Annotated in this window: 20 protein-coding genes (1 of these 20 running past the window's edge); 4 read left to right on the forward strand and 16 right to left on the reverse strand. The window is 73.9% G+C overall.

Annotated features, from left to right (window positions below):
• The first annotated feature begins 127 nt into the window (after positions 1–127).
• Entirely contained in the window at positions 128–1288 is a 1161-nt protein-coding gene (locus VA596_RS47525) for an NAD(P)/FAD-dependent oxidoreductase (RefSeq protein ID WP_323337101.1), read from the forward strand.
• A gap of 103 nt (positions 1289–1391) precedes the next feature.
• On the opposite strand, the gene VA596_RS47530 is transcribed toward VA596_RS47525, so the two are convergent.
• Genes VA596_RS47530 through VA596_RS47540 form a run of 3 tightly spaced genes read right to left on the reverse strand, consistent with a single transcriptional unit; the run spans position 1392 to position 3588 of the window.
• Positions 1392–2027, reverse strand: coding sequence for a DUF5947 family protein (locus tag VA596_RS47530; protein WP_323337103.1), 636 nt, complete (start codon positions 2025–2027; stop codon positions 1392–1394).
• On the reverse strand, positions 2024–2524 hold the full coding sequence (locus VA596_RS47535) for a NifU family protein (protein WP_323337104.1): 501 nt from the start codon (positions 2522–2524) through the stop codon (positions 2024–2026). Before VA596_RS47535 ends, VA596_RS47530 begins: the two co-directional genes overlap by 4 nt.
• 5 nt (positions 2525–2529) lie before the next feature.
• Positions 2530–3588, reverse strand: a complete 1059-nt coding sequence (locus VA596_RS47540; RefSeq protein WP_323337106.1) for an NADH-quinone oxidoreductase subunit B family protein — start codon at positions 3586–3588, stop codon at positions 2530–2532.
• Positions 3589–3842: 254 nt separating this feature from the next.
• On the opposite strand from VA596_RS47540, the gene VA596_RS47545 reads away from it, so the two are divergent.
• Positions 3843–4319, forward strand: coding sequence for a helix-turn-helix transcriptional regulator (locus VA596_RS47545; protein WP_323337108.1), 477 nt, complete (start codon positions 3843–3845; stop codon positions 4317–4319).
• A gap of 32 nt (positions 4320–4351) precedes the next feature.
• Here VA596_RS47545 and VA596_RS47550 read toward each other — a convergent pair whose 3' ends face one another.
• The gene (locus tag VA596_RS47550; RefSeq protein WP_323337110.1) at positions 4352–5302 is read right to left on the reverse strand and encodes an MEDS domain-containing protein; all 951 of its coding nucleotides are present in this window, start codon (positions 5300–5302) and stop codon (positions 4352–4354) included.
• A 411-nt stretch (positions 5303–5713) separates the two neighbouring features.
• Positions 5714–6154 (reverse strand): MerR family transcriptional regulator, encoded by a 441-nt coding sequence (locus VA596_RS47555; RefSeq protein WP_323337111.1) that lies wholly within the window; start codon positions 6152–6154, stop codon positions 5714–5716.
• Positions 6155–6190: 36 nt separating this feature from the next.
• Between VA596_RS47555 and VA596_RS47560 the strand changes: the two genes are divergently transcribed.
• Both VA596_RS47560 and VA596_RS47565 read left to right on the forward strand, forming a co-directional pair.
• A complete protein-coding gene (locus tag VA596_RS47560; protein WP_323337113.1) occupies positions 6191–6853 on the forward strand; it encodes a class I SAM-dependent methyltransferase in 663 nt (220 codons plus the stop codon).
• 157 nt (positions 6854–7010) lie between these two features.
• Entirely contained in the window at positions 7011–9359 is a 2349-nt protein-coding gene (locus VA596_RS47565) for a BTAD domain-containing putative transcriptional regulator (protein ID WP_323337115.1), read from the forward strand.
• Positions 9360–9586: 227 nt separating this feature from the next.
• Here VA596_RS47565 and gntA read toward each other — a convergent pair whose 3' ends face one another.
• The 11 genes in view from gntA to VA596_RS47620 are tightly spaced (at most 47 nt apart) and all read right to left on the reverse strand, a layout consistent with a single transcriptional unit that may run on beyond the window.
• A complete protein-coding gene (gene gntA / locus VA596_RS47570) occupies positions 9587–10291 on the reverse strand; it encodes a guanitoxin biosynthesis heme-dependent pre-guanitoxin N-hydroxylase GntA (RefSeq protein WP_323337118.1) in 705 nt (234 codons plus the stop codon).
• A complete protein-coding gene (locus VA596_RS47575; protein ID WP_323337120.1) occupies positions 10288–11025 on the reverse strand; it encodes a 4'-phosphopantetheinyl transferase family protein in 738 nt (245 codons plus the stop codon). The genes gntA and VA596_RS47575 overlap by 4 nt, the downstream gene beginning before the upstream one ends.
• Positions 11022–11768: a thioesterase II family protein gene (locus VA596_RS47580; protein WP_323337122.1), complete on the reverse strand. Its 747-nt coding sequence runs from the start codon at positions 11766–11768 to the stop codon at positions 11022–11024. The genes VA596_RS47575 and VA596_RS47580 overlap by 4 nt, the downstream gene beginning before the upstream one ends.
• The gene (locus VA596_RS47585; RefSeq protein WP_323337124.1) at positions 11765–12826 is read right to left on the reverse strand and encodes an HAD-IIIC family phosphatase; all 1062 of its coding nucleotides are present in this window, start codon (positions 12824–12826) and stop codon (positions 11765–11767) included. Before VA596_RS47585 ends, VA596_RS47580 begins: the two co-directional genes overlap by 4 nt.
• Positions 12823–13962, reverse strand: a complete 1140-nt coding sequence (locus VA596_RS47590) for an acyl-CoA dehydrogenase family protein (protein WP_323337126.1) — start codon at positions 13960–13962, stop codon at positions 12823–12825. The genes VA596_RS47585 and VA596_RS47590 overlap by 4 nt, the downstream gene beginning before the upstream one ends.
• Before the next feature lie 14 nt (positions 13963–13976).
• Positions 13977–14228, reverse strand: a complete 252-nt coding sequence (locus tag VA596_RS47595; RefSeq protein ID WP_323337128.1) for an acyl carrier protein — start codon at positions 14226–14228, stop codon at positions 13977–13979.
• 43 nt (positions 14229–14271) lie between these two features.
• The gene (locus VA596_RS47600) at positions 14272–15117 is read right to left on the reverse strand and encodes a 3-hydroxyacyl-CoA dehydrogenase family protein (protein WP_323337130.1); all 846 of its coding nucleotides are present in this window, start codon (positions 15115–15117) and stop codon (positions 14272–14274) included.
• Positions 15114–18041 carry a type I polyketide synthase gene (locus tag VA596_RS47605; protein WP_323337132.1) on the reverse strand — a complete coding sequence of 976 codons (2928 nt, stop codon included), beginning with the start codon at positions 18039–18041 and terminating at the stop codon, positions 15114–15116. Before VA596_RS47605 ends, VA596_RS47600 begins: the two co-directional genes overlap by 4 nt.
• A 3-nt stretch (positions 18042–18044) precedes the next feature.
• Positions 18045–26798, reverse strand: coding sequence for a type I polyketide synthase (locus tag VA596_RS47610; RefSeq protein WP_323337134.1), 8754 nt, complete (start codon positions 26796–26798; stop codon positions 18045–18047).
• Positions 26799–26829: 31 nt separating this feature from the next.
• A complete protein-coding gene (locus tag VA596_RS47615) occupies positions 26830–37797 on the reverse strand; it encodes an SDR family NAD(P)-dependent oxidoreductase (protein ID WP_323337136.1) in 10968 nt (3655 codons plus the stop codon).
• Positions 37798–37844: 47 nt separating this feature from the next.
• A protein-coding gene (locus VA596_RS47620) for an SDR family NAD(P)-dependent oxidoreductase (protein WP_323337138.1) crosses the window boundary here: on the reverse strand, positions 37845–57671 show its 3' portion. It continues 1908 nt past the right edge of the window; the window shows 19827 of its 21735 coding nt (coding positions 1909–21735); its start codon lies beyond the right edge, outside the window; it ends in the stop codon at positions 37845–37847.

The following is a 57671-nucleotide window of genomic DNA, read 5'->3' on the forward strand; positions in this document are numbered from 1 at the left end:
ACCGTACGGACGAGCGCGCGGCTGGACGGGCGCGCTCCGGAGGGGCTGGCGGCGCTGCTGCGCGAGACGTTGCGCGAGGAACCCGTCGCCTGACGGTTACCCCGGCCCAGCGCGGGTACGCGTAGGCATGACCTCCGAAAGCCTGGTAGTGATCGGAAGCGGCGCGGCCGGGGTGTCGGCCGCCCGTGCGTACCGCGAGGCCGGTGGGCGCGGCGACGTCCGGCTGCTCACCGCCGACACGGATCCGCCCTACGAGCGGCCGCCGTTGTCCAAGGACTTCCTGCGCGGCGAGACCGACGACATCGGCATGGAGCGCGAGGAGTTCTTCACCGGGCAGGACATCGCCGTGTCCCTGAATGATCCGGTCGTCGAACTCGGCGACCACCGCGTGCGCACCGCCGCCGGCCTGGAGCACGCCTTCACCCGCTGCGTGATCGCGACCGGTGCCGAACCCGCCCGGCCCACCATCCCCGGCGCGGACCACGTCGACGTGCTGGTGCTGCGGTCGGCGAAGTCGTCGCGCGAGCTGAGGAAGGTCGCGGCGGACGCTCGCAGCGCCATCGTCGTCGGGGCCGGGTTCATCGGCTGCGAAGCGGCGGTCTCGCTCGCGCGGCTCGGGGTGCAGGTGACCGTCGTCTGCCCGGAGGACGTCCCGCAGCAGTCCCGCCTCGGCCGTGACGCCGGGATCCGGATCCTGCGGTGGCTCAAGGCCGAAGGCGTCAGCGTGCTGCGCGGCACGACGATCGAGTCGATCGAGGCCGGCCACCGGATCCGCTCCGATCTGGTGCCGGTGCTGGACGCCGGGCTCGTGCTGCTCGCCACCGGCATCCGGCCCCGGGTGCAGCTCGCCGAGAAGGCCGGGCTCAAGATCGAGCAGGGGCGGATCCGTACCGACGACCAGCTGCGTACCAGCGCGAATGACGTCTTCGCGGCCGGTGACGTCGCCCTCGCGGACAACGCCGCCGCGGGCCGCGCGCTGGCCGTCGAGCACTGGGGCGAGGGTCTTGCGATGGGCGCGATCGCCGGGCGCAACGCCGCGGGCGAATCCGAGACCTGGGCCGACGTCCCGGGCTTCTGGTCCGAGATCGGCGACCGGGTGCTGAAGTACGCCGCCTGGGGTGACGGCTTCGACCAGGCCCGCCTGGTCGAGCACGACGGCGGCGGCTTCACGGTCTGGTACGAACGCGACGGCGCGGCGGTCGGCGTCCTCACCCACGAGGCCGACGACGACTACGAACGCGGCGAGGACCTGATCCGGAAGGGCGAGCCGGTTCCCGCGAAGGGTTAACACGGTGGTCCGCGGGCACGGGGAACGGCCAGGCAGGCCCGGGCGCCGCGCGGGCACGAAGATCACCACGTCGTGGGCGAGGAACCCCCGGTGCGCGAGCCGGTCACGGCCCGGTGACCAGCGGCTCCGCCCGCTGCCGGATCTCCTCGAACAGTGCACCGACGTGCTCGCGGACCCGCGGGCCGCCGTCGCGGCCGGTCCAGTAGCGGCGGACCGCGCCCACCAGGCGGTAGCAGACGTCGATGGGGACCAGGAAGCAGTCCGTGCCGCACTCGGCTTCGTGGAACAGGATCGCCTCGACCTCCGGCTCGGCCGCCGCGAGCAGCGGGTGGCCGTCGGACAGTTCGGTCCAGAGGTCGAGCGTCAGCAGGCTTTCGGTGGGTCCCGCCGGCCCCGGGTGGAACGCCGCGACGCCCGCACCGCGGCGCAGGAAGAACGCGAAGCTCGCCGGGATGCCCAGCCCGGCCCAGTCGATGCCGGTGACCGGGCGGTCCGGGTCCCACAGGTAGCGCTCGGGCACCGCGCGGTAGCGGGGGTCGCCGCAGCGGCTTTCGGTGAAGAGCAGGAAACACGCGCGGCACGCGCACAGCAGGCCGCGGCGGCCGGTGTCGACGACGTGGCCGTGCCGCGACGCGACCGGCGTCCCGCACAGCTCGCACTTCTCCAGCCACGCCGAACGCCGCTCCGGCACCGGCCGGGGCCGGTCCCCGCGGTGCGGGAAACCGGTGCGGGAGCTCATGAAGCCCGCCCCTCGGTGGCGGCCCCCCAGCCGGGCGGCGGGCCCATGCCGATCTGGAAGAGCTTCGCGGGCTCGGTGATCTCGACGCCGGTCAGCTCCGGGGCAGCGTCGAGGAGCGCCGTTTCGAGCAGCGCGTCGGACGTCGAAGAGCCGCAGCCACGGCTGCCCGCGCGCCGCAGCCGGGCCACGCCGCCGTCGACGCCCAGGAACTCGGCGTCGCTGCCCAGCCGCTCCAGCGCCCGGCGGATCCGGACGTCCGCGCCGTGCGGGTGCAGGTCGTGCAGGACCAGGAGCCCCGACAGCAGGCCGTCTTCGGCGAGCGCGTCGACCAGGGCCGGGTCCCGCGCGCGCAGCACGCCGACGACCCGGGCGAGGCCTTCGCCGTAGAGGTCCATCAGCTGCCGCACGAGCTCCTCGGCCGGCTCGCGGCCGGGCCCGGCGAGTAGCACACCCAGCAGTTCCTCGACGCGGTCGCCGACGGCGCGAACGGTGGTCATCGCCGTCACCAGCGGGTGGCCCGCGACAGCGTGGCCTGCGGTTCGTCGGCACCCGCCTTGGTGCGGATCTCCCGCAGGATGCGGATCGCCGAGCCCGACACCGTGCTCGCCGCGGCCGGGGCGCCGGCGCCCGCCGGGTCCTCCATGAAGGGCATGAACTTGTCGGGGAAGCCGGGCATGGTGCAGCCGATGCAGATGCCGCCGACGTTCGGGCAGCCGCCGATGCCGTTGATCCAGCCGCGCTTGGGCACGTTGCACTTGACGACCTGACCCCAGCAACCCAGCTTGACCAGGCACTTCGGCGAGCCGTGCTGCTCGGCGAACTCGTCCTGCTCGTAGTACCCGGCCCGGTCGCAACCCTCGTGGACGGTGTTCTGGAACAGCCACTTGGGGCGCAGGGCCTCGTCGACGTCGATCACCGGCGCCCGGCCGGACGCCTGGAAGAGCAGGTGCAGAATGGTCTCCGAGAGGTTGTCGGGCTGGGCGGGGCAGCCGGGGACGCACACGATCGGCAGGCCGGCCTTGGACCGCCAGTCCCAGCCGAGGTAGTCGGGCACGCCCATCGCGCCGGTCGGGTTGCCCGCCATCGCGTGGATGCCGCCGTAGGCCGCGCAGGTGCCGACGGCCATGATCGCCATCGCCTTGGGGGCCAGCCGGTCGAGCCACTCGCTGGCCGTCACGGGCTGGCCGGTGACCGGGTCGTTGCCGAACCCGGACCAGAAACCCTCGGTCTTGTTCGACTCGTCGGCTATCGAACCTTCGATCACCAGGATGAACGGGTCGAGTTCCCCCCGATCGGCTTTGTGCCACCACTCGATGAAACTGTCACGGCCCTGTTCTGGACCGCACTGGAAATCGAGGAACGGCCAGTGCATTTCGATCTTCGGCAACCCGGGAAGACCGCCGAGAACGATCTCTTCGATGCTCGGCTGGCTCGCCGCGGTCAACGCGACGGATTCGCCGTCGCAGCTCAGGCCGCCATTCATCCACAGGATATGAACGGTCGGTGGCTCATTGACCGGTTCGGCCGAAGGGCCGTTGCCGTTCTGCGTGGCCCTGTCCATCGATGCGCACCTCTGCAGGCTCGGGGATCTTCAGGCTCGGGTTCTTCAGGAATCCCGCCCCGGGACGGCCCGACGGACGCCCACCGTAGACCTGTCCGGCATTCGCGGCAAGAGTGTCCCCCGCACGGACGAAACCGTCCCTGCTCCGTTCCGGGGTCGGGGAAAATCCGTGCGGCGGCTACACTCGGAAGCCACCGGAAGGGGCACTTCGAGTGGTTGAGTCGGCTGGTCGGTCGCGCGGGAGATCGATCGAGGTGGTATCGGTCGAGGTCAGCACGAAAGTCTTTCCGGCCCGGCCGTCCGCGGTTCCGGAAATCCGCGAATTCCTCCGCGGCTGCCTCGCGGACTCACCCCTGCCCGAATCCGAAGATCGGGAACTCGGGAACACGATCCTCAGCACGCTGCTGGCGGCGGCCGGACCGGCGGGAATGATCGAAATCTCGTGCCGGAAATACCCCGGACGGGTCGAGTTCGACGTACTGCCCTCGGCGACCGCGCACCTCGACCCGGCGACGCCGGAACCCGATCCGGAGGAACCCGACCCCGCCGAAAGCTTCGCCGAATGGATGACGGAGGCCCTGCGCCGGACCGGCACCACCCGGGAAGCCGCGGCGCAGCGGCTGGGCGTGTCGGTGAAGACGGTGAACCGCTGGATCGGCGGCCAGACCGAGCCGCGGCTGCGTGAGCTGCGCCGGATCCAGGACCAGTTCGGCGACGTGCCCCTGCGTTGAGGCGGCTGAGGGGGTGGACACTTGTGTCCGCGTCAGTTCTCGCTGGCCCACGACCCCGGCGTCGCCAGCTCGATCGTGCACCCCGAGGAGTCGGAGCTGATGTCGAGCCACTCGCAGATCTGGTCGGTCAGCCACAGGCCGGTGTCGGAGCAGCGCAGGTCCGGCGGCCGTGACCCGAAGAACGGCGGCAGGTCGAGCGGCTCGTCGCTGTGCAGGGTGCACACCACGCGCCCGGCGGCCGGCCGGACCCACACGGCCGCGCGGCCGATGCCGTGCTCGATCAGGTAGGTGATGGCCTCGCCGACGGCGATGCCGAACATGGCCACGGCGTTTTCGGGTTGCAGCAGCGGGCCGGCCTTCTCGAGCACGTACCGCCGCACGGCGACCAGGTCGCCCTCGAAGCGGAAGATGTCCGCCGCCTCCCCGGGCGGTGGCGGTGACAGGGGAACACCGCCGGCCCGCTCGGGCACGGTGAACTCCGCCGACGGCTCGATCCGGCCGCCGACGAGCAGCTCCGGGTGCGCGCGGCAGGCGTCTTCGATCGCGCCGGCCTCGAACTTCCTGGTGTCGTACGGGCAGAGCAGCCAGATCCCGGTGCCGGCGAGGGACACGTTGAACCCGGCTTCGGTGCGCGGCCAGTCGGCCGCGCCGACGCGGGCCGGTTCGGCGAGCACGCGCACCGTGCCGCCCGGCGCCGACGACCGGTAGCGCGTCCAGTACCGGTGCAGGGCGGCGGCCAGCTGGGGCGGACGGCGTTCGAAGCAGGCCGGCTCCACCTGGATGATCCTGCCGGCGTCGGCGCCCAGCACGTCGTCGAGCAGCTCCTGGTTGGCCTCGGTCGTGCTGACCAGCACCGGTTCTCCGCGCCGCAGCCCGTCCCGCGCGAACGGCACGGCCATCGCGAGGAACTCCGCATCGCTGCCGTAGACGCAGCTCTGGTGCCGAAAGTCCGTTTCGGCGGGGATGGGCGTCGGGGTCGCCATACGCGTTTAACCTCCGGGACCGGTCTTCGAAGTCGACCGCAAGATGGTGTCGTTCCCCAGAACTCGAACGGGAACGTGGGGAGAGTACCCGGGCCCACCCCTTTCCGGTAACGCCGCTCGAATGCATTCCACCTTTCGGACCAGCAGCCGGGCGTGCTTTTGGAACGCCTGGGTACCGTGCCATTTATGTCTCCCACCATGATCACCATAGCCGCAGGTCAGCGGCATGGTGATCGCCCGGTGCCGAGCGTCGCGACCATTTATGTCCGAAGGCCGTGAAGGCGCGAACACAACTGTCCGGGCCGCCCCGGGGAAAGTGGGGGCGACGGCATAACCAAGTGCCGCCGTTGTTCGCAAAACACGAATTTCCGGTATTCGGCGGGAAGGCCCGGCGGCGCCGAGCTGGTGCGCCTACGGGGCGAGGTGCGCCCGCGCGTGGCTCTCCTCCAGGGAAAGGCCGCGCTGCCGGCCGTCGACGATCGTCCGGAACCGGGGGCACGTCAGCGGCTCGCCGGACGGGCACCGCTGCCCGTGTTCGAGGGCGGTGCGAGCCACCTCGATGCGGTGCTGCCGCTCGGCGAGCTCGGCCAGCTTCCGCTCGATCAGCTCCCGGCGGCCGTCGCCCTCGCCCTCGCCCGAAAGGAAGCTCGCGATCTCGGCCAGCGTGAAGCCGATCTCGCGGAAGAAGACGATCACCCCGACGTCCTCGACCGCCGACTCGGCGTACCGGCGGCGGCCGCCGTCCCGGGCCGACGGCCGGACCAGGCCGAGTTCGTCGTAGTACCGCAGCGTGGTCGCCGGCACGCCGGTGCGTGCGGCCAGCTCGCCGATCGGCAGAGTGCGCTCGGACATTGACTTCGAGCCTACTCGAAGTGGTTCTCTCGGCCCATGGACATCAAGGAAAGGGTGCTGGGCCACGGCTTGCGCTGGTGGGCCCGGCACGGCGGGATCGCGCAGTTCCACCGGCCGACCGGTGCGGCGGGGCACGTCGCGGGCTGGATCATGGGACGGCGCTCGTCGAACGTGGCGCGCAACCGTTGGGCGGCAACGCTTCTCGACGTCCAGCCGGCCGAGCGCGTCCTCGAGCTGGGCTGCGGTCCGGGCGTGGCCGTCGCCGCGCTCGCCGGCCGGGCGACCCGCGGGCTGGTGGTCGGGGTCGACCATTCGCCGGTCATGATCCGCCAGGCCGGCCGCCGCAACCGGGCCGCGGTGAAGGCCGGGCGGGTGCGCCTGGTCCCTGCGCCGGTCGAAAGCCTGTCCCTCACGGGCGAGCCGTTCGACGCCGTGCTCGCGGTCAACACGATCGGCATGTGGCCCGCACCGGCCGCCCGCCTGCGCGCACTCGCCCGGCTGCTGCGCCCCGGCGGCCGCATCGCGCTGGTGTCCCAGCCCCGCTGTCCCGGCGCGACGTCGGTGGCGGCCGCCGAGGAGCTGGCGGCGCTCCTGACCGGCGCCGGGTTCACCGGCCTCCGGACCGAGACCCTCGACCTGGACCCGCCGGTGGTGTGCGTCCTCGGGTCCGTGCCGCCGGACGTGACCGCCCGCGTGTAGCAGCGGAAAGCTCCATCGTCAACACATCGGGCGGTAACTGGCGTGTTTCCCTGGTGTCATTGGCGCCGAGCCAGTATCGGGCCCAGGACGTTGTCGGGAGCCCGGTGCACGGGCCACCGTGGAGATCGACTCCGGAACCCGAGCAAGGCGGTGACCCGTGCGTTTCGATCTCCTCGGCCCCCTCGACGTCGTGCACGACGGACGTCCGGTCGTGCTGCGCGGGGCGACCCAGCGAGCCGTGCTGGCCTACCTGCTGCTGCACCACAACGAGGTCGTCGCCACGAGCGCGCTGCTGTCGGCGCTCTGGCCGGACGAGATCCCGGCGACCGCGCGGAAGATGGTGCAGAACGCCGTTTCCGGGCTGCGCACCACCCTCGCCACCGGGGGCGGGCAGGCGATGCTGCTGACCCACGCGCCGGGCTACCTGCTGCGCCTCGACAGCGACCAGGTCGACGTCGCCCGGTTCCGGCGGCTCGCCGCCGACGGGCGGGCCGCCCAGGCCGACGGCGACCCGGACCGGGCCGTCACCGCCTACCGGGAGGCCCTCGCCCTGTGGCGGGGCCGGGTGCTCGCCGACCTCGCCGAGACCGGGGTGGGGTGGCCCGAGCTGGTCGCGCTCGAGGACCAGCGGCTGGCCGTCCACGAGGACCTCTTCGGCCTGGAGCTGGACCGCGGGCGGCACCACGAGGTGCTGCCCGACCTGCGCGGGCTGGCCGAGGCCCACCCGAACCGGGAACGGCTCAACGCCCAGCTGATGACCGCGCTCTACCGCTGCGGCCGGCACGTCGACGCGCTCGAGGTCTACCGCGCGACGCGGGCCAGCCTCGCCGAGGGCCTCGGCCTGGAGCCGGGCAAGGAACTGCGTGAGCTGGAACGCGCGATCCTCCAGCACGACGAAACCCTGCTGACGCGGCGGCCGGACCCGGTGCCCGAGCCCGAACCGGAGCCCGCGCCCGAGGTCGCGCCCGAGGTCGCGCCGCCGCTGCCGTTCACCCCGGCGCCGGTGACCGCTGTTCCCCGGGCGGAAACCGTGGAGAGCGAACGGAAGCCGGTCGTCGCGGTCGGCGTCGCCGTCACTTTGGACGACGATCCCGAGGACGCCGCCGAGGTCCAGGCGCGGCTGCGGGCCGTCGCCGAAGAGGAAGCGGGCACCTGCCTGCCCGGCGGCCCCGTGCAGCTGGTCGTGTTCGGACTGCCGCGCACCGGTGACGACGACGCCGTCCAGGCGGTCCGGACGGCGCTGCGGATCCGCGACCGGCTGGCCGCGGAGGGGATCACCACGCAGATCGGCGTCGACAGCGGGGACGTCCTCGTCGAGCACGCCGCCGAGCCGGCCGGGCCGGTGCTGGACCGCTGCGTGCGGTCGGCGCTGTGCGCGCCGGAGGGCCGGGTGCGGGTGTCGGACGCCGTGCGCGAAGCCGCCGAACCGGTGGTGGTGCACGAGGCGGCCGAGGACTCCCCCAGCTGGTGGCACGCCGTTTCGGTGCGCCCGCGCGCGGTGGCCGAGCCCGCCGACCCGGGCAGTTTCGCCGGCCGCGACCACGACCTGGACCTGCTGGGTCACTTCCTCGGGTTCGTCGAGCGCAGCGGCCGTCCGCACCGGGTGACGGTGCTCGGTGAGCCGGGCATCGGCAAGACGCGGCTGCTCGCCGAGTTCGCGGAGGTGCTGGCCAAGCGCACGGAGATCCGGGTGCTGGAGGCCGGTTCCGACGTCGTCGAGGCGTTCGCGTCCGCCCCCGGGCTGCTCCCCCGCACCGCCGCGCGGCTGCGCGGCGACGGGGGCCTGCGGTCCGCGGCCGCCGAGCTGACCGCGCACGGCCCGCTGGTCGTGCTGGCCGACGACCTGCACCGCGCCGGCCCGGACGAGCGGGCCACGATCGGCGGGCTCGACGACGTCTGCGCCGGGCTGCCGGTGCTGGTCGTCGCGGCCGCACGGGCCGAGCTGCCGGACGGCTGGGCCGCGGGCGGCACGACGCTGACCCTCGCCCCGCTGGCCGACGACGCCGTCGGAGCGCTGCTCGACACGCTGCTCCCCGGCACCACCCGCCTGGCCCGCGGCCGGCGCGAGCTGGTCGCCCGGATCGGCGGCAACCCGCGGTTCGCCCACGCGTACGCCGAGGGCGTCCACGGCCGCACGACGCCGTTCCCGGCCCTGGGCCAGGCGACGACCCAGCACCCCACGCCCCCGCTGGTCCGCCGGACCCTCGCCGCCCAGCTGGACAGCCTGCCGGCGGCCGAGAAGTCGGCTCTGAAGGCGGCAAGCCTGACGGGCGACACGTTCACGGCCGAGGAGGTAGCGGTGGTCTGCGACCTGTCGCTCCCGGAGGTCGAGGCGGCCCTCTCACGGCTGGCGCGGCTCGAGGTGCTGGACCGGGAGGACGACGCCTTCACGTTCCGCCGGGCTTCGCTGCGGGAGCTGGCCTACCAGCGCATCCCCCGCGCGACCCGCACGGCATTGCTGCGCCGCCCGGCCGCCCGCCCCACCCGCGTCGAAGCCCTCGCCTGACGCGTGTCCCCCGGCTAGGTCGTGAGTGTTTAGGGCGGTTCTAACCCTCCTAAACACTCACGACCAGCCGCGGCAGACCCCTCAGCTCGCCGGGCGCTGCACCTTCCGGCGCGCGTCGTTGCGCAAGCTGGCCTACCGACCGGCGTCGAAGGCCTCGCCTGACGCGTGTTCCCCGGCGCGCAGACGGAAGCCCCGGTCACCGAGGTGACCGGGGCTTCGCGGGGGGATCAGCTGGCCGGGCGTTGAATCACGTCCGAGGTGTACTTCACCGACGATGCCTCGTGCCGGGAGGTGAACGGGCACTTCCAGTTCTCCTCCGTCATGCGGCCGGCGAAGTGGCGGGAGGGCATCTGGTACTCGTACGTCGTGAAGCTCGGGTTGACCGAGCCGTTGTTGGTCGTCTCGCGCTTGCGGATCGCGTCCTGCATCGAGAAGAACTTGTCGCCCAGCAGCATGAACTGCATCAGCGAGTTGAACGCGATCGCCGGCCGGACGAAACGGCGGCTCGCGCGGGACGCGCCCGGGTGCATGCCCACCACGAAGAACGAGTGGCCGGCCACGTGGAAGCCGAAGTTGGGCTCGGCCGGGTCGGACGTCGCGCCTTCGTCGAGGCCGTACGTGCGGCTGTCGATGTCGTGGATCAGCTGGAGGTGACGCCACAGCAGGCGTTCGTGCTCCTCCTCGTCCAGGATCCCGCCCGGCTCCTCGAACGTCGAGACGAACGTGCGGAAGCTCTTGTCCGACAACGTGGGCCGGATGCCGCGGGCGTACGCCAGGATGTCGCGGTAGTGGGCGCGCGCCGACGCCGGGTCGCCCAGCGCCGGGTAGTGCCCGTGGACGATCGAGCCCTTCTTGAGCGCCGCGCGGGCGCCCAGGCAGCTGAACTCCTTGGTCTGGATGAACTCTTCGAGTTCCGTCCGGGGATCACTCATGACACTCCGCCTTTCCGGTGCGCGCGGGCCGGGCGCGGCAGCCAGTCGAAGGCGCGCACGGTCACCGGGCGCGCCGGGACGGCCAGCGCGGCCGCGTGACCGCTGCCGGCGTCCAGTTCCGTCATCGTCCACTCGGGACAGTCCTCAAAGGAGACCACGCCGCCCGTGAGGGTGAACGACGGCCCGGGCAAGCCGGCCAGCCCGCGGCCGTCGACCTTGAGGTAGGCCTCCTTGCACGTCCAGTACCGGAAGAACGTCACCGGCTCGCGCACGGCGGCGGCCTCTTCGGGACGCAGGGTCCGCGCGGCCAGGCCGTCGTGGTCGACCTCGCGGACCTCCTCGACGTCCACGCCGACCCGGACGCCGGACGTGACGGCGATCAGCGCCAGCCCGCCGGAGCGCGACAGGCTGAACTCGATCCCGGACGCCCCCGCGAGCACCGGGCGGTCGCCGTCGCGGGTGAAGCGCAAAGCCTCCGACGTGTACCCGGCCAGGACGTCGCGCAGGGCGACGTGCGAGGCCAGGAACCGCGCCCGCTCCTCGTCCACCGTGATCCGCGCCGCGCGGCGCAGCTCCTCGTCGGACAGCTCGCCGAGCAGGCCGTAGACGTCGGCGGAGCCCGGGGCGAGCACGCGGGACAGCGGGATCCGCCACACGTGCGCGTCCAGCAGCGGGCGAAGACGTTCACCCAGTGCGCCCGAGGGTTGCCGCCAGGGAAGCGACCACTGGGTCATCGCGCCAGCCTCCGGTGGATCACGCGCAGCAGCTCCGGCACGCGCTGTTCGAGGTAGAAGTGCCCACCCGGGTAGGTGAACAGGGTCGCGTCGGTGCCCAGCTCGAGCCACGCGGCCAGCTCGTCCTCGTCGGCCCGCGGGTCGCGGTCGCCGCCGAACACCGTCAGCGGCACCGGCAGCGGCTCCCCCGGCACGTGCCGGTAGGTCTCGTTGACGGCCAGGTCCGCCCGCATCAGCGGGAGGAACATCGCCAGGATCGACGGCTCCCGCCGGAGCACGTCCGGCAGGCCGCCCAGCGCGTGCAGCTCGGCCGCGAGCTGCTGGTCGGGCAGGGCCCGCAGCGGCGGCCGGGTGTCGGGCAGCTGCGGCGCGGCCCGCCCGGAGACGAACAGGTGCCGGGGCGGGGTCGCGCCGCGCTCGACCAGCCGCCGGGTGAGCAGGTACGCCGTCAGGGCGCCCACGCTGTGGCCGAAGAACGCATAGTCCCCGGTCAGCGCGTCACCCAGGCCGTCGAGCGCCGCGTCGACCAGCGTTTCGACGTCGTCGTAGGGCGTCTCGCGGCCGCGTTCGGCCCGGCCCGGCAGCTGCACCGGCAGCACGGCGAGGCCGGCCCCGGCCGCCGCGGCCCAGTCGCGGTAGACCACCGCACTGGCCCCGGCGTGCGGGAAGCAGAACAGCCGGGTCGCGGTGCCGTCCGGGACACCGCCGGGCAGCCAGGGCCGCGCCGTGGCCGGGGCGGTCACCGCAGCTCCACCGTGAGGTAGGACGGCGGCGGCTGGATCGTGCTCAGGTCCGATTCGAACACCAGCCGGGAGCCGTCGCGCGAGATCTCGGTGAACCCGGCGAAGGCGTACGTCACGTACATGACGCGGTTGCGCCCGGTCTCGACGAAGTCCGCACGCAGCTTCGCGCCGTCCTCCTTGGCCAGGCCCATGATGTGGTTGAGCAGCACGGTGCCCACCCCGCGCGACATCACGCGGCAGGACATCAGCATCATCCGCAGGTGCCAGGCTTCGGTCCCGCGCTCGGCTAGGGCCAGGCCGATCTTGCCGTAGCCGCCGTACTTGTCCGAAAGGGACGCGACGAGCAGCACGTGGTCCGGCGACTGCCGCAGCTCGTCCAGCTCGTCGTAGGAGTACGTCCGGCCGGTCGAGTTGAGCTGGTTCGTGCGGACCGTCAGCTCCTCGGCGCGCTGCAGGTCCTCGCGCTGGGCGCGGGCGATCGTGAACTTCATGTCCAAAGTGGACAGGAACTCTTCGCTGGTGCCCTCGTGGTCCTGCTCGACCTGGTCACGGACGGCCGCCGCGCGGTACAGGTCACGCCGCACCCGGGACTCGTCGGTGACGAACTTGGGCCGGAACTCCTCCGACGCCAGCTCCGAGGCCAGCTCGGCGACGTCGACGGTCTTGACGGCCGGCAGCGCGTGCGCGACCTCGGCCAGCTCGAACGGCTGGTCGTCGACGAACGCGATCGCGTCGAGCCCGATGTTGAGCGCCTTCGCGATCCGTTCCACGGAACCGGACTTGGGGTTCCAGGTGATCTGCGGGTACAGGAAGTACTCGTCGAGCCCGGCCGCCTTCAGCCGCGCCATCGCGGCGTCGTGGTCGTTGCGGCTGGCCACCGAGTGCAGCACGCCCAGCTCGTCGAGCCGCTTGATCTCCGCGACGACCTCGGGCCGCACGGTGACCTCGCCGTCCTCCAGCAGGGTGCCGTCCCACACCGTGTTGTCCAGGTCCCAGACCACGCACTTGATCCGGCCCCGCTTCGGTTTCACCATGGCAGTTGTTTCCAAGCCGGTCATTTCGCCACCTCCCGGTACGCCTCGTCCGCGATGGTCAGCTCCTGGATCTGGGTGCTGCCCTCGATGATCTCCATGACTTTCGCGTCGCGGTACAGCCGCGCGACCGGGTAGTCCGGGCCGCAGCCGTTCGCGCCGTGGATCTGGACCGCGTCCGCGCCGGCCTTGGCCGCGGCGGTGGACGCGAAGTACTTGGCCACCCAGGTCGCCATGATCGTCGCCGGGTCGCCCGCGTCCTTGAGGCGGCCCGCCTTCTCGCACAGCAGCCGCGCGGCGTCGCGCGCGGTGACCATCTCGCTGATCTTGGCGCGGATCTGCGGCAGGTCCCGCAGCAGCCCGCCGCCGGCCGAGCGGGCCGACGTGTAGGCCGCCGACGCCGCCAGCGCACCCCGGATGATCCCGACGGACCCGCACGCGACGCTGTAGCGCCCGAGGTCCAGGGCTCCGGTCATCACCGTGCCCGCGGCCCAGCCGGGCGGCCCGACCAGCGCGTCCGGTTCGAGCCGGACGTCGTCGAACTCGATCGTGGCCAGCATGCTGGCGCTGGTGCCGAGCATGTTCCGCACCGGCGTCACGCGGACGCCGGGGTGGTCGGCCGGCACCAGGAACGCGCTCATCCCGGTGGCCGTGCCGGCGAACACCAGCAGCAGCCCGGCGAGCTGGCCGCCGGTGATCCACGTCTTGCGGCCGCGCAACGTCCAGCTGCCGTTCTCCGCCACCGCGACGGTCCCGGCCGCGGTCGAGTCACTGCCGCTGAAGTCCGGCTCGGTCAGGCAGAACGCTCCCAGCGTCGCGCCTTCGGCCAGCGCGGGCAGCCAACGCTCGCGCTGCTCGTCGTCACCCCAGCGCTGCACCGTCGCGGTCACCATCGTGTGCACGGTCAGCAGGCTGCGCAGCGACGAGCAGCCACGCCCGACCTCCTCGTGCACCCGGCCGAGGGTGACCATGTCCATGCCGGCGCCGCCCGCCTCGGGCGGGAGGAACGGGGCCCACAGTCCCAGCTCCCCCACCCGCGCCAGCACGTCGCCAGGGATGCGCTCGTCCCGGTCCCACGCGTCCGCGTGCGGAACGACCTCTTCGTCGACGAAGCGCCCGACCACCACGAGCTCGGGGGCTTCGGTCCGTGTCCTCGCCCTCATCGCACCGGCTCCGCTCAGTGGGCGGCGGCGGCCGTGCGCCGCTGCACCAGCTCGGTCATCCGCGTGACGGTGCGGAAGTTGTCCAGCTTCAGCTCCTCGTTGGGGATGCGCGTGGCGAACGCCTTCTCGATGAACATGACCAGCTCCATCGCGAAGAGGGAGTTCACGAACCCGAGGGCGAAGATGTCCTGCTCGTCGGTGAACGACAGGCCGGGGAACTTCGCCCCGATGAAGGTGCGGATCTCGCCGCGGACGTCCTGCGACATGGTGGCTGCCTCTCTCGTGTGCGTAGGGGGTCGGCTGCGGCGCTCAGCCGCTGTAGCTGTAGAAGCCCTTGCCGCTCTTGCGGCCGTGCAACCCGGCCGACGTCATCTGCTTGAGCAGCGGGCAGGGGCGGTACTTGCTGTCGTTGTACTCGTCGTAGAGCACCTCGACGCTGTAGAGGATCGTGTCGACGCCGATCAGGTCCGCGGTCTCCAGCGGGCCCATCGGGTGGCCGAAGCAGCTGCGGAACACCTCGTCGACGGTGGCCGCGTCCGCGACGCCCTCGTGCACCAGGAAAGCGGCCTCGTTGACGGTCAGCATGAGCACGCGGTTGGAGACGAACCCGGAGGCGTCGTTGACCGGGATCGGCTTCTTGCCCATCGACTCCAGCAGCGTCCGCACGATGTCCTTCGTGGACTCGCTGGTGTGGTAGCCGGGGATGAACTCGCACGCCGGCTTCATCGGCACCGGGTTCATGAAGTGCACGCCCATCACCTTGTCCGGGCGCGAGGTGAGCGCGGCGACCTTGGTGATCGGGATGGCCGAGGTGTTGACGACGAACACGGTGTCGGCCTTGCACGCCTCGTCGAGCTTCGGGTACAGGCGGGACTTCAGGTCCCAGTTCTCGGTGATGTTCTCGATCACGACCTCGGTCTCGGCCAGCAGCTCCAGCTCGGTGCCGGTGGTGATCCGGGCGAGCACGGCGGCCGCGTCGATCTCCGGCCCGCCGAGCATCCGGCTCATCCGGCACTCGAGCTCGATCCGGTCGCGGGCGTCGGCCAGCTTGCCCGGGTCGACGTCGACGAGCACGGCTTCGTGCCCGCTGGTGGCGAGGTTCTGCGCGACCCCGGTGCCCATCACACCGGCGCCGACGACTCCGACGATGCTCATCGATTCTCCTTGGCTTTCGAGGCTTCACTCGTGGTCAGGTCCAGCACGCCGTCGAGACGCCCGTGTTCGGCCCGCACGGCCGCGGCGTCGGATCCGAACACGACGGTCGCGCCCAGTTCGGCCCCCAGCCGGGTGGCCAGGTCCCGCGCCGTGACGTCCAGGTCGCCCTCGACCAGGTAGACCGGCTTCCCGGCGTCCCGGGCACCCAGCGCGACGTCCGAGCGCGCTTCCGTCGGCTCGATCCAGTACCGCTGACGCTGGAACGGGTAGCCCGGCAACGTCGTCTTCCGCGGGTCACGGCCGGCGTGGTAGGCACGCCAGTCGATCGCCACCCCGGACAGCCACGCCCGGCCGAGCGCTTCGGTGAGCACCTCCGTGTCCGGTCGCGGGTCGGCCTCCCCGGGCAGGGTCGGCACCAGCAGCGGCCACGACGCCTGCGGGAAGCCGGGGTGACCGCGGAACATCGAGCCGAGCGACTGCCCGGCTCCCAGCTCCAGCAGCACGGTATCCGGCGAATCGCTGGCCAAGTGCTCGATCATCGCGGCGAACCGGACGGGACGGCACATGTGCTCGGCCCAGTAACCGGGGTCCTTGAGCTGCTTCGCGGTGATCGGCGCGCCGGTGACGTTCGACAGGTACGGGACGTCCGGTTCGCGCGGGGTCAGGTGCTGCCGCGCCCACGCCGTCAGCTCGGCGGCGACCGGGCGCAGCGCGCGGGAGTGGAACGCGTGCGTGGTGCGCAGCGGCCGGGCCGGGACGCCGTGCTCGGCGAGCGCGGCGGCGAGCTTCTCGACACCGTCGGCGGGGCCGGACACGACGAGCATCCGCGGCCCGTTGAGCGCGGCGACGTCGACGCCGAACGCCGTCACGTCACCGACCTTCGCGGCGAGTTCGTCGGCGCCGAGCGGGATCGCGGCCATCGCGCCCTGCGGCAGCTTCTCGATCAGCTTCGCGCGGGTCGCGACCAGGGCGGTTGCTTCCTCGAGGGTCAGGGCGCCCGCGAGGGTGGCGGCGGCGAACTCGCCGACGCTGTATCCGGCGAGCACCGAAGGTTCGACGCCCCAGGCGCGCAGCAGGCGACCAAGCGCGTAGCCGAGGGTGAAGACCGCGGGCTGCGTGACGGCCGGACCCGCGTCCTCGGAGTCGGTGGCACGGCCGAGCAGGCGGGCGAGGTCACCGCCGTCGGAACCGCGGACGCCGAGCAGGCTGGACGTCGGGTCGGTGCCGAGGTGGTCGCGGAACAACGCGGCGCACTCGTCGATCGCGGCCTTGAACTCCGGCTCGCTTTCGTAGAGCCCGCCGGCCATGCCGCGGTACTGCTCCCCGACCCCGGCGAGCAGGAACGCTGTGCGCCGCAGGTGCGTGTCCGCTTCGGCGACCACGCGCGTCTCGGACGCGAAGGCGTCGTCGTCCACTGAGGACACGACGGTCATGCGCCGGTGTTCGAACGCCTTCCGGCCGGTGTGCAGGGTGTAGGCAACGTCGGCGAGGTCCGTCCACTCGGGACGGTTCGCGGCCAGGCGCCCGGTCATGGCGTCGGCCGCCTCGGGCGTCCGCGCGGACCAGGCCAGCAGCTGGTGCGGCCGGGCGGCGGGCCGTGACGGGCGGTTCTCAGGGGCTTCCTCGATGACGACGTGGGCGTCGGTGCCGCCGAAGCCGTACGCGCTGACCCCGGCCAGCCGGGGCCGGTCGCCGCGGGGCCAGTCGGCCAGGGTCTCCTGGACGACCAGCTTGCCGCCGCTGTGCGCGAGCTGCGGGTTGGGCTTCTCGAAGTTGACCGCGGGCGGCAGCTTCTCGTGGTGCAGCGCCAGTGCCGCCTTGATGAACCGGGCGATGCCGCCGGCCTGGTTGATGTGGCCGAGGTTCGCGTCGATCGAACCGAGGGTGACGCGCTCGACGCCGTCGACGTCGAAGATCTTCTGCAGCGCGGAGATCTCGGCGACGTCGCCGAACGGGGTGCCCAAAGTGGACACTTCGACGTGGTCGATCTCGGTGGGGTCGACGTCGGCGGCGGCCAGTGCCTCGGCGACGACGGCGGCCTGGCCGGGCACGCCCGGCAGGTTGAACGCCTGGCGCGCGCGGTTGCCCTCGTGGTGGATGGCCCAGCCGCGGATCACGGCGTACACGCGGTCGCCGTCGGCGAGGGCGTCTTCCAGGCGTCGCAGGACGACGACGCCGAGGCCGTTGCCCGGCACTTTGCCGTTGGCGCCGGCGTCGAGGATGCGGTTGATCCCGTCGGGCGCGAACCGGCTGCCCTCGCGGTAGAGGTATCCCGGTTCCTGCGGCACCACAACGGACACCGCGCCCGCGACGACCAGGTCGGACTCGCCGGTGATCAGGCTGGAGCAGCCCTGGGCGACGGCCGCGAGCGCGGTCGAGCTGCAGCTCTGCACGCTCACCGACGGCCCGGTCAGGTCCAGCGCGTACGACAGCCGGGACGCGATCAGGTCCTTCTCGTTCTGCAGGATCAGCTGGTCCGGGCCGGCGGTCAGAGCCGTGATGTCGTTCTGCAGCAGGTTCGACAGCAGGTACGTGCTGGGCGCGCCGCCCGCGAACACCCCGGCGAGGCCCTCGATGCGGTCCGGGTCGACACCGGCGTCTTCCAAGGCGTGCCAGGCGTTTTCGAGGAACAGCCGGTGCTGCGGGTCGAGCAGTTCGGCGTCCGGCCGGGTGTAGCCGAAGAAGTCGGCGTCGAAGCGGTCGATGCCGGGCAGCAGGCCGGCCGCGGCGACGAAGGCGGGGTCGTCGGCGACTTCGGGGGCGACCCCCGCGGCGAGCAGCTCGTCGCGGGTCATCCGGGTGATGCCGTCGCGGCCGGCGCACAGGTCGGCCCAGAACTTGCCGATGTCGGGCGCGCCGGGGAAGTTCCCGGCCATGCCGACGATCGCGATGTCGTCGCCGGTGTCCCGTGGTTCCGTGGTCATGGTCTACCTTCCGGTCCGGCTGGGGCGCTTGCGGAGGTTCGCGGCGCGGGCGCGGCGGCGCTCGCCGCGCGCGGAGACGTCTTCGGCGGGTTCCGCGGCGGGCGAGGAGGACGCCGCGGCCGTGTCCGGCTCGCCGAGCAGCGTGACGAACTCGGCGATGGTCGGTTTCTCGAACAGGCTGGCCGGGGCGAGCTCGACCCCGAACTCCTTGGCCACGCGGCCGATCAGCACCAGGCCGATCAGCGACGTGCCGCCGAGGTCGAAGAACGGGTCGTGCACGCCGACCTCTTCCAGGCCCAGGCAGTCGCACCACGCGGCGGCGACGCGTTCCTCGGCCGGGGTGCGCGGCGCGACGAGCGCGGTGCGCAGGTCGGGCCGCGGGTAGCGTTCGCCGCTGGGCAGCGCGGCATCGGCGCCGACCAGCGCGTCGACCGAGCCCATCCGGGCCAGCGCGGCCAGGACGTCGGTGAGCGGCAGCGGCAGCACCGTCACCTGCGGCTCCCCGGAGGCGACGATCCGCGACAGCAGCTCGGTGCCCTCCTCGGCGCCGATGCCGAACTCCTCGCGGAACTTGCGGGAGCCCTCCTGCGCCTCGGTGGAACCGGAGAGCCCGGACGACGTCCAGGCGTCCAGCTGCCACGGTCCCCAGGCGACCGACACGACCTGCTTGGCCGGGCCGCGCTCACCGGCTTCGGCGGCGGCGAACCCGTCGAGGAAGGCGTTGGCCGCGGAGTAGTCGGTCTCGCCGACCCCCACGGTGAGCGTCACGGTCGAGGAGTAGAGGACGAGCAGGTCGACCGGCTCGACGCGCAGGGCCTCGGCCAGGGCCAGGGTGCCGTCGATCTTCGGGGCCAGCACGGCGGCCGCCTGCTCGCGGGTCTTGTTCTGCAGCAGGCCACCGCCGGCGATGCCGGCCGCGTGGACGACGCCGTCGAGGTCACCGAAGTACCCGCGGACCTCGGCCAGCAGGGCCGCGGCCTCGCCGGGGACGCTGACGTCGGCGCGGACGGTCAGCACGTCGGCCCCCAGGGCCCGCAGGTCGCGGACGGCCAGCAGGACGCTGCTCGTGCGGTCGTCGACGCCGTGGTCGCGGATCCAGCCGTCCCAGGTGTCCTCGGGCGGCAGCTCGGTGCGGCCGGCCAGCGCGAGGTTGACGCCCAGGGGCGCGAGCCGCCGGGCCAGGGCCAGGCCGAGCACACCGAGACCGCCGGTGATCAGGTAGGTGCCGCCGGGCTTCCACGCGTGGGCGTCGTCAACCTCGGGCAGCTCGACGACGTCGAAGCCGCGCAGCCAGCGCCGTCCGCGACGCCAGGCCGCGACTGCGACGCCGTCGACGGTGTCCACTGTGGAGCTGGCCAGGAGGTCCAGTTCGTGGCTCGCCTGGGTCACGACGTCGCCGTCGAGGTCCGCGTACTGGGCTTGGACCAGGGGGTATTCGGCGGCGATGGCGTCGGTCATCGCGGCGATCGTCGGGGCGAAGGGGTCTTGCGCGTCGCCGCCGAGGACGTCGAAGCCGTTGCAGCCCAGAGAAAGGAGGTCGACGCGCCGGCCGGAGCATTCGGCACCGATCGCCTTGCCGAGCCACATCAGGCTGTAGAAGCCGGATTCGCGATCGGTCGCGGTGAGGCCGTTCGCGTGGACGATCCGCAGCGGGCCGTCCCCCTTGAGCTCGGCCAGGATCTTGCGGTAACCGTCCACATCGGACGGATCGATGTCGGCCACGACGACGCGGTGCCCGGCCTGTTCGGCGGCCTCTGCGAAGCCGTCGAGCTTGCCGAAGAGCACCAGGTCGCCCGGGGTTGCGGGGGTGCGGCGGGTGGCGTCGCGGCGCCAGGTCGGGGTGTGGGCGCTCAGGCCCGCCTTGACCGGGGTTGCTTCGTCGGTGGCGGTCATCTGGTTGAGCGACCAGCCGGTGCCGCGGAAGGCGACCTCGGGCCAGTAGCGGGTGCGCTGGAAGCGGTAGGCGGGCAGCGGGACGAACCTGCGTCCCGCGCCGGCCCACGTGACGGGCACGCCGTGCTCCCACAGCTGCCCGAGCGCGGCCAGCCACGCGTGCCGCCCGAGCTCCGGCTGCAGCGAGACCACCGGCGTCTGCGGAAGGTAGCGCCCGGCGGCTTCGGCACCGGCGTCACCGAGCCCGCCTTCGACCAGCACGGCGGCGTACTTCGCGAGGGCGAGGAGGCCGTCTTCGAAGCGGTCGTCGACGATCCGCCAGTGCGCCGCGTCGGCGGCTTCGGCGGCGGTGAGGACCTCACCGGTCCGCGGGGAGATGACAGGGATCGAGGGCGCACCGGCCTGGGGAACCACTCCCCCGAGGGCGAGTGCCAGCCCCCCGGCGAGGTCGAAGAGCCCACCCGCGACGGCGGCGACGTACTCGCCGGTGCCCCGGCCGAGAATGACGGCGGGCTCGAGGCCCCAGGCGGCGAGAAGCCGGGTGAGGGAGTACTCGACGGCGAAGGTCACGGCCCGCTCATCGGCGGCGGGCGCGCCGGACACATCGGCCCGGCCCGCTGCCGCGGATCGCTCGTCGGCCAGGGCGGCCAGCAGGTCACCCCGGCCCTCCAGCAGCGCCGCGCATTCGTCGAGCGCCGCGCGGAAGGCCGGTTCGGTGCGGTACAGCTCGCCGGGGATCGCACCCGTCGTTCCCGGCAGCAGCAGGCCGAAGCGTCGCCGGTCGGTGACCGCCGTGCCTTCCGTCACCGCTTGGAGGGCGGCAACCGCGTCGGCCTGGTCGCGGACCAGCACCGCCTTGCGCAGCGGCAATGCGCTGCGGCCCGCCTGGGTCGTGAAAGCCACGTCGGCGAGGTCGACGTCGGCGGTCAAGTGATCCGCAAGAGCCGAGGCGTTCGCACGGAGACCGGCGTCGCTGTTGCCGGACAGCGTCAGCAGCTGCCACTCCGGACCCGGGGCAGAGGCAGGTGCGGGCGCGGCCTGGTCCAGGACGAAGTGGACGTTCGAGCCGGACCACCCGAAGGAGCTGACCCCCGCCCGCAGGACCCCGTCCGCGTTCGCCGGGAACGGCCGGGCCGCGGGCACCGGGCGCACCGGGCCGTCCACCGTGACCACCGAGTTCGGGGTGCTCATGTGCAGGTTGCCCGGCAGCGTCCCGTGTTCCAGGGACAGGACCGTCTTGATCAGGCCGGCCATCCCGGCCGCCGCCAGGGTGTGGCCGACGTTCGTCTTGACCGCGCCGACGTACAGCGGCTCGGGCGCGGCCCGCTCGCCGAAGATCTCGCCCAGCGCGGTGAACTCGATCGCGTCGCCGAGCTGGGTGCCCGAGCCGTGGGCCTCGACGTAGCCGATCTCGTCGGGGGCGACACCGGCGTCGGCCAGGGCCGCGCGGATGACCGCGTTCTGGGCCGCGCGGTTGGGGGCGGTGAGGCCGTTGCTGCGGCCGTCCTGGTTGGTCGCCGTACCGCGGATGACGGCCCGCGCCCGGCCGGCCGGGCCGACCTCGGCCGCGCGGCGGAGCACGACGACCCCGCCGCCTTCGCCGATGACGTAGCCGTCGGCGCTCTCGTCGAACGTCTTGGTGCGGCCGTCGGCAGCGAGCATGCTCATCTTGCAGGACTGGATGAAGACGTCCGGGTTGATCATCGCCGACGCGGCACCCACGATCGCGATGTCGCACTCACCGCGGCGCAGGCTCTGCACGGCCAGGTGCGCCGCGCTCAGCGCCGACGAGCAGGCGGTGTCCACGGTCAGGCACGGCCCGCGCAGGTCGAGCAGGTGCGCGATCCGGCCCGCGGCGGCGGACAGCGAGCTGCCCAGGCCGAAGTACGGGTCGTCGGCCGCGTCCATGCCGTCGGCCTCGAGCTGCCGCATCGAGTACTGCATGGTGTCGATCAGCCCGGCGAACACGCCGGTGCGGCTGCCGCGCAGCTCGTCCGCGGTCAGGCCGGCGTCCTCGATGCCCTCCCAGACCAGCTCCATGAGCAGCCGGAACGTCGGGTCGAGCCGCCGCGCCTCCTGCGGCGAGAGGCCGAAGAACGCCGCGTCCCAGCCGGCGATGTCGTCGACGAACGCGCCCTGCTGCGTGTACGCCTTGCCCGGCGCGGTGCGGTCGGGGTCGTAGTAGTCGGCGGCGTTCCAGCGGTCCGCGGGCACCTCGCGCACCAGGTCGCGGCCCTCGACGAGGTTGGTCCAGAACTTCTCGGGAGTGTCGCTGCCCCCGGCGAACCGGCAGGACAGGCCGACGACGGCGACGTCCTGGCCCGCCGCGGCCGGCCCACCGGCGGTCACCTGCCGGGACTCCGGCGCGGTGGTGAGCGAAGCCAGCAGGTGCGCGGCGAGGGCGGCCGGGGTCGCGTGGTCGAACACCATGGTCGGCGGCAGAGCCAGGCCGGTCTCGGTGTTGATCCGGCCGCGCAGCTCGATCGCGGTCAGGGAGTCGATGCCCAGCTTGGTGAACTGCTGCCCGGCCGGGACGCCGTCGGTGTGCCCGAGCACGGCCGCGGTGTGGGTCAGCACCAGCTCGGTGATCACGCGCTCGCGTTCGGCCTCCGGCAGCCCGGCGAGCCGGGTGCGCCACGCGTCGGCGGCTTCCGCGCCTTCGGCGGCCTGGGCCGCTTCGGCTTCGGCGATGGCGACGACCTCGGGCAGGTCGGCCAGCAGCGGGCTCGGCCGCAGCGCGGCGAACGGCGGCGCGAACCTCTCCCAGGTCAGCTCGGCGACGGTCAGCGCGGTCTCGTCGCGGTCCAGCGCGTGCTGCAGCGCGACGAGGCCGGTCTCCGGCTCCATGGCCGGGACGCCGAGGCCGCTGAGCAGCTCGTCGAGGTCCTCGCCGACGCCCATGCCGACCCGACCCCAGCGGCCCCACGCGACCGACGTCGCGGGCAGTCCCCGGGCCCGCCGCCGCTGGGCGACGGCTTCGAGGTGGGCGTTCGCGGCGCCGTACGCGCTCTGGACGGCGTTGCCGATGGACGCGGCGATCGAGGAGAACAGCACGAAGGCGTCGAGGTCGAGGCCCTCGGTCAGCTCTTCCAGGTTGTGAGTGCCGGCCACCTTCGGGCGCAGGACGTCGGCGTAGCGCGTGCGGTCCATCGTCTCGACCAGGCCGAGTTCGAGGACACCCGCGAGGTGGAAGACCGCGCGCAGGTCACCGCGGATCGGCTCGACGACCGCGGCGAGGGCGTCGCGGTCGGCGACGTCGCAGGCGGCGATGGTCACGCGGTCGCCGGCCAGTTCGGCGGCGCCGGGGGCGTCCGCGCCCTGGCGGGACACCAGGACGACGTGCTCGGCACCGTGTTCGACCAGCCAGCAGGTGACGATCGAGCCCAAACCACCGGTGCCACCGGTGACGAGCACGGTGCCGCGCGGCTGCCACGAGCGCTTCGGCTCGACGGGTTCGGCGTGGGCCAGCCGTCGGCCGAAGGCGCCGGTCGCGCGGATCGCGACCTGGTCTTCCCCGCGCGGGCCGGTGAGCACCCCGCGCAGCAGGGAAACGGCCCGCTCCCCCGGCTCGGCCGGGACGTCCACCAGACCGCCCCACGCCTGGGGGTTCTCCAGGGCCGCCGCGCGGCCGAAGCCCCACAGCTGGGACTGAGCGGGCGCGTCCGGCGCGTCGTGCGGTCCGGTCGAGACGGCGCCGCGGGTGAGCGTCCACAGTGGACCCTGCGGGTCACGGGCCGCAAGCGCTTGCACCAGGGTCATCGTGGCTTCGGCGCCGAAGGACAGGCCGTCGGTTTCGGTCTCGTCGAGGGCGAGCAGGGACAGGATCCCGTCGAACGACTCGTCGGGCAGGGACACCTGGTCGGGACGCTCGACGACCAAACGCTGGACGTCGGCACCGGACAGGGCTTCCCGCGCCGGGTCGACCCAGGTGTCCTGAGTGGACGTGACGAGCAGCCAGCGGCCGGTGGCCGCGGTCGTCGCGGGCGTGAACGGCTGCCAGCGGACGTGGTAGGCCAGGGCGTCGGCCTCGGCGGCGATGGACCGGGCGCGGCGGTAGCGGGTGAGGGCGGGCAGGACCGTGCCGAGCGGCGCGTCCACATCGGACAGCTTCAGCTCGGCGGCGAACTCGCCGACGTCCCCGGCCTCGACGACCGACCAGAACCGGCCGTCCTCGGCCGCCACCACGGCATCACCGGGGTCCTCCAGCCAGAAGCGCTTGCGCTGGAACGGGTACGTCGGCAGCGGGACGGTCCGGGCGCCGCTGCCGTCGAGGTAGGCGGCCCAGCCGACGCGAGCGCCGTGGGCGTGCAGCAGGCCGAGGGCGCCGACGAGCGTCGCGGCCTGGTCGCGGTCCTTGCGCTGGGCGGCAGCGAACACCTCGTCCGGGAGCACCGAGCGGCCCATCGGGGTGAGCGCCGCGTCCGGGCCGAGTTCGAGGAACGTCGTGACGCCCTGGCCGTGCAGGGTCTCGACCGCGTCGGCGAACCGGACGGTGCCGCGGACGTGCTCGGCCCAGTACGCCGGGTCGGTGAGCCGGTCGGCGGCCTCACCGGTCAACGTCGAGACGACGGGGATCGTCGGCTCGCGGTAGGTCAGGGTCTTCGCGACGGCCGTGAACTCGGCGAGCATCGGCTCCATCAGGGCCGAGTGGAAGGCGTGGGACACGGCCAGGCTGGTGCTCCGGCGGCCGGGGAACCGCCCGGCGACGGCCAGGGTCGCGGCCTCGGCGCCGGAGAGGACCACCGCGCGGGGGCCGTTGACCGCGGCGAGCGCGACGTCGGCGGACAGGTGCGGGCGGACCTCGTCCTCGGTCGCCTCGAGGGCGAGCATCGCGCCGCCCTCGGGCAGGGCCTGCATCAACCGGCCCCGGGCCAGGACGAGCTTCGCCGCGTCCTCCAGGGAGAAGACCCCGGCGACGTGCGCGGCCGCGAGTTCGCCGATCGAGTGCCCGGCCAGCGCGTCCGGGGTGACGCCCCAGGACGTGACCAGACGGTAGAGCGCGACCTCGAAGGCGAACAGGGCGGGCTGGGCGAACTCGGTGCGGTCGAGGCGGGCGGCGTCGGTGCCGAACACGACGTCGCGGACGCCGGGCAGGTGGGCGCAGACCTCGTCGAAGGCCGCGGCGAAGGCCGGGAAGCACTCGTGGAGCCGGCGGCCCATGCCAAGCCGCTGCGCGCCCTGGCCGGTGAAAAGGAACGCCAGGCGGCCGGCGGCGTCCTGGCCGGTGACCGCACCCGCGTCGCCGCCCGCGACGGCCCGCAGGCCCGCGGCCAGCTCGGCGCGGTCGGCGCCGGTGACAACCGCGCGGTGCTCCAGCGCGGCGCGGGTGGTGGCCAGCGACAGGGCGACGTCGACCGGCTCGGCGCCGGATTCGTCCACAGTGGACAGCAGGGCCGCGGCCTGCGCCCGGACCGCCGCGGGAGACGCGCCGGACAGGACGTACGGGACCACCGGCGGCGCGGTGACCGTGCGCTCCTCTTCGACCTCCGCGGCAGGCTGTTCCAGGATGACGTGCGCGTTGGTGCCGCTGATGCCGAACGACGACACACCCGCGCGGCGCGGCCGGTCCGCGGGCCACGGCCGTGCCCGGTCCAGCAGCTCGACGGAACCGGCGGACCAGTCGACGTGCGGCGACGGCCGGTCCACGTGCAGGGTCGCGGGCAGGACGCCGTGGCGCATCGCCTCGACCAGCTTGACGATCCCGGCCATCCCCGCGGCGGCCTGGGTGTGACCGATGTTGGACTTGACCGAGCCCAGGTACAGCGGTTCCGAGCGGTCACGGCCGTAGGTGGCCAGCAGGGCCTGCGCCTCGATCGGGTCACCGAGCGCAGTGCCGGTGCCGTGCGCCTCCACGACGTCGACGTCCGAAGTGGACAGTCCGGCATTCGCCAGCGCCGCGCGGATCACCCGCTGCTGCGACGGGCCGTTCGGCGCGGTCAGCCCGCTGGACGCACCGTCGGAGTTGACGGCGCTGCCGCGGACGAGCGCCAGCACCGGGTGGCCGTTCCGTCGCGCGTCGGAAAGCCGTTCCAGCACGAGCATTCCGGCGCCTTCGGCCCAGTTCGTGCCGTCGGCGGCGGCCGCGAACGGCTTGCAGCGGCCGTCCGGCGCGAGGCCGCGCTGGCGGGAGAACTCGACGAACGCGCCGGGCGTCGCCATGACCGTGACCCCGCCGGCCAGCGCGAGCGTGCACTCCCCCGAGCGCAGCGAGCGGGCCGCGAGATGCACGGCGACCAGCGAGGACGAGCACGCCGTGTCGATCGACACCGACGGCCCTTCCAAGCCGAGCGCGTAGGAAACGCGGCCGGAGACCACGCTGCCGGACGTCCCGATGCCGAGGTAACCCTCGTGCTCCTCCGGCAACGCGGTCAGCCGGGACGCGTAGTCGGTGAAGCCGACCCCCGCGAACACGCCCGTGCTGCTCCCGCGCAGCGTCGCCGGGTTGATACCGGCCCGTTCGACCGCTTCCCACGCCGTCTCCAGCAGCAGCCGCTGCTGCGGGTCGGTCGCCTCGGCCTCGCGGGGCGAGATGCCGAACAGCTCGTTGTCGAACTCCGCGGCGTCGTGCAGGAAGCCGCCTTCGCGGACGTAGCTGGTGCCCGGCTTCGACGCGTCGAGGTTGTGGATCGTGTCGGTCTCCCAGCCACGGTCTGTCGGGAACGGCGAGATGGCGTCACCCCCGGCGTCGACCAGGTCCCACAGCTGTTCCGGGGTGCGGACGCCGCCGGGGAACCGGCAGCTCATCGCGACGATGGCGATGGGCTCGGTCTCCTTCTCCCGCGCGTCCGCCAGCTCGCGGCGGCTTTCGCGCAGGTCGGCCGCCATCCGCTTGAGGTAGTCGACGTACTGCTCTTCCGAAGGCATGGGTCACGGCTCCCGAGGGGCTGGAGGGCGGTCAGCGCGGGCCGAACTCGTCGTCGATCAGCGCGAGGAGGTCGTCCGGGGACGCGGCTTCGAGGTCGGCGTGCGCGGGCTTCTTCGCGGCCCACGCCGTCACCAGCCGCTTGAGGCGGGCTTCGATGTCCGCGTCGGCGGGGTCGGCCCCGTCGAGCAGGGCTTCGAGCCGGGTGATCTGCTCGGTCACCGCGGCTCCCGGCCCGGTCTCGGGGGCCAGTTCGACCTGGAGGTACTTGGCGAGCGCGTCCGGCGCCGGGTAGTCGAACACGACGGTGCTCGGCAGGGTGAGACCGGTCGCGACGGCCAGCGCGGTCCGGAATTCGACCGCGGTGAGCGAGTCGAAGCCCAGGTCGAGGAAGCCGCGGCCGGGGGCGATCGCGGCCGCCCCGGCGTGCCCGAGCACGGCCGCGGCCTGCCCGCGCACCAGGTCGAGCAGCGCGCGTTCCTGGTCGGTTTCGGCGAGCCCGGCGAGCTTGCGGCGCAGTTCGCCCGCGTCGGCCGCGGCGGCCCGGCGCCGGGTCGCCGGCACGAGGTCCCGCAGCACCGGCGGCACCTGCCCGGCGACCAGCCCGGCGCGGTCCAGCTTGACCGGCACCGACGCGGCGACGTCCGTCGCGAGGGCCGCGTCGAAAAGAGCCAGGCCTTCTTCGGTGCTGAGGGCCGGGAACCCGTTGCGGCTCAGGCGGTGACCGGCCTGGGTGCTGAGCGCGCCGCCCATGCCGTCGGCCCAGCGGCCCCAGGCCAGCGCGCGGCCGGGCAGGCCGAGGGCCTTGCGGTGCACGGCGAGGCCGTCGAGGAAGGCGTTGGCCGCGGCGTAGTTGCCCTGCCCGGCGTTGCCGAGCACCCCGGCGGCCGAGGAGAACAGCACGAACGCGGCGAGGTCGTGGGCCTTGGTGAGTTCGTGCAGGTGCCAGGCGGCCGCGGCCTTGGGGCCGAAGACGGCGTCCAGGCGGTCGGGGGTGAGCGCCTCGACCAGGCCGTCGTCGAGCACACCGGCCGCGTGCACGACCCCCGTCAGCTGCGGGATCCCGGCCAGGAGGGTCTCGACGGCGCCGCGGTCGGCGACATCGCAGGCCTCGATCCGGACGGTCGCGCCCAGGTCGGTGAGTTCGGTGGTCAGGGCGGCGGCGCCAGGCGCGTCCGCGCCACGACGGCTGGTGAGGACCAGGTCGCGGACGCCGTGTGCCTGGACGAGGTGCCGCGCGAGGTGGGCGCCGAGCCCGCCGGTACCGCCCGTGACGAGGACGGTGCCGCCGGCGAGGTCCGGGCTTTCGCCCGCGGTCGCGCCGACCGGCGCCAGCCGTGGTGCGTAGGCCTTTCCTTCGCGCAACAGCAGCTGGTCTTCACCGGTGGCCAACGCCCGGCCCAGCACCGCCGTGTCGCCGTCGCCGTCCACGAGGACGAACCGGCCGGGGTGTTCCGACTGCGCCGCGCGCACCAGGCCCCAGACCGCCGCCGCGGCCGGGTCGGCACCGTCCTCTTCGGACAGTCCCACAGCGCCCGCGGTCAGGATCACCAGGCGGCCGTCCCGGGGTGCCGCGAGCCAGTCCTGCAGCTTCGCCAGCACCTCGGTGGTCGCCAGCCGGGCCGCGTCGGCGACGCCCGTGGCGCCCTGCGGTTCGGGCAGTTCGAGGACCTCGGCGTCGATCTCGGAGCCGGTGAGGGCGACCGGGGTCCAGATCAGGCGGTGCAGCGACTCGCTCGGTGCGGCCGCCACGGCCGGGCGCTCGCCGAACGCCACCTCGGCGGTGAGCACCGGCTCGCCCGCGAGGTCGACGACGCTCAGCGCGCCGTCGGTCAGCGACGCCCGGACGCGGGTAGCGCCGGTCGCGTGCAGGGTGACGTTCCGCCAGGCCACCGGCCAGCCGTGCTCGGCCAGCAGCGGGTCGAGCAGGTTCGGGTGCAGGCTGTAGAGCGTGTCGTCCGGGACGGTCAGCTCCACAAAGGACTCTTCGACCGAAGCGGCCATCGCGGGCTGGGTGACCAGGAAGCCGGAAGCGTGGCGCTGCCAGTCCTGCCCGGCGCGGGTGTGGATCGAGACCGGGCGACGACCGTCGTCCGAGGCGCCGACCGCGACCTGGACCTCGCGGTCCCCGGACAGCGGTGCCTCGACGGTCAGCTCGGCCAGCGTCGCGTAGCCGACCTCGTCCCCGGCGCGGATCGCCAGCTCGACCAGCAGCGTGTCCGACGGTTCCGCGGGCAGGACGCCGGTGCACAGCACCGACCCGTCCCCGGCCGACGTCACGGCCGAGGCCAGCACCGGGTGGCGCAGGCTGCCGGCGACCCGCGCGACGGCCGGTTCGCGAATCCAGTACCGCTCGTGCTGGAAGGCGTAGGTGGGCAGCTCGACCACCCGCGGCGACGCCGGGGCGAAGAACGCGGGCCAGTCGACGTCGATCCCGCGGACGTGCAGGCGGGCCAGGGCCGTCACCGCCGTCGACGGCTCGTCGCGGTCGGCACGCAGGGCCGGGATCGCCTCGCCTGCGCCCGCGGCCAGGGCCGAGAGCACCGCGGCCGGGCCGATCTCGAGGAACGTCGTCACACCGTCGGCGGTCAACGCCGTCAGCGCGTCGGCGAACCGGACCGGCTCCCGCACGTGCCGCACCCAGTGGGCCGGGTCGGTGAGGTCGGCGGTCAGCGTCGACACGACCGGGATCGACGGCTCGGCGTACGTCAACGAACCCGCGACCTCGGCGAACTCGTCCAGCATCGGGTCCATCAGCGGCGAGTGGAACGCGTGGGAGACGTCGAGGCGCTTCACCTTGCGGCCCCGCGCTTCCAGGGCCGCGGCGGCGGCCAGCACCGGTTCCGCCGCGCCCGAGAGCACGACGGCGTCCGGGCCGTTGACGGCCGCGATGGCGACGCCGGAGAACTCGGCCACCTCGGCCTCGCTCGCCTGCACCGCGACCATCGCGCCGCCCTCGGGCAGCGCCTCCATCAACCGGCCGCGGGCCTCGATCAGCTTGGCCGCGTCGGCCAGGGACAGCACCCCGGCCACGTGCGCCGCGGCGATCTCGCCGATCGAGTGCCCGGCGACGAAGGCCGGGCGCACGCCCCACGACTCGAAGAGCCGGTACAGCGCGACTTCCAGGGCGAAGATCGCGGGCTGGGCGGTGCCGGTCCGGTCGAGGTCGTCGTTGCCGACCGCCGGGAGCAGCGCGGCGATCTCGTCGTAGGCCGCCGCGTACACCGGGAACGCCTCGTACAGCCCGCGGCCCATCCCGGCCCGCTGCGAACCCTGGCCGGTGAACAGGAAGGCCAGCCGTCCCGTGGCGGGCTCTCCGGTGACGAGGTGGGCTGCGGATCCGCCTCCAGCCAGGGCACGCAACCCCGAAGCCGCGTCTCCCACGACGACCGCGCGGTGGTCGTGGTGCGTCCGGGTGGTCGCCAGCGAGAACCCGACGTCCACAGCAGACTCGTCCACAGTGGATAGCCGGGCCGCCTGCGCAGCCAGCGCGCCAGGGTTCCGGCCGGACAGGACCCATGGGACGACCGGCAGGTCGCGTGACGGCTCGGGCTCGGCGAGGTCCGGCGCCTGCTCGATGACGACGTGCGCGTTGGTGCCGCTGATCCCGAACGACGACACGCCGGCGCGGCGCGGCCGCCCGGTCTCCGGCCACGGCGTCGGCTCGGTTAGCAGGTCGATCTCGCCGGTGGTCCAGTCGACGTGCGGGGTCGGCTCGTCCACGTGCAGGCTGGCCGGGACGACGCCGTGGCGCATCGCCTCGACGACCTTGATGATCCCGGCGACACCGGCCGCGGCCTGGGTGTGGCCGATGTTGGACTTGACCGAGCCGAGCAGCAGCGGCCGCTCGCGGTCCTGGCCGTAGGTCGCCAGCAGGGCCTGCGCCTCGATCGGGTCACCCAGCGGGGTACCGGTGCCGTGCGCTTCCACGACGTCCACAGTGGACGCCTCGACACCGGCGTTGGCCAGCGCCGCGCGGATCACCCGCTGCTGCGACGGGCCGTTGGGGGCGGTGAGGCCGTTGGACGCGCCGTCCTGGTTGACCGCGGAGCCGCGCACGACGGCCAGCACGGTGTGCCCGTTGCGGCGGGCGTCGGAAAGCCGTTCCAGCACGAGGATTCCGACGCCTTCGGCCCAGTTCGTGCCGTCGGCCGCGCCGGCGAACGGCTTGCAGCGCCCGTCCGGCGCGAGGCCGCGCTGCCGTGAGAACTCGACGAACATGTCAGGTGAGGCCATCACGTTGACGCCGCCGGCCAGGGCGAGCGTGCACTCCCCCGACCGCAGCGACTGGGCGGCGAGGTGCACCGCGACCAGCGAAGACGAGCACGCCGTGTCGACCGAGACGGCCGGGCCCTCCAGGCCCAGCGCGTAGGCGACGCGACCGGAGACGACGCTGCTGAACGACGCGGTGCCGAGGAAGCCTTCGACCTGCTCGGGGATCGCGCTCAGCCGGGAGATGTAGTCGTTGGACAGTGCGCCGGCGAACACGCCGGTGCTGGTCCCGCGCAGGGTCGCGGGGTTGATGCCCGAGCGTTCGAGGGCCTCCCACGCCGTCTCGAGGACCTGCCGCTGCTGCGGGTCGATGGCGAGGGCCTCGCGGGGCGAGATGCCGAAGAACTCGGCGTCGAAGTCGCCCGCGTTGTAGAGGAAAGCGCCTTCCGAGGCGTACGTCGTGCCGCGGTGGTCGGGGTCCGGGTGGAACAGGGAGTCGAGCGGCCAGTCGCGGTCGGCCGGGAAGTCGCCGACGCCGTCGCGGCCCTCGGCGACCAGCTGCCACAGCTCACCGGGCGAGGTGACCTCACCCGGGTAGCGGCAGCCCATGCCGACGATGACGATCGGGTCGTCGTGGGTACCGGCCCCGGCCGTGCTGGGGGTGACCACGGCCGGGACCGGCGTTTCGTCCCCGACCACCTCGGTGCGCAGGAACGTGCTCAGCGCGGCGGGGGTCGGGTGGTCGAACACGAGCGTCGCGGGCAGCCGGAGGCCGGTCGCGGCGCCGAGGCGGTTGCGCAGCTCGACCGCGGTGAGCGAGTCGAAGCCGATCTCGTTGAACGCGCGGGTCGCGGCGATCCCGGCCGCGTCGGCGTGGCCGAGCACCAGCGCGACCTCGCGGCGGACCAGGTCGAGCAGCAGCTCGTCCTGCTCGCTCACGGGCAGCCCGGTGAGCTTGCGGCGCAGCTCGCCCGCCTGCTCGACGGTGGCCGTCTTGGCCTTGGCCCGGCCCGACCCGCCGACCAGCGCACGGATGAGCGGCGAGATCGGGGCGTCGCTGCCGCGGACGGTCGCGCGGTCGAACTTGAGGCCGAGCAGGACGGCGTGGTCGAGGCCGACCGCGCGGTCGAACATCGCCAGGCCCTCTTCGGGGTCGATCGGCGGGAACCCGCTGCGGCGCATGCGGTCCTCGCCCGCGTCACCCAGCTCCCCGCGCATGCCGCCGGACCACAGGCCCCAGGCGACCGACTGCGCGGCCAGGCCCTCGGCGCGCCGGCGCGTGGCGAGCCCGTCGAGGAAGGCGTTGGCGGCGGCGTAGTTGCCCTGTCCCGGGTTGCCGAGCACGCCGGCCGCCGAGGAGAACTGGACGAACCAGCGCAGGTCCGACGTCAGTTCGTGCAGGTGCCAGGCGGCTTCGGCCTTCGGCGCGAGGACGCGGTCGAGCCGCTCGGGGGTCAGCGCGTCGAGCGGGGCGTCGTCGAGGACACCGGCCGCGTGGACGACGCCGGTCAGCGGGTGCTCGGCCGGGATCCCCGCCAGCAACCCGGCGACGGCGTCGCGGTCCGAGCCGTCACACGCGCTGATCGTGACGGTGGCACCCAGCGAAGTCAGCTCCGCGGCCAGTTCGGCAGCGCCCGGCGCGTCCGGGCCGCGACGGCTGGTCAGGACCAGGTGCCGGACGTCGTGGGTCGTGATCAGGTGCCTGGCCAGCATCGCGCCGAGGCCGCCGGTGCCGCCGGTGATCAGGACGGTGCCCTCGGGCTCCGGCCCCTGCGGCACGGTCAGGACGACCTTGCCGATGTGCTTGGCCTGGCTGAGCAGCCGGAACGCCTCGGGCGCGCGGCGGACGTCCCAGGTCCGGCGCGGCAGCGGGGTCAGGACACCCTGCGCGAACAGGTCGAGGACCTCGGCCCACATCCGGGAGAACTGCGTGGGCCCGGCTTCGATCAGGTCGTAGGGCCGGTAGTGGACGCCCGGGTGCTGCGCGGCGACCTCGTCGGGGTCGCGCAGGCCCGCCTTGCCCATCTCGAGGAACCGGCCGCCGCGCGGCAGCAGCCGCAGGGACGCGTCGACGAAGTCGCCGGTGAGCGCGTCGAGCACGACGTCGACCCCGCGGCCTTCGCTGGTAGCCAGGAACTGCTGCTCGAAGTCGAGGGTGCGGGAGTTGGCGATGTGGGCGTCGTCGAGCCCGGCTTCGCGCAGGACGTGCTGCTTGCCGGGGCCGGCGGTGCCGTAGACCTCGGCGCCGAGGTGGCGGGCGATCTGGACGGCCGCCATGCCGACGCCGCCCGCGGCCGCGTGGACCAGCACGGATTCGCCCTCGCGCAGCCCGGCCAGTTCCTTGAGCCCGAAGTACGCGGTGAGGAACACCAGCGGCACGGACGCGGCCTCTTCGTAGGACCACCCCGAAGGGATTCGAGCGCACATCGAGCGCTGCGCGGTGGTGACCGTGCCGATGCCGCCGATCGCGACCCCCATCACGCGGTCGCCGACGGCGAGATCGTCCACTTCGGACCCGACCTCGAGGACGACGCCGGCGACCTCGTTGCCGAGCGGGCCGGGCTCACCGTCGAACATGCCGAGGACGTTGAGCGCGTCGCGGAAGTTGAGGCCCGCGGCGGCAACGCCGACGCGGATGTGCCCAGGAGCCAAGGGTTCCAGGGCCTGGGGGCACGGCTCCAGCCGCAGCTCCTCCAGGGTGCCGCGCGCGGCCATGCCGAGGCGCCACGCGGGTTCGGCGGGCGGGACCAGCTCGTCGGGGCCCGGCACCGGGCCGAGCCGCAGCGCGGCGAAGGCGCCGTCGCGCAGGGTCAGCTGGGGTTCGCCGGTGGCCAGGACCGCGGCGAGCTCGCGGTCGGACAGGTCGCCGGTCTCGCTGTCAACGAGCACGACCCGGCCGGGCAGCTCGCTCTGCGCCGAGCGGCCGAGGCCCCAGACGGCGGCGGCCGCCGGGTCGACGCGGCCGGGACCGATCGCGTCGCAGGTGACGATGACGAGCTTCGCGTCGGCGAACCGGTCCTCAGTGGACAGTTCCTGCAGGACGGAAAGCACCTCGTGGGTGGCGATCCGGACGCTCGCGGGGTCGGTGAACACCGGCAGCACGACCACCGGCGGCACCTCACCGCCGCCGATGCGGCCGTGGTAGGCCCAGCCGACCACGGCCGGGTCGGCCGGCGTCGGCACCGGCGTCCAGTCGAGCCGGAACAGGGAGTCGAGGCCGGGCGCGGTGGCCAGGGCCCCGGCGGCCAGCTCGCGCAGGGTCAGCGAGCCGATGGTCACGACGGGGGCGCCGGTGCCGTCGGCGGCGCGCAGGGTGACCGCGCCGGACGCGCCGGGGGTCAGCCGCAGCCGGAGCGCGGACGCCCCGGTGGCGTGCAGCGTGACGTCCTGCCAGAGGAACGGCAGCTTGGCGCCGCCCGGCTCGTCGCTCAGCAGGCCAATCGCGTGCAGGCCCGCGTCGAGCAGGGCCGGGTGCAGGCCGAACTGCTCGACGTCGGCCTTGGCGACGGAGTCCGGCAGCTCGGTCTCGGCGAAGATCTCCTCGCCCACGCGCCAGGCGGCCTTCAGCCCGCGGAAGACCGGGCCGTACTCGAGGCCGGCGGCGGCGAAGACCGGGTAGACGTCGGTGACGTCCACCGCGACCGCGTCCCGCGGCGGCCACTCGGCCAGGTCGAACCCGGCCGCGGGGGCCTGTGACGCCAGCGTGCCGGACCCGTGCAGCGTCCAGGCGCCCTCACCGGAGCGGGAGTACACCGCGACGGCGCGGCGGCCGGAGTCGTCCGGCGCGGCCAGCGCGACCTGGACGTCCACCGGTCCCGCCAGGACCATCGGCTCACGCAGGGTCAGCTCTTCGAGGTGGGCGCACCCGGCTTCGTCGCCGGCTCGCAGCGCCAGCTCGACGAGCGCGGTGCCGGGCACGATGACGGTGCCGGTGACCGCGTGGTCGGTCAGCCAGGGGTGGGTGGCCGGCGAGATCCGGCCGGTCAGCACGATCCCGGCGCCGTCGGCGAGCGGGACGGACGCGCCGAGCAGCGGGTGGGCGGCGTCGGCCAGGCCGAGCCCGCCCGGGTCGCCCGCGCCGCGGCCGCCGCGCAGCCAGTAGTTCTCGCGCTGGAAGGGGTAGGTGGGCAGGTCGATCGTGCGGGCGCCGGTCCCGGCGTGGAAGGCCGTCCAGTCGACGCGGGCGCCGCGGACGTGCAGCTCGGCGAGCACGCCCATCGCCGTCAGGGCTTCGGAACGGTCGCGCCGCAGCACCGGCACCGCGACGGTGCCTTCGGGCGGCAGCGTCCGCGCGGCCATCCCGGCCAGCACGGAGTCGGGGCCGATCTCGACGAACCGGGAAACGCCTTCCCCCCGCAGGAACTCGACACCGTCGGCGAACCGCACGGGCTGCCGGACGTGCCGCGGCCAGTAACCGGGCACGGTGACCTCGTCGGGACCCGCGAGACGGCCGGTCACGTTGGACACCACCGGGATCGTCGGCTGGTGATAGGTCGAAGCCGCTGAGACACGGCCGTATTCGGCGAGCATGCCGTCCATCCGCGCCGAGTGCGACGCGTGGGAGATGTTGAGCCGCTTGACCTTGCGGCCGCGTTCGGCGAACTTCGCCGCCAGGGCCTCGGCGATGGTCTCCTCACCCGAGATGACGACCGAGTCCGGCGCGTTGAGGGCGCCGATCGCGAGGCCGTCGGTCAGCTCGGCGGCGATCTCCTCCTCGGTGGCCTGGATCCCGATCATCGCGCCGCCCGGCGGCTGCGCCTCCATCAGGCGGCCGCGGGCGGTGATCATCCGGGCGGCGTCGGCGAGGTCCCAGACCCCGGCGGCGTGCGCGGCGCCCAGCTCGCCGGCGGAGTGGCCGACGACGTAGTCCGGCCGCGCGCCCCACGACTCCATCAGCCGGAACAGCGCGATCTGCAGCGCGAACATCGCCGGCTGGGCGTAGGTCATCCGGTCGAGCAGGCTCTGGTCGTCCCCGAAGACGATGTCGGCCAGCGGCCGGTCGAGGTGCGCGTCGAGGGCGGCGCACGCCTCGTCGAAGGCGGCCTGGTAGGCCGGGAAGGTGTCGTACAGCTCGCGGCCCATGCCGCAGCGCTGGGCGCCCATGCCGGAGAACAGGAACGCGGTGCGCCCGAGCAGCGGCTCGCCGGTGACGACGCCGGGAGCGGGCTCCCCCGCGGCCAGCGCGGTCAGTCCGGCCTTGAGGTCGTCACGGGTCCGGCCGACGACGACGGCACGGCTTTCCAGCGCGGTGCGGGTGGTGGCCAGGGACCAGCCGAGGTCGAGCGGGTCGACGTCGTCCACTGTGGACAGCAAGCCTTGGGCGGCGGCCTGCAGCGCGGCGGGTCCGCGGGCCGACAGCGGCCACGCCTGGACCGGCGGCGGAGTGCGTTCCGGTTCAGGCTCCTCCACTGCGGGCGCCTGTTCCAGGATGACGTGGGCGTTGGTGCCGCTCATGCCGAACGACGACACCCCGGCCCGGCGCGGGCGGTCGCCGGTGTCCCACGGCTTCGGCTCGGTGAGCAGCTCGACCGCCCCGGCCGTCCAGTCGACGTGCGGCGACGGCTCGTCGACGTGCAGGGTGCGCGGCAGGACGCCGTGGCGCATCGCCTCGATCACCTTGATGATCCCGGCGGCGCCCGCGGCGGCCTGGGTGTGCCCGATGTTGGACTTGATCGACCCCAGCCACAGCGGTGCCGAGCGGTCGCGGCCGTAGGTGGCCAGCACGGCCTGGGCCTCGATCGGGTCACCCAGGGTGGTGCCGGTGCCGTGGGCCTCGACGGCGTCGACGTCCGCGGTGGTGAGCTTGGCGTTCTTCAGCGCGGCGCGGATGACGCGCTGCTGGGCCGGGCCGTTGGGCGCGGTCAGGCCGTTGGACGCGCCGTCCTGGTTGACCGCGGACCCGCGGACCACGGCGAGGATCCGGTGCCCGTTGCGGCGGGCGTCGGACAGCCGTTCCAGCAGCAGCATGCCCGCGCCCTCGGACCAGCCGGTGCCGTCGGCGCCCGCGGCGAACGCCTTGCAGCGCCCGTCCGGGGCCATGCCGCGCTGGCGGGAGAACTCGACGAACGTCTCCGGCGTCGCCATCACGGTGACGCCGCCGGCCAGGGCGAGCGAGCACTCCCCCGACCGCAGCGCGTGCGCCGCCAGGTGGACCGCGACCAGCGAAGACGAGCACGCCGTGTCGATCGTGACGGCCGGGCCCTCCAGGCCGAGGGTGTAGGCGAGCCGGCCCGACAGCACGCTGTTGGACGAGCCGGTGCCGAGGAACCCTTCGACCTCTTCGGAACCGCCGTCGAACCCTGAGACGTACTCACTGCGCATGGCACCGGCGAACACCCCCGTGGCGCTGCCCTTCAGCGCCGCGGTGTCCAGCCCGGCGCGTTCGAACGTCTCCCAGGTGACCTCCAGCAGCAGCCGCTGCTGGGGGTCCATGGCCAGGGCCTCCCGCGGCGAGATGCCGAAGAAGCCCGCGTCGAACTCGCCCGCGTCGTGCAGGAACCCGCCCTGGTTGCTGTAGCTCGTGCCGCGGTGTTCCGGGTCCGGGTGGTACAGCGCGTCGGTGTCCCAGCCGCGGTTGGCCGGGAAGCCCGACATGCCGTCACCGCCGCCGTCGACGAGGTCCCACAGCTGCTCCGGCGAGGTGACCCCGCCGGGGTACCGGCAGGCCATGCCGATCACGGCCAGGGGCTCGGAACCGCTTTCCTCGGCTTCCTTGAGGCGCCGCCGCGTCTCGCGCAGTTCGGCGGCCAGCCGCTTGAAGTAGTCGAGCGTCCGTTCGTCGGTCGTCATGACGGTGGTCCTCCTAGCGGCGGCGGTGTCGCGGCGCCGGGCCGGGGTCAGAGTTCGTTGTCCAGCAGGGCGAACATGTCGTCGATGGTGTCCACTTCCAGGTCCGCTTCGCCGTCGGACGGCCGGACCCGGTCCTGCCACAGGGCGACCAGGTTCCGCAGCTTCGTCTCGACCTCGGCGGGGTCAGCGGCCGAGACGTCCACTGTGGACAGCTCGGCGGCGAGCCGGTCGATCCCGGACGCCAGGCCGGTTTCCGCCTGGTCGGCGGCGGGCACCACTTCGGACTGCAGGTACTTGGCCAGGTCGTCGGGGGTCGGGTAGTCGAAGATCAGCGTCGCGGGCAGGCGCAGGCCGGTGGCCGCGTCGAGCCCGTTGCGCAGCTCGACCGCGGTCAGCGAGTCGAAGCCCAGCTCGGTGAACGCCTTGGCCGGCTCGATCGCGTCCGGGCCGGTGTGCCCGAGGGCCGCCGCGGCCTGGCCGCGCACCACCCCGAGCAGCACCAGTTCGGCGTCGGCCTGCGACAGCCCGGCGAGCCGGCGCTTGAGCCCGTCCGCCTGCGCCGCCGCATCGACCGGGGCGGCCCGGCGCACCGAGCCGCGGACCAGGCCGCGCAGCAGCGGCGGCACCGGCCCGGTCGCCGAGCGCAGGCCGGCCACGTCCAGCTTGACCGGCACGGAGACCGGCTCGGCCAGGGTGGTGGCCAGGTCGAACAGGGCCAGGCCCTCGGCCTGGTCGAAGCTGCCGACGCCGTCGCGGCCCATCCGGTCGGCGTCCGCTGCGTCGCCCATGCCGTCGGCCCACAAGCCGAAGGCGAGTGACGTCGCGGGCAGCCCCAGGCCGCGGCGGTGGTGCGCCAGGCCGTCGAGGAAGGTGTTCGCCGCGGCGTAGTTGGCCTGCCCCGGCGCGCCGAGCACCCCGGCGGCCGAGGAGAACAGCACGAACATGCCCAGGTCGCGGTCGCGGGTGAGCTCGTGGAGGTTCCACGCCGCGTCCACCTTGGGCCGCAGCACCTTCTCGAGCCGCTCGGGGGTGAGCGCGGTGAGCAGGCCGTCGTCGAGGACACCGGCCGCGTGCACCACACCGGTCAGACCCGGGGTGCGGTCCAGTACTTCGGCGAGCGCGTCGCGGTCCGCGGCGTCGCACGCCTCGATCCGCACGGTCGCGCCCAGCCCGGTCAGGTCCGCCGCCAGCTCGGCCGCGCCCGGGGCGTCCGGGCCGCGGCGGCTGGTGAGCACCAGGTCCCGGACGTCGTGCTGCGTGACCAGGTGGCGGGCCAGCACGGCACCCAGGCCGCCGGTGCCGCCGGTGACGAGCACCGTGCCGGTCGACGGCCGCCGCGGCACGGTCAGGACGACCTTGCCGACGTGCTTGGCCTGGCTGAGGAAGCGCAGCGCCTCGGGGGCGCGGCGCAGGTCCCAGGTGCGGACGGGCAGCGGGGTGAGCGTGCCTTCGGCGAACAAGACCATCAGCTCCTCCCACATCTGCGCGATCCGGCGGTTGCCCGCTTCGATCACGTCGAACGCCCGGTAAGTGACCTCCGGATGGTGCCCCGCGCCGGCGCCGTCCGGGCGGACGTCGGTCTTCCCCATTTCCACGAACCGCCCACCGCGCGGTAACAGGCGCATCGAGGCGTCGATGAACTCGCCGGTCAGGGCGTTGAGCACGACGTCGACACCGCGCCCGCCGGTGGTCTCGCGGAACTTGTCCTCGAACGCGAGGGTCCGGGACGACGCGATGTGGTCGTCGGGCAGCCCGGCCGCGCGCAGGACGTCCCATTTGCCCTCGCTCGCGGTGCCGAACACCTCGGCGCCGAGGTGGCGGGCCAGCTGCGTGGCCGCCATGCCGACGCCGCCGGCCGCGGCGTGGATGAGCACCGACTCGCCCTTCTGCAGGGCACCGAGGTCGGCCAGCGCGTAGTAGGCCGTCAGGTACACCAGCGGCACGGACGCGGCCTGCTCGAACGTCCAGTCGTCGGGCATCTTCGCCAGCAGGTCCCGGTCGGCGAAGGTGATCGGGCCGAAGCCGCCGTGGACCAGGCCCATCACCCGGTCGCCGACGGCGAGATCGTCCACTTCGGACCCGACCTCGGTGACGACGCCGGCGCCCTCGTAACCGATGCGGCCGGCGTCACCCGGGTACATGCCGAGCACGTTGAGCACGTCGCGGAAGTTGGTCCCGGCCGCGCGGGTGGCGATCCGGACCTCCCGCGGAAGCAGCGGTTCCACAGCCTCGGGGAACGGCTCGAACGAGAGCCGCTCGAGGGTGCCCTTGACGACGCTGTCGAGGCGCCAGGCCGGTTCGTGCCACGGCGGCACGAGGTCCGGCGACGACGCCGCGGTCAGCAGCCGCGCGGCGTGGACGACCCCGTCGCGCACGGCCAGCTGGGTTTCGTCACCCAGTACGGCGAGCGCGGTCTCGACGTCGGCTTCGGCCGCGTCGAGCAGGACCAGGCGTCCCGGGTGCTCGGACTGGGCGCTGCGGACCAGGCCCCAGACCGCGGCGGCGGCCGGGTTCACGGTGTCCGAAGTGGACACGGCCACGGCGTTCTCGGTGCGGACGACCAGCGTCTCCGCGTCGTTCGCCAGCCACTCCTGCAGCTTCGCCAGCGTGCTCCGCAGCAGGGCGTGCGTGGCCGCCGGGGTGTCGCCACTCTCCGGTACCGCGGGCAGAATCTCCAGCGCCGGAACCGGGCCGGACTCGGTGGTGACCGGGCTCCAGCCGAGCCGGAACAGATCGTCCGAAGTGGACTGATCCGCCGGGCCCAGGTCGGTGACTTCGCGCAGCAGCAACGATCCCACGGTCAGGACCGGCGCTCCGGCGCCGTCGGTGAGTTCGAGGCGCACCGAGTCGGTGCCGGTGGTGGCGACCCGCACCCGGGCGGCGGTGGCGCCGGCCGCGTGCAGGACGACGTCCCGCCAGAGGAACGGCAGCCGGGTCTTGGTGGTATCGCCGGTCGGGAGCAGGCCGATCGCGTGCAGCGCGGCGTCGAGCAGGGCCGGGTGCAGGCCGAACTTCCCGGCGTCGCCGTGGGCGGCGGCGGGCAGTTCGAGGTCGGCGCAGACGTCGTCGCCGACCCGCCACGCGGCGGTCAGACCTCGGAACACCGGCCCGTACTGCAGACCGGCCTCGGCCAGCCCCGGGTACAGCTCCGTGACATCCAGGGCCTCGGCCCCGGCGGGCGGCCACTCCCCCGAAGCGGCACTTTCACGTGAAAGTGACGCTTCCAGGAGGCCGGTCGCGTGCTCGGTCCAGGGGGCGTCGGCGAGGCGGGAGTGGACGGACACCGGGCGGCGGCCGTCGTCGTCCGCGGCGCCGACCACGACCTGGACGGCGAGGCCGCCGGTCTCCGGCAGCACCATCGGCGCGGCGAGGGTCAGCTCGGTGACGCGGGCGCAGCCCAGCTCGTCGCCGGCCCGGACGGCGAGTTCGACGAGCGCCGCGCCGGGGACCAGGACGGTGCCGAGCACCGCGTGGTCGGCCAGCCACGGCTGGGCCGCGCGGGAGAGCCGGCCGTAGCCGACCAGGCCGTCCTCGCCCGCGGTCGGCACGGTCGCGCCGAGCAGCGGGTGCCCGGCCGCGGCCAGGCCCAGCCCGGCGGCGTCACCGCTGGTGGCGGGCGGGTCGAGCCAGAACCGCTCACGTTGGAAGGCGTAGGTCGGCAACGGCACCGCGCGGGCGTCCGTGCCCGCGAAGAACGCCGTCCAGTCGACGTCGGTCCCGGTGGCGACGAGCTTGCCGAACGCCGCCGCGGCGGTCTGGCGCTCGTCGCGGTCCTTGCGCAGAACCGGCACGAAAATCGCGTCGGGGGCGCTGTCGGCGCCCATGGCCGAGAGCACGCCGTCCGGGCCCAGCTCGGCGAACCGGGTGACCCCGGCCGTGGTGAGCGCGCGGACGCCGTCGGCGAACCGGACCGGCTCCCGCACGTGCCGCACCCAGTACGCCGGGTCCGTGAAGTCGGCGTCGCCGGTCACGGTGGAGACGATCGGGATCCGCGGCTCGGCGTAGGTCAGGCTCTCGGCGACCGCAGCGAACTCCGCCAGCATCGGTTCCATCAGCATCGAGTGGAACGCGTGCGACACGACCAGGGCTTTCGTGCGGCGTGCGCGTTCGGCGAAGAGCGCGGCCACGGCGTGCACCGGACCGTCCACACCGGACAGTACGACGGCGTTCGGTCCGTTGACCGCGGCCAGGCCGACCTCGTCGGTCAGGTGCTCACGGACCTCGTCCTCGGTCGCCTGGACCGCGACCATCGCGCCGCCCTCGGGCAGTGCCTGCATCAACCGGCCCCGCGCCTCGACGAGCTTGGCCGCGTCCGCCAGCGAGAACACCCCGGCCACGTGCGCCGCGGCGATCTCGCCGATCGAGTGCCCGGCCAGGAAGTCCGGCCGGATGCCCCACGACGCCACGAGCCGGAACAGCGCGACTTCGAGCGCGAAGATCGCGGGCTGGGCGGTCTCGGTGCGATTGAGGACGTCCGCGTCGGTGACGTCGCGGACGGCGGGCAACAGCGCGCAGACCTCGTCGTAGACCGCCGCGAACACCGGGAACGCCTCGTACAGCCCGCGGCCCATGCCGAGCCGCTGGGAGCCCTGGCCGGTGAACAGCACTGCAAGCTTGCCCTCGGTCGCCCGGCCGGTGACGACCTCCGGGGTGACCCGGCCACCGGCGAGAGCGGCGAGCCCGGCGCGGACGTCACCGCTGACCACGGCCCGACGTTCGAACGCCGAACGCGTGGTGGCCAGGGAGAACCCGATGTCCACCGGGTCCGCGAAGCCGACCGTGCCGAGCAGCCGCTCGGCCTGGGCGCGCAGCGCGTCGTCCGTGCGGCCGGTCAGCACCCACGGCAGGAGCGCGGGGGCCGTCGGCGTCCGGTCCGGCGCGGGGGCGTCCGGGGCCTGTTCCAGGATGACGTGCGCGTTGGTGCCGCTGATGCCGAACGCCGACACCGCCGCACGCCGCGGGCGGCCGTCCGCCGGCCAGGGCCGCGACTCGGTGAGCAGCCGGACCGCGCCTTCGGACCAGTCGACGTGCGGGGACGGCTCGTCGACGTGCAGGGTCGCGGGCAGCACGCCGTGGCGCATCGCCTCGACCATCTTGATGATCCCGGCGAGCCCGGCCGCGGCCTGGGTGTGCCCGATGTTGGACTTGACCGAGCCGAGCCACAGCGGCTCGTCGCGCTCCTGGCCGTAGGTGGCCAGCAGGGCCTGAGCTTCGATCGGGTCACCCAGCGCGGTGCCGGTGCCGTGCGCTTCGACGGCGTCCACAGTGGACGACTCGACGCCGGCGGCGGCCAGGGCACGGCGGATCACCCGCTGCTGCGACGGCCCGTTCGGCGCGGTCATGCCGTTGGACGCGCCGTCCTGGTTGACCGCGCTGCCGCGAACCACGGCCAGGATGCGGCGGCCGTTGCGGCGGGCGTCGGAAAGCCTTTCCAGGAGCAGGAAACCCGCGCCCTCGGCCCAGGCGGTGCCGTCGGCCGCGGCCGCGAACGGCTTGCAGCGGCCGTCGGCGGCCAGGCCACGCTGACGGGAGAACTCGATGAACGGGTTGGGGCTCGACATGACGGTCGCGCCGCCGACCAGCGCCAGTTCGCATTCTCCCGAGCGGAGGGCCTGCGCCGCCCAGTGCAGGGCGACCAGCGACGACGAGCACGCCGTGTCGACCGACACCGCCGGGCCTTCCAGCCCGAAGGTGTAGGCGACCCGGCCGGACAGCACACTGCTCGCGCTGCCGGTGCCGAGCAGGCCCTCCAGGCCGTCCGGGGTGGCGGCCAGGCGGGACGCGTAGTCGTCGTACATCACGCCGGCGAACACACCGGTGGCACTGCCGCGCAGCCGCGCCGGGTCGATGCCGGCGCGCTCGAACGCCTCGTGCGCGGTCTCCAGCAGCAGCCGCTGCTGCGGGTCGACGGTGACCGCCTCCCGCGGCGAGATCCCGAAGAACTCGGCGTCGAAGTCGGCGGCGTCGTGCAGGAAGCCGCCTTCGCGGGAGTAGCTGGTGCCGGTGTGGTCGGGGTCCGGGTGGTAGAGGCGCTCCAGGTCCCAGCCGCGGTCGGCGGGGAACGGCGTGATCGCGTCGGTCCCGTCGGCGACCAGCCGCCACAGGTCCTCCGGCGAGCTGACCCCGCCGGGGAACCGGCAGCTCATCGCGACGATGGCCAAGGGCTCGTCCGGCTCCGCCACGCGGATCGGCTGCACGTCCACAGTGGACGTACTGCCGACCAGTTCGGACTGGACTTGGGTCGCCAGCGCCATCGGGGTCGGGTGGTCGAACACCAGCGTCGCGGGCAGCCGCAGGCCGGTCGCCTCGCCGAGGCGGTTGCGCAGTTCGACGGCGGTGAGCGAGTCGAAGCCGAGTTCGGTGAAGGCGCGGTTCGCCTCGACCGACGTCGCCGTGCCGTGCCCGAGGACGTCGGCGACCTGGCCCCGCACGAGGTCGACCAGGTGGGAGAGCTGATCGGCGGGGCTCAGCTTGGCGAGCGTCGCGGTGAGCCCGGCGGCGGCCGCGGCGTTGGCGGCGCCGCGCCGCTTCGGGACGCGTACCAGCCCGCGCAGGGCCGGGGCGGGCTCGGTCGTGCGGGCCAGCGTGCGGAGAGTGGCCAGGTCGAGCTTGACGGGCACCGGGACCGGCGTCTCGGCCGCGAGGGCCGCGTCGAACAGGGCCAGGCCCTCTTCGTCGGTGAGCGCGCCGAACCCGGCGCGGGCGAGCCGGTCCACATCGGACTGACCGCCCATGCCGTTGGCCCATAGGCCGTAGGCCAGGGACTTGCCGGGCAGGCCTTGGGCGTGACGTCGCTGGGCGAGGTCGTCGAGCAGGGCGTTGGCCGCCGCGTAGCTGGCCTGGCCCGGGCCGCCGAGGATGCCGGAGACCGAGGAGATCAGGACGAACTGGCTCAGCGGCCGGTCGGCCGTCAGCTCGTGGAGCGCGTACGCCGCCTCGGCCTTGGGCCGCAGCACGGTGTCGAAGCGCTCCGGCGTCAGCTCGGTCAGGACACCGTCGTCGAGCACACCGGCGGCGTGCACGATCCCGGTGAGGTCGCCGATCCCGTCGAGCAGCGCGGCCAGGGCCTCGCGGTCGGTGACGTCGCAGGCCACGACGTCGGCGCCGAGTTCCTCGGCCAGCCCGGCCGCGCCGGGCGCGTCGAGCCCGCGACGGCTGGTGAGGACCAGCTTCGTGACGTTCGGGGCGAGGTGCCGGGCGATCGCGGCGCCCACACCACCGGTGCCGCCGGTGATCAGGACGGTGCCCTCGCCCCAGACCGCGGGCTCGCCGGTGGCCGCCCGGGTGAGCCGGGGGACCTCGGTGGCGCCGTCGCGGACCCGGACCTCGGGTTCAGTGGTGACGCTCTCGCCGTCCACCAAGGTGAACCGGCCCGGGTGCTCGGAGGCGGCGGTGCGGGCCAGACCACGGACCGCAGCACCGGCCGGGGTGTCGCCGGTCTGGATGACCATCCGCGTGGCCTGGTCGTCGGCGAGGAACTCCTGGACCGCGGCCAGCGTCGCGGCCAGGGCTTCGCGCGGCTCGCCGTCCGGGGCGCGGAACACGGAGACGTCCTCAGTGGACTCACCGTTGGCGGGCACCTCGGTCCAGGTCAGCTCGTAGAGCGAGTCCGTGCCGCGCGGCCGCCGGGCCTCCGCGGTCCGGACGGTGACCGTGCCGAGGGTGGCGACCGGCGCACCGGTCGTGTCGGTGGCCAGCACGGACACGCTGCCGGGTCCGGCCGGGGTCACGCGCACCCGGAGCGCGGTGGCGCCGGTGGCGTGCAGGGTGACGTCGCCGAACAGGAACGGCAGGCGGGTGCCCTCCCCCGGGGTCAGGCCGAGCGTATGCAGCGCGGCGTCCAGGAGCGCGGGGTGCAGGCCGAAGCCGTCGACGTCGGTGCCCTCGGGCAGCTCGACCTCCGCGTACACGGTGTCGCCGTCGCGCCAGGCGGTGGTGAGCCCGCGGAACGGCGGCCCGTACTCGAGCCCCGCCGCGGCCATATCGGCGTAAAGCCCATCCAGAGCGACCGGCTCGGCGGCCGGCGGCCACTCCCCCAGGCCGTCACTTTCACGGGAAAGTGACGGGGTCAGGGTGCCGGTCGCGTGCTCGGTCCACTCTCCCTGCGGGGCGCGTGAGTGCACCGAGACCGGACGTCGTCCACCCGTACCGGCCGCGCCGACGAGCACCTGGACGTCGAGGGCGCCGTGCGGCGGCAGGACCATCGGTGCGGCCAGGGTCAGTTCCTCCACGGTCGCGCAGCCGGCTTCGTCACCGGCGCGGACCGCGAGTTCCAGCAAGCCCGTGCCGGGGACGAGGATTTCGCCGAACGCGGCGTGCCCGGCCAGCCACGGGTGCGTGGCCGCCGAGAGGCGGCCGGTGAGGACCCAGCCGTCGCCGTCGGCGAACGGCACGGCGGCCCCCAGCAGCGGGTGGCCGGCGGGCTGAAGCCCGGCGGCGCCGACGTCACCTGCGCCGGAGCCGGCCGCGAGCCAGAAGCGGCGGCGGTCGAACACCGAGGTCGGGACGTCGACGACCCGGGCGCCGGTCGGGCGGAACACGGCGGCCCAGTCGACCGGGACACCACGGGTGAAAGCGGCGGCGAGCGTGGTGAGGACGTTCTCGGCCTCGTCGCGGTCGGCGCGCAGGAACGCGGCCGCGAAAGTCTCCGGGCCGTCGTCGGCGAGCGGGGTCAGGACCGCGGCCGGGCCGGCCTCGAGGAACTTGGTGACACCGGCCTCGCGCAGCCACGCCAGTCCGGCGGCGAACCGGACGGTCGAGCGGACGTGCTCGACCCAGTACTCCGGCTCGGCCACCCGACTCGTCCGTTCGCCATCCACAGTGGACACGAACGGGATGACGGGCTCGGCGAAGTCGAGTTCCCGCACCACGGCGGCGAACTCGTCGAGCATCGGCTCCATCAGGGCCGAGTGGAACGCGTGCGAGACGTCGAGGCGCTTGGTGCGGCGGCCGAGCTTCTCGAACTTCTTGGCCAGCTTCAAGGTCGGCGACAGCGCCCCCGACAGTACGATCGAGTCCGGGCCGTTGACCGCGGCCAGCGACACCTTCGGCGTCAGGTGCTCGCGGACCTCGTCCTCGCTCGCCTGGACCGCGACCATCGCGCCACCCTCGGGCAGCGCCTCCATGAGACGCCCGCGGGCCTCGACGAGCTTGGCCGCGTCGGCCAGGGACACCACCCCGGCCACGTGCGCGGCCGCGATCTCGCCGATCGAATGCCCGGCGACGAAGTCGGGCACCACACCCCACGACTCGGCGAGCCGGTAGAGCGCGACCTCCAGGGCGAAGATCGCGGGCTGCGCGGCGCCGGTGCGGTTGAGCGCGTCGGCGTCGGTGACCTCCAGCAGCCCGGGCAGGTGGGCGCGGACCTCGTCGTACGCGGCGGCGAACGCCGGGAACGCGGCGTAGAGCCCCTCCCCCATGCCGAGCCGCTGCGAACCCTGGCCGGTAAACAGGAACGCCGTCCGCCCGGGCAGGACGCGCCCGGTGACCACCGATCCGCCCGGCACCCCCGAAGCCAAAGTTTCCAGGCCCTCGCGGAGGTCGGCGTCGGTCGCGCCGAGCACCACGGCCCGGCGGTCGTGCGCGGTGCGGGTGGTGGCGAGCGCGAGACCGACGTCGACCGGTTCACCGTCGCGGCCGAGCAGTTGCCTGGCCTGGGTGCGCAGGGTTTCGTCGGAGCGGCCGGACAGCACCCACGGCACGAGCGCCGGGGCCACGACCTCGCGCGGCACCGGCGTCGCCGCCGGGGCCTGCTCCAGGATGACGTGCGCGTTGGTGCCGCTGATCCCGAACGACGACACGGCGGACCGCCGCGGGCGTCCGGTCTCCGGCCAGCCGCGGCCCTCGGCCAGCAGCTCGACGTCCCCGGCTTCCCAGTCGACGTGCGGGCTCGCCTCGCCCAGGTGCAGCGACGGTGGCAGGACGCCGTGCCGCATGGCCTGGACCATCTTGATGATCCCGGCGACGCCCGCGGCGGCCTGCGTGTGGCCGAAGTTGGACTTCACCGAGCCGAGGTACAGCGGCTCGCCGTCACGTTCACGGCCGTAGGTGGCCAGCAGCGCCTGCGCCTCGATCGGGTCACCCAGGGTGGTACCGGTGCCGTGCGCCTCGACGGCGTCCACAGTGGACGATTCGACGCCGGCCGCGGCGAGCGCCTGCCGGATGACACGTTGCTGCGACGGGCCGTTCGGCGCGGTGAGGCCGTTGGACGCGCCGTCGGAGTTGACGGCGGACCCGCGGACCACCGCGAGCACCGGGTGGCCGTTGCGGCGCGCGTCGGAAAGCCGTTCCAGGACGAGCATTCCGGCGCCTTCGGCCCAGCCGGTGCCGTCGGCGCCGGCGGAGAAGGACTTGCACCGGCCGTCGGCGGCGAGGCCGCGCTGGCGGGAGAAGCCGATGAACGTCTCGGGGGTCGCCATCACGGTGACGCCGCCGGCCAGCGCGAGGGAGCACTCTCCCGAGCGCAGGGCCTGCATCGCCCAGTGCAGCGCGACCAGCGAAGACGAGCACGCCGTGTCGACCGAGACGGCCGGGCCTTCGAGGCCGAGGGTGTAGGCGACGCGGCCGGACAGCACGCTGCCGGAGGTGCCGGTGCCGAGGAAACCCTCGACGTCGTCGGGGACGTCGCTGCCGAGGCGGGTGCCGTAATCGTGGTACATCACGCCGGCGAACACGCCGGTCGGGCTGCCCTTGAGCGACGCCGGGTCGGTGCCGGCGCGCTCCAGCGACTCCCAGGCGACCTCGAGCAGCAGGCGCTGCTGCGGGTCCATCGCCAGGGCTTCGCGCGGCGAGATGCCGAAGAACTCCGGGTCGAAGTCCCCTGCGTCGTGCAGGAAACCGCCTTCACGGGTGTAGGTCTTGCCCGCGCGGTCGGGATCGGGGTCGTAGATGCCGTCGACGTCCCAGCCGCGGTCCTCGGGGAAGCGCGTCACGCCGTCGCGGCCCGCGGCGACGAGGTCCCACAGCTCCTCCGGCGACGTGACGCCGCCCGGGTAGCGGCAGGCCATGCCGACGATGACGATCGGGTCGCCGTCGGCGCGCGCCGGCGTGAACACCGGGGTCGCGGCGTCCGGCTCGTCGAGCAGCTCGGCGAGCAAGAACTCGGCCAGGGCGAGGGGCGTCGGCTGGTCGAAGGTGAGGGTCGCGGGCAGGCGCAGGCCGGTGGCCGTGCCGAGGCGGTTGCGGAACTCGACCGCGGTCAGCGAGTCGAAGCCGAGGTCGCCGAAGGCGCGGTCGGCCTCGACGGCGTCGGGGCTGGTGTGGCTGAGGACGTGCGCGGCCTCGGTGCGGACCAGCTCGGTGAGCAGCCGCACGCGCTCGGCGGCGGGCAGCCCGGCCAGCCGCTGGCGCAGCCCGGCCGCTTCCGCCTCCTCCGCCGCCCGGCGCCGCCGCGGCCGGACCAGGCTCCGTAGCACGTGCGGGACCTCGGTCTCGGCGCGCAGCGCGGCCAGGTCCAGCTTGGCCGCGACCGGACGCGGGTCGTCGCCGAAGGCCAGGACGTCGAACAGGTCCAGTCCGGTTTCGATGGCCAGGGCCGCGCCGTCGCGGCCTTCGCCCATGCCGGTTTCCCAGAGGCCGTAGGCGATCGACGTCCCGGGCAGGCCCCGGGCGCGGCGGTGCGCGGCGAGGCCGTCGAGGTAACCGTTGGCCGCGGCGTAGTTCGCCTGGCCGGGCGCGCCGAGGGCGCCGGCGATCGAGGAGAACGTGACGAACAGCTCGAGGTCACTGGTGAGTTCGTGCAGGTGACGGGCGGCGTCGGCCTTCGGGCCCGCGACGGCGGCGAGCCGCTCGGGAGTCATGGAGGTGAGGACGCCGTCGTCGAGCACCCCCGCGGCGTGGACCACGCCGGTCAGGTGCTGCCCGGCCAGCAGGGCCTCCACCTGGGCGCGGTCGGCAACGTCGCACGCGGCGAACGTCACCTCGGCGCCCAGCGCGGTCAGCTCCTCGCGCAGGGCCTCCGCACCCGGAGCGTCGGCGCCCCTTCGCCCGGCCAGCAGGAGGTGCCGGACGCCGTGGCGCTCGACGAGCCGCCGGGCCACGTGGGCACCGAGCCCGCCGGTGCCGCCGGTGACCAGGACGGTCCCGTCGAGGGTCCAGTCCGGGTCCGCGGTGGCGCGGGTGCGGACCAGCCGCGGGACGCGCAGGCCGTCCTCGGTCAGCTTCACCTCGGGCTCACCGGTGGCGGCCGCGGCGGTGACGTCGCCGGTGCCGTGCACCAGGACGAACCGGTCCGGGTACTCGGCCTGGGCGCTGCGGACCAGTCCGGCGACGGCGGTGTGGGCCGGGGTGTCGCCGGTGAGCTGGACGACCAGGCGGTCTTTGACGGCCTGCAGCATGCCGAGCACCACGTCGACCGGGGTGTCCTCGAGGACTTCGTAGACGGTGACGTCTTCGCCCTGCGACGGCGTGGCGACCGGGATCCAGTCGAGGCCGAACACGGCGTCGGAGGTGGCGCTCGGCAGCGGGCCGTCACCGACCGGGCGCAGACTCAGCGAGTCCACGGAGAGCACGGGCGCGCCGGTGCCGTCGGTGACGTGCAGCGCGACGGCGTCGGTGCCGGCCGGGGTGAGCCGGGCGCGCAGGGTGCTCGCGCCGGTGGCGTGCAGGCGCAGGCCGGCCCACGAGAACGGCAGCCGCGCCGGGCCGCCGGTCAGGCCGACGGCGTGCAGGACGGCGTCGAGCAACGCCGGGTGCAGCCCGAACCCGCGGACGTCGGTGCCCTCGGGCAGGGCGACCTCGGCGAAGACGTCGTCACCGCGTCGCCAAGCCTTGGTCAGCCCCCGGAACGGGTCACCGTAGGCGAGGCCAGCCTCGGCAAGGGTGGCATAGAAGCCGTCGAGGGACGCCGGTTCGGCCCCCGCCGGCGGCCACTCCGAGGCGGCACTTTCACGTGAAAGTGCCGCTTCGGCGGTGAGGGAGCCGGTGGCGTGCAGGGTCCAGTCGGCGTCCTGCTCCCGGGAGTGGATGGTGAGCGTCCGGCGGGCGGCATCGTCCGAAAGGGACACTCGCAGCTGGACCGGAGTCTTCGTGAGCACCAGGGGTGCCTGCAGGGTCAGCTCTTCGACGGTGCCGCAGCCGACCTCGTCCCCGGCCCGCACCGCCAGCTCGGCGAACGCGGTCCCGGGCAGCAGCACGGCGTCGCGCACGCGGTGCCCGGCCAGCCACGGCTGCTCGTCCAGCGAGAGCCGTCCGGTGAGCACCAGCCCGCCGCGCTCGGGCAGCGCGACGGCCGCGCCGAGCAGCGGGTGGTCCAGCGCGCCGAGTCCTAGCGCGGTGGCGTCCCCGGCCCCCGGCGGGGCCAGCAGCCAGAAGCGGCGGCGCTGGAACGGGTACGTCGGCAGAACGGCGGTACGAGCACCGCTGCCGTCGAAGTAGCGGTCCCAGTCGACCGGCCCGCCGGCCGCGTGCACCGCGCCCAGGGCCGACACCGCGGCGCGGGCCTCGTCCTGGTCCTTGCGCAACGCCGGGACAAACACCGCGTCGGCGGCGGAGTCGGCGCCCATCGCGGACAGCACCGCGTCGGGGCCGAGTTCGAGGAACGCCGTGACGCCCTCGGCGGCCAGCCGCTCGACGGCGTCGGCGAACCGGACCGGCTCGCGGACGTGGGTGACCCAGTACTCCGGGTCGGTGAGGTCGGCGCCGGCCGCGACGGTCGACACGATCGGGATGTGTAGTTCGTTATACGTCAGGCTCCGCGCGACTTCGGCGAACTCGGCGAGCATCGGCTCCATCAGCGCCGAGTGGAAGGCGTGCGACACCACGAGGTGCTTGGTGCGGCGGCCGTCCTGGGCGAACCGCGCGGCGACCGTCCGCAGTGCACTGTCCACACCGGACAGGACGACGGCGTTCGGCCCGTTGACCGCGGCCAGCGAAACCTCGCCGGACAGGTACTCGCGCACCTCGTCCTCGGACGCCTGGATCGCGACCATCGCGCCGCCCGCGGGCAGGGCCTCCATGAGACGTCCGCGCGCCTCGACGAGCTTGGCCGCATCGGCCAGGGAGAACACCCCGGCGACGTGCGCCGCGGCGATCTCGCCGATCGAGTGCCCGGCGAGGAAGTCCGGCCGCACGCCCCACGACTCGTAGAGCCGGAACAACGCCACTTCCAGGGCGAAGATCGCGGGCTGGGCGGTGCCGGTGCGGTTGAGGACGTCCGCGTCGGTGACGTCGCGGACGGCGGGCAGCAACGCGCTGACCTCGTCATACGCGGCCGCGAACGCCGGGAACGCGTCGTAGAGCCCGCGGCCCATGTCCAGGCGCTGGGAGCCCTGGCCGGTGAACAGCATCGCGAGCCGCCCGGTGACGGCGCGGCCGGTGACGACGTTGGCCGCCCGGCCGGTGTCGGCGAACGCGGCCAGCCCGGCCCGCAGCACCGCCGGGTCGGCCCCGACGACGACCGCGCGCCGCTCGTGCGCGGTGCGGGCGGTGGCGAGGGACCAGGCCACGTCGAGGGGGTCGGCCGTCAGCTCGGCCAGCTGTGCGGCCTGGGCCCGCAGGGCCTCCTCGGACCGGCCGGACAGCACCCACGGCAGCACCGCGGGCCGGGCACCGGGCTCCGGAGTGTCCTCTTCGGACGGAACGTGCTCCAGCACGACGTGCGCGTTGGTCCCGCTGAAGCCGAACGACGAGACGCCGGCGCGGCGCGGGCGGCCGGTCTCCGGCCAGCTCGCGGACTCGCCGGCGACGCGGATCGCCCCGGCTTCCCAGTCGACCTGGGCCGACGGCGCGTCGACGTGCAGGGTCGCGGGGACAACCCCGTGGTGCATCGCCTCGACCATCTTGATCACACCGGCGACGCCGGCCGCGGCCTGCGTGTGCCCGAAGTTCGACTTGACCGAGCCGAGCAGCAGCGGCTCGTCGCGGTCCTGGCCGTAGGTGGCCAGCAGGGCCTGGGCCTCGATCGGGTCGCCGAGGCGGGTACCGGTGCCGTGCGCCTCGACGACGTCGACGTCCGATGTGGACAGTCCGGCGTTGGCGAGCGCCTGGCGGATGACCCGCTGCTGCGACGGCCCGTTCGGCGCGGTGAGACCGCTGGACGCGCCGTCCTGGTTGACCGCGGATCCCTTGAGCAGCGCCAGAACCGGGTGTCCGTTGCGGCGGGCGTCGGACAGCTTCTCGAGCAGGACGAACCCGGCGCCCTCACCCCAGCTGACACCGTCGGCGCCGTCGGCGAACGCCTTGCAGCGGCCGTCGAGCGCCATCGCGTTCTGCTTGCTGAAGTCGACGAACGGGTCGGGGTTGGCCATCACGGTGACGCCGCCGGCCAGGGCGAGGGTGCACTCCCCCGACCGCAGGGCCTGGCTCGCCAGGTGCATCGCGACGAGCGAGGACGAGCACGCCGTGTCCACCGACACGGCCGGGCCTTCGAAGCCGAAGGTGTAGGAGACGCGGCCGGACATCATCGCGCCGGACGTCCCGGTGCCGAGGAACCCCTCGACCTCCTCGGGGATCTTCGTCAGCCGGGACGCGTACTCGTGGTAGATCGCGCCGGTGAAGACGCCGGTGTCGCTGCCGCGCAGGGTGCCCGGCGGGATGCCGGCGCGTTCGAAAGCCTCCCAGGCGATCTCCAGCAGGAGGCGCTGCTGCGGGTCCATGGCGAGCGCTTCGCGGGGCGAGATGCCGAAGAACTCCGGGTCGAAGTCGCCCGCGGACGGCAGGAAACCGCCGGTGCGGGTGTGCGAGACCCCCTGCTTGCCCGGGGTCTGGTCGAACAGCGCGGCCAGGTCCCAGCCGCGGTCGGCCGGGAACTCCGTGAGGCCTTCGCGGCCTTCGGCCACCAGCCGCCACAGGTCTTCCGGCGTGTTCACGCCGCCGGGGAAGCGGCAGCTGGTGGCGACGATGGCGATCGGCTCGGCGTCGTCGGTGACGCGGGCCTGGGCCCGCGGCCCGGCGGTGAGGTCGCCGAGCAGCTCCGAGCGCACGTAACCAGCGAGGGCCACGGGCGTCGGGTGGTCGAAGATGACCGTGGACGGTAGCCGCAGGCCGGTCGCGGCGCCGAGGCGGTTGCGCAGCTCGACGGCGGTGAGCGAGTCGAAGCCGAGGTCCATGAAGCCGCGGCCGGGCTCGACGGTGGCCGCCGTGACGTGCCCGAGCACGAGCGCGACCTGGGTGCGGACGAGGTCGAGGAGTTCGCGGTCCTGGTCGGCCTCGGTCAGCGCGGCCAGGCGCCGGGCCAGCGACGAGTCCTGCCCGGATTTCGCGGTGCGACGTCCGGGTTTGACCAGCGCGCCGAGCAGCGGCGGGAGTGGGCCGGACGCGGCCAGCTTCGGCAGGTCCAACTGCACCGGGATGGCGAGGGGCGCCCCGGCGGCGAGGGCGGCGTCGAAGAGCGCGAGGCCGTCCTCGACGGCGAGGGCGGGCGTGCCGCCGGCGCGCAGCCGCGCGAGGTGGGCCTCCCCCAGGGTCTCGGCCATGCCCGCGGCCCACGGGCCCCAGGCGAGCGACTGCCCGGCCAGACCGAGCGAGCGGCGGTGGGCGGCGAGGCCGTCGAGATAGCCGTTGGCGGCGGCGTAGTTGCCCTGACCAGGTGCGCCGAGGACCCCGGCGGCCGAGGAGAACGTGACGAACAGGTCGACGTCCCCGGCGAGTTCGTGCAGGTGGCGGGCCGCGTCGGCCTTGGGCCCGAAGACGTGGTCCAGCCGCTCTTGGGTGAGAGCGTCGATGGTGCCGTCGTCGAGAACACCGGCGGCATGCACGACCCCGGTGAGGTCGACGCCTTCGAGGAGCGCTTGGACGGCCTCCCGGTCGGCGACGTCGCAGGCGACCACTTCGGCGTTCAGCTCGGCGGCCAGCTCCCGCGCACCCGGGGCGTCCAGGCCACGACGGCTGGTGAGGATCAGCTTGCGGACGCCGTGCTGGGCCACGAGGTGCCGGGCGATCAGCGCGCCGAGACCACCGGTCCCGCCGGTGATGAGGACCGGCTTCTCCGGGTCCAGGGTGCGCGGCAGAGTGAGAGCGACCTTGCCGATGTGCTTGGCCTGGCTCAGGAATCGGAACGCCTCACGCGCTTCGCGGACGTCCCAGGTGCGGACCGGCAGCGGGGTGAGCGCGCCCGTGGCGAACAGCTCGGTGAGCGCGTCCCACATCTGCGCGGTGCGCTCCGGGCCCGCGTCGATCAGGTCGAACGCCTGGTAGTGGACGTCGTCCGGCTCGCGGATGTCGGTCTTGCCCATCTCCAGGAACCGGCCGCCGGGAGCCATCGTGCGGATCGACGCGTCGATGAAGTCGCCGGCAAGGGCGTTCAGGACGACGTTGATGCCGCCGAACCGCTGCTCGAAGTCGAGGGTGCGGGACGACGCGATGTGGGCGTCGTCGAGCCCGGCGTCGCGCAGGACGTGCTGCTTGCCTTCGCTCGCGGTGCCGTAGACCTCGGCGCCCAGGTGGCGCGCGAGCTGCGTGGCGGCCATGCCGACCCCACCGGCGGCGGCGTGGATGAGGATCGACTCGCCCTGCTCCAGCCCGGCCAGGTCGACCAACGCGTAGTACGCGGTCAGGAACACCAGCGGGGTCGACGCGGCCTGCTCGAACGTCCAGTCCGCGGGCTTGCGGGTGATCATCGGCCGCTCGGCGACCGCGACCGGGCCCGCGCCGCCGGAGACGAGGCCCATGACCTCGTCGCCGGGGCGCAGGTCTGTGACGCCGTCACCGACCTCGAGGACGGTCCCGGCGAACTCGCTGCCCAGCAGCCCGGCCTCGCCGGGGTACATGCCGAGGGCGTTGAGGACGTCGCGGAAGTTGAGCCCGGCGGCGCGGACGGTGACACGCACCCCCTGCAGCCCCAGGGGTTCTTCGGCGACCGGTTCCAGGGTGAGGTGGTCGAAGGTGCCCTTGCCGGACAGCCCGAGCCGCCAGTTCCCGGCCGGCGGCAGGAGCCGCTCGGGGGTCACCAGCCGCGGCACGCGCAGCTCGCCGTCGCGGACGGCGACCTGCGGCTCGCCCGCGGCCAGGACGGCGTCGGTCAGCTCGTCGGCGTCGGCCAGGAGGAACCGGTCCGGGTGCTCGGACTGGGCGCTGCGGACCAGACCCCACACAGCGGCGGCAACCGGGTCCACATCGGACCGTCCGGTGTGGACGAGCAGTTTCGCCTCGGCGAAGCGGTCTTCGGCGAGGAACGTCTTGAGTACGTCCAAGGTCTCGCCGACGACGGCGTGGACGTCGTCGCCCTCCGCGCGGTGGACGACGACGTCGGCGACCTCCGGCCAGCGGGCCCAGCGTGGGGCCTCGCCGGTGGCGGCAATCGGCTGCCAGGCCAGCTCGTAGAGGCCGTCGCGAGAAGCGGTGGGACGCAGCTGCGCGGCCGAGACCGGGCGGACGACCAGGGAGCCGACGGTCGCGACCGGCGCACCGGTCCCGTCGGCCACCCGCAGCGTCACGGCGTCGGTGCCGGACGGGGTGAGCCGGACGCGCAGCTCGGCCGCGCCGGAGGCGTGCAGGACGACGTCGCTCCAGGCGAAGGGCAGCCGTGCCGGGCCGTCGCCATCGGCGAGGGCGTGCAGGGCCGCGTCGAGCAGCGCGGGGTGCAGGCCGAAGCGGCCGGCCTGGTCACGGGCGTGCTCGGGCAGGGAGACCTCGGCGTAGGTGTGCTCGCCGTCGCGCCACAGCGCGCGGAGCCCCTGGAAGGTCTCGCCGTACTCGAGGCCGTTCGCGGCCAGCTCGGCGTACCGGCCGTCGAGGGAAACGGCCTCCGCGCCCGGCGGCGGCCACGCGGCCAGATCCCAGTCCGATGTGGACGCGGCAGGGGCGAGGGCGCCGGTGGCGTGCAGGGTCCAGTCGCCCGCGCCGTGCGGTCGCGAGTGGACGGTCAGCGGGCGGTGGCCGGACTCCTCCGGCGTCCCGGCCCAGAGCTGCACCTGCACCGCGCCGCTTTCGGGGAGCACCAGCGGCGTCTGCAGCGTCAGCTCTTCGAGCACTGCCAGGCCGGTCTCGTCGGCCGCGCGTACGGCCAGCTCGACCAGCGCCGTGCCGGGGACGACGACCTGGCCGTGCACCGCGTGCTCGGCCAGCCACGGGTGCGTGCGCAGGGAAAGGCTGCCGGTGAACAGGAACCCGCCCGCGTCGGCGACCGACACGGCCGCGCCGAGCAGCGGGTGGTCGAGGGAGCCGAGGCCGAGCCCGGCCGCGTCCCCCGCGGCGTGCGTCGCGGGCAGCCAGTAGTGCTCGCGCTGGAACGGGTAGGTGGGCAGGGCGACCGGCGCCGCGCCGTCGAGCATCGCGGCCCAGCCGACGGTCCCGCCGTGCACGTACACCGCGGCCAGCGCGGCGATCAGCGTATCGACCTCGGGGCGGTCGCGGCGCAGCGCGGGGACGAACAGGCCGTCGGCGCTGTCCTGGCCCGCGGCCGAAAGAACGCCGTCCGGGCCCAGTTCGAGGAAACGGGTGACCCCGGCGTCGGCGAGCGCGCGGACGCCGTCGGCGTACCGGACGGCCTCGCGGACGTGCCGGACCCAGTAGCCGGGGTCGGTGATCTCGGCGGTGGCGGCGATGCGGCCGGTGACGTTCGAGACGAGCGCGATCTTCGGCGTCCGGTAGGTGATCCGCCGGGCGACCGCGGCGAACTCGTCGAGCATGCCGTCCATCAGTGCGGAGTGGAACGCGTGCGACACGGTGAGCTGCTTGGTGCGGCGGTCGTTGAAGACCGCCTGCACCTGGCCCACGGCGTCCTCGGTGCCGGAGACGACGATCGCGCGCGGGCCGTTGACCGCGGCGACGTCCGCGCCCGGCACCAGGGCCGCGCGGACCTCGTCTTCGGTCGCCTCGATCGCGCACATCGCGCCGCCCCGCGGCAGCGCGCTCATCAAGCGTCCCCGTGCGGCGACCAGCTCGGCGGCGTCCTCGAGGGACCAGACGCCGGCGACGTGCGCCGCGGCCAGCTCGCC

Source organism: Amycolatopsis heterodermiae, assembly GCF_034929455.1.
GTDB lineage: Bacteria > Actinomycetota > Actinomycetes > Mycobacteriales > Pseudonocardiaceae > Amycolatopsis > Amycolatopsis heterodermiae.

What these genes read in the sequence shown, in the direction of transcription:
- VA596_RS47525 (WP_323337101.1), top strand. Translation starts at nt 128, where the DNA reads ATGACCTCCGAAAGCCTGGTAGTGATCGGAAGCGGCGCGGCCGGGGTG.
- VA596_RS47530 (WP_323337103.1), bottom strand. Translation starts at nt 2,027, where the DNA reads ATGAGCTCCCGCACCGGTTTCCCGCACCGCGGGGACCGGCCCCGGCCG.
- VA596_RS47535 (WP_323337104.1), bottom strand. Translation starts at nt 2,524, where the DNA reads ATGACCACCGTTCGCGCCGTCGGCGACCGCGTCGAGGAACTGCTGGGT.
- VA596_RS47540 (WP_323337106.1), bottom strand. Translation starts at nt 3,588, where the DNA reads ATGGACAGGGCCACGCAGAACGGCAACGGCCCTTCGGCCGAACCGGTC.
- VA596_RS47550 (WP_323337110.1), bottom strand. Translation starts at nt 5,302, where the DNA reads ATGGCGACCCCGACGCCCATCCCCGCCGAAACGGACTTTCGGCACCAG.
- VA596_RS47555 (WP_323337111.1), bottom strand. Translation starts at nt 6,154, where the DNA reads ATGTCCGAGCGCACTCTGCCGATCGGCGAGCTGGCCGCACGCACCGGC.
- VA596_RS47560 (WP_323337113.1), top strand. Translation starts at nt 6,191, where the DNA reads ATGGACATCAAGGAAAGGGTGCTGGGCCACGGCTTGCGCTGGTGGGCC.
- gntA (WP_323337118.1), bottom strand. Translation starts at nt 10,291, where the DNA reads ATGAGTGATCCCCGGACGGAACTCGAAGAGTTCATCCAGACCAAGGAG.
- VA596_RS47575 (WP_323337120.1), bottom strand. Translation starts at nt 11,025, where the DNA reads ATGACCCAGTGGTCGCTTCCCTGGCGGCAACCCTCGGGCGCACTGGGT.
- VA596_RS47585 (WP_323337124.1), bottom strand. Translation starts at nt 12,826, where the DNA reads ATGACCGGCTTGGAAACAACTGCCATGGTGAAACCGAAGCGGGGCCGG.
- VA596_RS47590 (WP_323337126.1), bottom strand. Translation starts at nt 13,962, where the DNA reads ATGAGGGCGAGGACACGGACCGAAGCCCCCGAGCTCGTGGTGGTCGGG.
- VA596_RS47595 (WP_323337128.1), bottom strand. Translation starts at nt 14,228, where the DNA reads ATGTCGCAGGACGTCCGCGGCGAGATCCGCACCTTCATCGGGGCGAAG.
- VA596_RS47600 (WP_323337130.1), bottom strand. Translation starts at nt 15,117, where the DNA reads ATGAGCATCGTCGGAGTCGTCGGCGCCGGTGTGATGGGCACCGGGGTC.
- VA596_RS47605 (WP_323337132.1), bottom strand. Translation starts at nt 18,041, where the DNA reads ATGACCACGGAACCACGGGACACCGGCGACGACATCGCGATCGTCGGC.
- VA596_RS47610 (WP_323337134.1), bottom strand. Translation starts at nt 26,798, where the DNA reads ATGCCTTCGGAAGAGCAGTACGTCGACTACCTCAAGCGGATGGCGGCC.
- VA596_RS47615 (WP_323337136.1), bottom strand. Translation starts at nt 37,797, where the DNA reads ATGACGACCGACGAACGGACGCTCGACTACTTCAAGCGGCTGGCCGCC.